We start from the raw sequence: 57,671 nt of genomic DNA on the forward strand, positions 1-57,671 counted from the left end.
CTTTTTCATTCGCTTTAATTGTGATTTCCCGCCACTCCACTGTCGGTCCGTATGCGGTCGGTCCCCAGGAGCGGTTGTTGCTCATTGCCGGTCCTTGCGTGATCGAAAGCCGCGAACTTTGCTTGGACATTGCCCGGCGGTTGCGGGACATCTGCGCATCCTTGCCGATCAATCTGGTCTTTAAGGCCTCCTTTGACAAAGCCAACCGTTCCAGCGGCGGGTCGTATCGGGGGGTCGGTCTGGCCGCAGGGCTAGATGTCCTGGCCGCGGTGCGAGACGCCACCGGCCTGCCGGTAACGACCGACATTCACGAATCCGACCAGGCCGCTCCGGCGGCCGCGGTCTGCGATCTGCTGCAAATTCCCGCGTTTCTCTGCCGCCAAACAGACTTGCTGGTCGCCGCCGCCGCAACCGGCAAGGCCGTCAACGTCAAAAAAGGGCAGTTCGTTGCCCCCTGGGACATGAAAAATGTCGTTGCCAAACTGCACAACGCGGGCTGTCAAAACGTAATGCTATGTGAACGGGGAACGTTTTTTGGTTATGGGCGGCTGGTGAATGACTTTCGCTCCTTGCCCGAGATGCAATCCTTTGGCGTGCCGGTGGTGTTTGACGCCACCCACAGCGTCCAGGAACCCGGGGGCCTGGGGAATGCCACCGGCGGCAACCGGGAAATGGTCGAGCCGCTCGCCCGCGCTGCCCTGGCCATTGGCGTCGAGGGGCTATTCCTGGAGACGCATCCCGATCCCGACCGTTCCCCCAGCGATGGGCCCAACATGGTGCCGCTGGATCAATTGCCGGCAGTTTTAAACCGCTTATTACGCTTTCGCGAGGCGGAATGGGAATGCCGCGGCACGCAAGCTAAATCTTCATGAAAACCTGAATATATATGTCCCCCATCCGCGCTCTGAACACTATCTTGCGATTCCCCCTTAACTGGCGGGAGATGGCCTTCGCCGGCGGTTCCTGTTCGACCTTATTCCATCCCTGGATTTGGGGGGGTGTTTTGTTTCTGGGCTGTTTTCTCCTCTCGGGTTGCACCTCTCGCCCATCAAACACCCCGTCAAAAACGATTTCTCAGCGTTCGGTCGCCCAGGACCGCCAGCAGGTGATATTAAGCCTGGTCGAAACGGTGGGAAATTGGCATTTGGCGCTGGACACTGAAAATCAGCGCAAGCTTGTGCTTGACCGGTTGAATGAATGGGCGAGCGCGTCCACCAACCAACCCAAAAGCATCAACTGGGAACCTTCGGCATTGGCGGCAAGGCTGCCTATCAACCTGCGGCAGCTACCCAGCATGGCCGATTTGGGGACCGCGCGTTTTACCAAGCCCGACGTGGATGCCATGCGCGAGGCGACTTGGCTAAATTCCATTTCCCGGCGAATTGCCGAAGCACCATTGTCAAGGCAGCCGGCCGCGACGGCGGACGAATCATCCGCTCCGCGCGAACGCCAGGTAAAATTGGCAACGGCGCTTTTTGACTGGACGATTCGCCAAATCGCCCTGATAGAACCAGAATGGCAAGCGCAAAACGCGTCCCCACTGGCCCGGTGGCGGGCGCAAAACGAAATTCCCCTGGACCGGCCGCAGATATTGTATACTCCCTACGAAACCGTCCTGGATGGACGGGGAACCGCCCTCATGCGCGCGGCGGTCTTTTTGGGTTTGGCCCGGCAAGCCGAATTAGACGCCGTGTTAATCGGCCTGCCCGACGAGCAAATCCTGGGACGGGTGCGCCCTTGGCTGATTGGCGTGCTAGTCTCAGGAGATTCCTCCCCACAGGCAGACAACGCACAAACAGCCGCCTCTACCGCTGACGCCACTGGCGCGGCCGCCGGTCAAACCACACCCGGCCAGGCATCCGCGCCGCTGGATGTCATTTTATTTGATCCGCTGTTGGGATTGCCGTTAACCGCCGCCAATGAAAAATATATTACTCTGGCGGAATTGCAAAAAGATCCCGCCCTGTTGCAATCCTGGAATATCGGCGACTTCACCTATCCCGCGCCGACGGCGGAACAACTGGCCCAGGTGGTGGCGCTGATCGACGCCCCCCCCGCGACGCTTACTCGGCGAATGCGCCAGTTGCAGGCGGATTTTCCCGAGCGGTTGCGGCGAATTTTAGCCGTGGACACGGCGCGGCTAGCCGATGCAACTCGCCAGGCGGGAATCGAGCGGGTGGAATTGTGGTGGCAGCCCTTGTTAGTGGCGGCGGCCCGCCAGCAACGAGATCCCCGGTTGCTCAACGCCATGGGCGTCGCGCTCGAGGGATTTGAGGCCAGCATCCCCGAACCAGACGAAGACGAAAAAAACCGTCGGCGGGCCGAGGATTTTTCGGATTGGGAAAGAATGGAAATCCTCAACAATCTCGACCCCGTCACTGGCGAGTACAAAGGAAGCGCCCGTCCGCAAAAGACTAAAAAATCGGTCAAGCTGCTGCAGCGGGGGCGACTGCTGCAATTACGCGGCGAATATTTAGGCAGCGGGAGCTTGACGGCCCAGGTCGCCGACACCCCCCATTCGGCCGAGAGCGACTATTTAACCGACCGCGGAGCGATCTTTTGGCTGCAACTCGCGCTATTGCCGCAAGAACTGGAACAGCAATTATTATTGGACCAGCAGCAATTGGGCTATTATGAATTGCGTCGCGACATGAATCTGCGCGCGACGCTGTGGCTGGGGTTAATCCAGGCCGACCGGCGGGAATACGCCGCGGCGGTCCGTTATCTGGCCGAAAACCAACAGCGCAGTTGGCTCAACTGGCGCGGCTCGGCGACTTACAATTTTGCCCGCGCGCACGCCGCGTGGGCGGAAAGCCTGCTGACAACGGAGGCTAGCGACCGTGACCACCAAGCGGCGATTGAACACTACCGGGCGGCAATAACGGCATTGCAAGGAGACAAGTCGGCCCAGCGGGAGGGAAATATGCTATTAGCACGGAAGTATGGCGAGCGGGTGAAAGCACTCGAATCGGGCGAAGGGTTGGGCAGCGAGTAGGGGAGAACCCTCACCCCGGCCCTCTCCCGATGGAGAATTATTTCAAAAGGGAAGCCCGCGCTCGGGAGAGGGAGGAACACAAACCCTTCTCCCCCTGGGAGAAGGTGGCGAAGAATGAGCCGGATGAGGGGACGGGGGAAGTGTGAAGTACGAATGCAGAATGGAATATAAAGAATTTGCCGCGAAGCGGTAATGGATCATAGCCGTGGGTGTCAACCCACGGTTCGGAAATCCCCAGCAACACAGAGCCGCGTAGTGGCGAAGTTGTATTTGGTGGCGTTCAAATGCCGCCACGAGAATAGACTGACGCCGCCGCTGCGCGGCTAGGCATCAAATCCATTGCGCGACCGGGGGTTTGCACCCCCGGCTAGAATCCTGCCGCCACTACGCGGCTGGGTTTACTTCATGAAGGATGTTCTCTCACTAACCACTCCCCACCATCCACTCCCCACTATCTCCAGACCAGCGGCGCGAGCAACATCAACAGCCCTTCAATCTGCTCGTCCGTCCCCACGGTGATCCGCAGCCCATCACCCCAGTTGGGGTAGTTCATATAACGCACCAGAACTTGTTGGGCTTTTAGTTTTTCATACAACTCGCGGGGTGGATGCCCGGGATGGTTGCACCAGACAAAGTTGGCCTGCGAATCCAGCACCTCAAAGCCCAATTTCCGCAAACTCTCCGATAGTCGCTGGCGCGTGGCCAAAATCTTGGCGCGATTTTCGGCCAGCCAGGCTTGGTCATCGATGGCGGCCGTCGCCCCGGCAATGGAAAGCGCGTCGCAGTTGTAGCTGTCTTTGACTTTATTTAGTTCCGCGATCACCTGGGGCTGAGCCACCAAAAAGCCAAATCGTATTCCCGCCAGCGCATAAGACTTGCTGAGCGTGCGCGAGACCATGATCCGCTCATTCCGCTTGACCAATTCCAGGCAGTTCGCGTCCGCAAAGTCCCCGTACGCCTCATCGACCAAGAGCGGACAAGATAGCTTTTCCGCCAGGGCTAACACCCCCGCGGGGGGAATCAACGTGCCGCTGGGACTGTTGGGATTGGCTATACAAGCGAGCTTCAACCGGGGGTCCGCCGCGCAAAAATCCTCCCCCAACGACCAATCCGCCTGATAGGGAACCGCGTGCGCGGTCGCTCCCTGCAATTCCGCCAGGGTCGCGTACAAAATATAGCTGGGATACGGAAACCGCAAAATGTCTCCCTCCCCTACAAACGCCCGCGTGACAATCGTCAAAATGTCGTCGCTACCATTGCCGCACAGAATCCAATCCGCGGGCACGCCCAGGATCTGGGCGGCGCGGGACCGAAAGGCTGTCGCCTGGGGGTCGGGATACTTCTGCAGCCCTTGTTGAATGGCAAAGCCTATGGCCCGCTGCACCTTGGGGGAAGAATTGTACGGATTTTCGTTGGTGTTAAGCTTGATCCATTTGCCCCCTTGCGGTTGCTCGCCGGGAACATAACCACGCATCAGGGCGATCTGGGGTCGTACCAAAGTCATGGGCAAATTCTGAAAGTTTGTAGGAGGCAACTCCATTGCCGAAAATAGTTTTTAGCCGCATTCGCAAAATTGTAGCCGCATTCGCAAGAATGCGGGGGTTATAAGGTTAGCAAGTTATCACCTCGGAACTCTGGCGAGTTCCGCTACATTTCACCCACGCGCACATCCACGCTATACCGGTGCGCGGTTAGCCCCTCTTTATCCGCCAGGGCGCGGATATCGTCCGCCACGGCCGCCAGCCCTTCGGCGGTGTATTGGATCACGCTTTTAGTTCGTAAAAACTGTAGCGCGGATAACCCGCTGGCCCAGCGGGCGGTGCCGCTGGTGGGGAGCACATGCGACGGCCCCGCGGCATAATCGCCTAAGGCCACCGGCGAATGCGGCCCCACAAAGACCGCTCCGGCATGGGGAATATGCGGCACCAGTTGTTCGGCATGGGCACAGGCAATATGCAAATGCTCGGGGGCGATGTCATTAGCCACGGCGCAGGCTTCCGCCGCGTCCCGCACCAGGATGAGCGCTCCGTAATCCGCCAGCGCTTGCCGAGTCAGTTCTCCGCGCGACAAACGCCTGCACTGCCGATCCAACTCCGCCGTAATGGCATCCAGCAGCGGCGCATGCCACGTTATTAAGATGCTGGCGCCGGGGGAATGTTCGGCCTGAGCCAGCATATCGGCGACGGTCTGGTCAACGGGCGTGGTTTTATCTGCGATGACCACCACTTCGCTAGGCCCCGCGATCGAATCAATATCCACCTCGCCATAGACCCGCCGCTTGGCCAAGGCCACAAACAAGTTTCCCGGACCGACGATTTTATCCACCTTGGTTAACTGGCCGCTGCCGTCGGCTGTTCCCGCCAAGCCATACGCCAACGCGGCCACGCCCTGGGCTCCACCTAGGCGGTACACTTCGGTCACGCCCAACTCATGGCAAGTGGCCAATAGGTCGGTATTGTACGAACCAAAGGGGGTGGGAGGGGCGATCACGGCGATTTCCTCCACGCCCGCGGCCAAGGCGGGCACAACCGTCATGAGCACAGTCGAGGGATACGCCGCCGCGCCCCCGGGAACGCATACGCCAACCCGCCGCAAGGGTAAAAAGCAGTGCCGCAGTTCTCCCCCGTGCGGAGCTGGCACGCGCACATCGCGCGGCAAGAGCGCCGATTGAAATTGCCAAATCCTCTGCCGAATGTTGCGAATTGCGGTCAAAAACGCCGGACTGGCGGCCGCGTGGGCTTGTTGTAATTCCGCTTCTTTGACGCGCAGGGACTGGGCGGAAAGCTGCGCTTGATCGAGTAGCTGTGAATACCGCAGCGCGGCGGACAACCCCTGGTCGCGAACATCGTCGCAAATACGGGCGACAACCGCCGCGGGAGAAAGCGCTTCGCCAAAGACAGCGAATGTGCGTTGCCGCCCCGAGTCGCTGACGACTTCGCCACGCGGGCTGAGTTTTTCACGGAGCGCGGCAATGAGCGACGCGGCGTCGTCCTGGCGGGTGTCGATGCGGGGAATGGTCAGGGTCATGGCGTGGATCGATTGTTTCGAAAATATACAGACATTGTACCGTAATTTCTAAAAAGATAAGGCCGCTTCAGGAAGATTTTATTCTTATGAGTAAGTCCGTAGGACTGTTAGCTTTATAGTTAAATCACCTCCCCGCCGCTTTTTCTAGTTGTACCACCATTCGCTCGACCCGCTGCGACCATTTTTCGGTCGAAAGCTTCGTGGTCTGAATACGCGCCGCCCACAGCGGAAAGGCCAACGGTGTCAAACGCGGACAAAACTGAATTACCAGGTTGGCTTGGGTCATTCGCGCAAGCGCGGCCCGCATCCGTTCAATTTCCAACTGCTGCAACAGGACCTCGCGCCGCGCTTGTTGCAAGAGCATGTTTTGCGGATCATACTCGCGAAAGACGTCATAAATGAGGCTGGTGCTGGCCTGCAGTTGCTTGGCGGTTTTGCTGGCGCCGGGATAGCCGGTAACGACCAGTCCCGCCACTCGCGCGATGTCGCGAAACTGCCGCTTGGCCAGTTCACTGACATTTAAGCAAGCCAGCAGGTCTTCTTCCAACTCCGCCGTGGAGAACAATTTTTGCCACTGCTCCGCCAGGTAGTCCAGCGGAATATTTGACAGCAGTTCCACGCCATAATCATTCGGCGTGATGGTGATGGAACAGGGTGTTTCCCGCGAAATGCGGTACGCCACCAGCGAGGCGATCCCCTCGTTCACCGCCCGCCCCTCGAATGGGTAAAAAAAGAGCTGGTGCCCCTCGCGCACTTTGGCCCGTTCAATGAGTAGCTCACGCGGTCCGGGCAGAATCGACCAGCTACGTTGCAGCTCTAAGATGGGCCGCACGCACGCCAGTTCGGGACTGGAAAAATCCCCCGCGCGGGCCAGATCAAATTGCCTGCGCACCGCGCGGGCCATTTGCGTGGAAAGGGGAAAGCGGCCCCCGTCCCAACGGGGGACCACGCCTTCCTGGCGTTTACTTTTCTTGCAATAAACGGCCATATCCCGCAAGATCACAAACTCCAACGGCCGTCCGGCGAACACAAAATGATCGCCGGGTCGCAGCCGCGCGATAAAGCCCTCTTCGATCGTCCCCAGCGTCGCGCCGCTCATCAATTTGACCACTAGCGAAGCTTCACTGGAGATAGTGCCAATGGTCATCCGCTGCAACCGCGCAACCTGCGGATTTGCTGCCACGTAGCGGCCGTTGACTTGAACAAGTTTGGCAAATTGCGGATATGCCTGCAATGATTGTCCGCCGCGCACGGCAAAGTCGAGCGCCCATTGCCATTCCTCGTCGGTGAGTTGCCGGTACGCATACGTCGTGCGCACCTCCGCCAGTAGCTCCTCCGGCGCAAAGCCGGTGGAAATGGCAATGGTAATGAGATGCTGCACCAAGACATCCAGTGGACGGTCCAGCGGTTCTCGCCCCTCGAGATCGCGAATCTCCGCCGACTGCCGCGCGGCGGCGTACTCCACCAATTCAAACGCGTGCGTCGGCACACAAATCACGCGACTGGTCGCGCCGGGCTGGTGCCCGCTTCTACCGGCGCGCTGCAACAGCCGCGCGATCCCCTTGGGACTTCCTACCTGCAGCACCTGGTCCACCGGAGAAAAATCCACCCCCAGGTCCAGGCTGGACGTGCAGACCACGCACTTAAAATCGCCTCCCCGCAGCCGCGCTTCCACATATTCGCGCAATTCGCGGTCGAGCGACCCATGATGCAGGGCCATGCTTCCCGCCCAATCGGGCCGGGCATGCAAAATCGCTGAAAACCAAATTTCGCACTGGGAACGAGTATTGGTAAATACCAATGATGATCGGGCCTCTTCAATCTGTGCCACCACCCGCGGCAATAGCTTTAGCCCCAGATGCCCCGCCCAAGGAAAACGTTCGATATCCTCTGGCAAGATCGTCTCGATCGCTAGCGATTTGTCCGTCTCGCCGGAGATAATCGCCGCGGCCCGCGTCTGAAGTGGGTCCGAGTCGGATGGGACGCCCAACAGCACGTACCGCGCCAGTTCCAGGTTAGCCAGCGTGGCGGACAGGCCCCAGGTACGCAGGCCGGGCAGCCAGCGGCGCAACCGCGCCAGGCATAGTTCCGTCTGGACGCCGCGTTTGGTCCCGAGTAGCTCGTGCCATTCGTCCACCACCACCGCGCGTAGTGTTTTAAACAACTGCGGAGCTTCGGGATATGACAACAGCAGGGACAAACTTTCCGGCGTGGTAACGAGCGCCGACGGCAGCCGCGCGCGTTGTTTTTTACGCATGGTCTGCGTGGTGTCGCCAGTGCGCAGCTCCACCGACCAGGGGAGCTGCCAGTAGGCGACCGGTTCCTGCAGCGTGCCGACCAGGTCATTGGCCAAGGCCCGCATCGGCGTGATCCAGAGCGCGCGCAGCGGTTCCGTCGTTTCGCGGGATTGCTTTTCTTCAGTGGGGCAATCCTGGTCGATGTGCGGTGTTGTCGCCGTATGTTTACTAGTGGAAAACAGCGGCTGATCCGGGATCTCTCCGCCTGTGATCCGCGCGGCGGCTTGTTCCTCCTGCAAATACTCCTCGATGATGCCTAACCACGCGGCGTAGGACTTGCCCATTCCGGTGGCGGCATGAATGAGGCCGCTTTCACCATCTAAAAACGCCTGCCAAGCGGCCAATTGAAAAGCAAACGGCCGCCAACCCCGCGCGGCGAACCACTCCGCCACCAAAAATGGGGTTGGTGGCCGCGCGGGTGGTTGCCGTTGCGGTGCGGGAGAGCGTTTTGGTTTTGCGGCGGGCTTCACATACATATTGTATCGAGTTACCCCCCTTAGGCCACTGGGAATAATGTAGCAGGCACCGTCCTCGGTGCCGTCCCAGTGCCGTACACATCGTAGCAGGCACCGTCCCGGTGCCGAAACATCGTAGCAGGCACCGTCCCGGTGCCGAAACATCGTAGCAGGCACCGTCCCGGTGCCGAAACATCGTAGCAGGCACCGTCCCGGTGCCGTACGCATCGTAGCAGGCACCGTCCCGGTGCCGACGCATCGTAGCAGGCACCGTCCCGGTGCCGACGCATCGTAGCAGGCATCGTCCCCGGTGCCGCACGCTCCGTCCTCTGCGCCTTACCCTTGCCCCCGGTAGATGGGTGCCGGGATCCGTGGGTAGCACGACCCACGCAAGGTAAAGTTAGAAGTAGGAATGCAGAAGGCGAAATAACTGCAATCGAATTCTGCATTCCATACTTCCCTGGCTCACGCTGCGGGCTGAATTTCTCCTTGCTCACGCTGCGGGCTAAGGATTCCCTTGCTCACGCTGCGGCCTATTCTTCCGCGGGGGGAGCTACCGGAGCACTGGGGGCAGTGGCAGGCGCGGCGGGATTGGCGATCCCTTCGGTTTCTTCCGGCAAATCGTCCGGCGGCAGGTCCAACGGCGTTTTATCTTCGGACTCGGGGATGGGGGGCGGGGTGGTTGGCTTGGGGAACGCCTTTTCGGGAATATCCTTAAGCGACCCCTGGCGGTCCGCCTCGGCCAACATGCTGTACAGCGGCTCTCCTTTGCTTTCCGTTGGGCAACGGCCCCAGTACTTGCGGGTGTACGGATTGTAATAGTAGTAGTACTTTGGCCGTGTCGGATAGTACACCACGTAATGGTGCTTGTAGCCGCTGTAGTTCGCGCGGGGCTTGTAATAGTAATGGCGATAGTGATAGTTGGCTTTGGCCGGTTTACGCCAGCCAGAGTAATACTGCCGCGTGGCGTAATATTGCTGGGCGAGGACCGCCCCTCCGCCGCCAACCAACATAACCGCGATTAAAATCGCCCGCTGCCAAAAACGTGGTGTAAACATCCGCTAACTCCTTATGGATTTGTGCCCCAGGGTAAAGGTCGGGTGAAAAAACTTCCACCAGCTTAAATTTGAACAACCTACCCATGCAAACGAAGTTGGCGAAAAATCTTCCTCACTTCCCAAAAATATTTTTCGTAATCGGTCAAATCCCGCGGAATTCCCCTAAAACAGCCTCATCTGGCCCGATGCGGGCAATGGGGGCTGGAACAGGCTGGTGTCGTATTCTGGCAGGCCCCCCATTAAGCCGTATTTGCAGCAAAAAACCGCCAGAGTGTTGGCAATTTGCCCCGCGTACTCCCCCGTGCCGCGCATCCGCTCGCCAAAGTTGGGGCTGGAAAGTTCTCCGCCGCGCGTTTTGCGAATGTACGCCTCCACCCGCTCCCGCAGGTTGGGCCGATAGCGCTCGAGCCATTCCATAAAAATATCTTTCACCGCAAAAGGGAGCCGCAGCAGCACATAGCTGGCCGCACGGGCACCCGCCTGGGCAGCCGCCTGTAAAATCGCGGGGATTTCCACATCGTTAAGCCCCGGAATGATGGGCGCGACCATGACTCGCACCGGTATCCCCGCCGCGGTAAGCTGCCGGATCGCGTCCAGCCGTTTGGCCGGAGGCGAAGTCCGCGGCTCCAGCACGCGGCAGAGGTCCGCATCCAGTGTCGTGATGCTAATATTTGCCTGATATAACCGATGCGCCGCCAGCGGAGCCAGCAAATCCAGGTCCCGCGTGATGAGCGCGTTTTTTGTAATGGTGCCAAACGCCTGCCGTGCCTCGGCCAGCACCATTATCATCCCCCGTGTGATTTGCAGTTCCCGCTCGATCGGCTGATAACAATCTGTCACGCCAGAGATCGCCACGATGTCCCGCCCCGTCCAACGGGCGCGATTAAGCTCCTCCCGCAGCAGCCGGGGCGCGGCGGTCTTGACCAGGATTTTGGTCTCAAAATCGACTCCCGCGTTCAAGCCCAGGTACTCATGATAGGGACGGGCGTAGCAGTACGCGCAGCCATGCTCGCAGCCGCGATAGGGGTTGATGCTGTAGCGAAAAGGGATATCGGGGCTATCATTTTCAACAATGAGCGACTGGGACTGATCCTCATAAAAGGCAGTGGTGACTTTTTTTGCGGATTGCAGTTCGGCCAGTTCCTCCGCCGATTCGCCTAGGTGTTCATAGTCGGCATCGCAGCGGACCCGCTCAAAGCGGTTCTGGGGGGCGACATTGGCACCGCGTCCGATCAATCGTCCGAGGGGGGAATTTGTCATGGTATCATCATGCAGCGCGTGGCGGACGCGCTGGCCTTTTCAGGGCTAATATCCGCACATGCCGTTACTGTACAATATTACACACTATTTGTCAAGCGGGGTTATTGTGCCAAGGGGGAAATTTTTTGCACAATAGTGGGGGCGAGTAGTGGACTGGCGGTGGAGTTCCGCGCGGTGGTATCATGAACGCCGCAGTGTAAGCGTGCCGATCCGCTGGGTGGAATGTGACTAGGTCTGGAAGAGATGAATCGGATGGTGTGTTTTTCTGGGAAATGTTTCTTGCGGCTGCGCCGCCCAGGAACAAGTTCCTGGGGTACCCGGTTTTTGTCGGGGCTTACGCTTTACCGGCCGCCGCCGGAAGCAGTGCGGCGGGTGGTACTGCGGTGGGCGGTGGCACAGTGACTGTGGCCGGCGGGTCCGCGGCTGCTTCGTCCGGGTCCGCCGCAAGCCAGTATGCGATCGCCGCCGGTCTTGCGGGTGTGAGCGTGACTAACCACTGACCCAAGCTTGCGGTTCGCGGGTAAGACAAGATTGATGTTTAGACTGGGAGCATTGTTCCTTGACTCTTTGTCATGACGGGTGTCTAACATGCCGACCACACTTTGGCAGTTTTTAGTGGACGCGAACTTGACAGTGCTATTGGAGCGGGACTTTCGGCAAGTGGCGGGGACTATCGGGCTAGTTGGCCCGCTGTTGCATGTTGAACGCGAAGTGATGTTCCAATGTCATGTTGATCAACAGGCCGACCAGCCATATCTCAAACTGTCCGATCACTTTGTCTTTGTCGCTGGAGAGTCGGCCAACCGTTGCGTGACCAAGGTCGGTGGCCCCCCCTATCGCGACAAGACGCGTCCTTGGCCGCTGTCACGCGATGACAAACCGCTTGTTTTTGTGGGACAATTCTGCTTTTCGCAGTCTTTGGACATTGTGCCGCGGCTGCCGGCCGAAGTGCTCTTGGTCTTTGGGACGCCTCTTGATCATTCGGTGCTTGACCTCCAGTTTGAATGGCAGTCGCTGATCTCGGATGACAGGCTAGTTCCCGAGACGGACATACCGGCGCACGACTTCCCGTTACCGCGCTGCTACGGAGTTCCTTTCCGAACTTATGAGCTTCCGTGGTATGTCATGGCGGATCGTTCAAGGGACAGTCTGTTTATTGCCAGCCCACTATGCACCAAAATTGGAGGCTATCCTTACGGGTACCAACAAAACGAACGTTATCCCGACTACCTTTGCTCTCTTGGGCCGATACTGTTTTCCCGCCTGGAGGAATATCCGTGGCTTAATTGCGCGGAACCGTTGGACGAGCGGCCGGAAGTAGAGGGACGGGAATTGATGTGGGGCGATTGCTTCGGCGCGCATCTGTCACTTTTGCCAGATGGAAGAGTGACTTGGTTTGACCGGTAACAACGCGGCCATGCCCAACAATTTGCGGGCGGAATTCGCCTAGAATCCACTTGGCCGCGGTAATCCTGGGAACACGCACAAAAGCTTGACCGGTACGACAGCCTGACGGATAATAAGCAACTAAGGCCCGCCCTGTGCCAAAATTAGTGCGCACCAAAAATGACGCTATCGAACCTGACGAATCGTAAAACTAACGGGGTGGGAACGCCGTTACTCGCAGCCGACCCATGAAGAATTCACAAACATTCCACCGCACACGCACACCAAAGCACAGATTTTCCCGTTCGGCGCGTACGGGGTACGCAGTTATTCTTCGCCAAAAAGATCGTCGCGCCGGTTGCAACCAGCGTCCGTCACGCCGCCCGGCGGCTGTAGCTCTTGAGCAAACCGCCCTGCGGGTACCCCCTATTTAACCCATCATCAAATCGGCTACCTCGGGAACTTATTCTTGACCGCGTAGCGGCGGGTGGCCCAGGAAATATTTTCCTAGTTCGTGAAATCCGGCGGTGTGGCACCGTTGAAGTTTCCATTTACAACCTGTGCTGACCTTGTCTTGCCGGTTCCATTTCCTTGCACCAGACGTGTCAATTATACAAAAACTTTGGGTGGCACTGGCGTCCCGCCAGTGTCTTTGCTGGATGGCCTGGGACTGGCGGATAAAGCCACGAAATCGTGGATGGCGGAACACGTTCCGCCCTACGATCCTTTGCCCTACGATAATTACGCCGCCCCGTTGGGGCTTTGGTGTTGATGGGAATGCTGTCCGTGGACTTGCGTCCACGGCTACGATCCCGCACCGCTGCGCGGTGGGGGAATTGAGAATTAAAAATAAAAAAATGAAGAATTTAGAATTAGGCGGATTGATCGTGGGCTAGAAAGATGGAGATCCTGGGGAGCTTCGCACGTTAACAAACACCAGATACCCAGTCCCGCTCGGCGAGCGGGACCTACAGTACCGTGGACCGCCGATGCCATCGGCGGCTTTGTGAAGGAGCAATTAACCAAAAACCAAATACCGCGCTCCGCTACGTGTCGCGGCTAAGCAAAGAGCAATAACTTGCAACCAAAAACTAAATCGGCGACGGAGCCGCCTTCTACAGAATGTCTTCTCCGTGCACCTCGGTGTCTCCTCCGTGATAAATGCATTATTTGGTTGGCACGCGCTCCGCTGCGCGTCGCGGCTAAGCATAAACCATAACGGCGAGTAAAACTCGCCGCTACGGGGAAGACGCTCCGTTATCCGTCGCTCTTTACAAAAACTCCACTCCTCTATTCCTCCAAACTCCATTGCTCCACTTCTCCAAACTCCATTGCTCCACTTCTCCAAACTCCATTGCTCCACTCCTCCAACTACTCAAACGTGTAATTCTTCTTTTCCGCTTGGCTGCGGGCGGCCTTGAGAATTGCTGTGTCCAGGGAGTCGGTTTTCTTGTCAGCGGAAGCTAGCTTTTGCCGCTCGGCGGTGATAAACGCGTCCCGCTCGGTCGCCAGCTTTTTGATTTCCTCTTGCAGGGCGGCCCGTTCTTTCCCTTTGTTTTCCACCCAGGCTTTGCGTTCTTCCGGCTTCAGCTTGCGAACTTCCTCGGGCAGTTGCTCGTCCTTTAGCTCTTCCAGCTTCACCGAGCCATCCTTTAGCCCATCGACCAGATCCCGCTGGGCGTTGGCATAAAAGCGCCCCGCCTTGGACAGTGCCCGGGTCGCCGCCACGCCAGCCCCCGCCTGCGCCGCGTTGGCATCTTGGGCGACCTGATTTTCTTTAAATTCCTCTTGCTCCTGCGCGCTGCCATAGACCACATACGTGGCGTTCAGACGGGTAGACAGCTCGGCTAGCTTTTCGTCATGCGGCGTGGGAATGTCGGCCACTTGCTCATCGCTGTTGATGCTCATGTAGTTGCCATCCGCTAGCTTGGCCCCATCCGCCCAACCAGTTTGCAGACCGGTCTGATAGTCGCCGCAATGAATGGTGCTGACGGTGATCCCCAGCCCAGCGGCGTCCTTACAGGCGGCGGAATAATCGACCGGACCTTGGTTGAATGGCTCATTTCCCGCGATAAAGATGCAATGGACGTCGGCGTCGGCCTTGCTCCAGGCCAGCGTTTTTACCGCCTGAGAGATCGTCTGCCCGCAAAATTCGCTCCCGCCGTTGGTCTGCAGGGCAAAGAGTTCCTTCGATAGCTTGTCCAGGTCCGACGTAAACGGCACCACCAGCCGAATGTACCCCTCGCTGGCGGGGAGGCCGTCATTGCCGTACTCAAACAGCGCGACTTCCAATTGCGGTAGCTTATCACCGAGCTTGGACTTGGAAAATTCATTCACTACTTTCCACAACTGCGTGCGGGCCTGATTGATCAGTCCATCCATGCTGTTACTGGTATCCAGCAAGAGCGCGACCTGAATTTTGGGCGTGGCGGCTTTGGCGTCAGTATTCGCTTTGGCATCGGAATTTTTATTATCAGCGGCGGCGGCGGGCTTCGATTCCGTCGTGGCCGCAGTAGCGGTTTGCTCAGGTGCGGCATTCAAACTGACAAGTGTCACTTGCCCAACCGTTCCGTTTGGTTGCGCCACAGGTTCTTCCACGCCAATTTCTGAACAAGAAATAGGGATATAATCCGTAGCCGGAGTTAACTCACCCGTGGACTGGGTTGTTTGGGGAGGCTGGGTAGCCCCGGCGGGTGTGGAAATCCTTTGCGGCAGTTCGTGATACGGCCCACATGCCTGCAGGGAGGGGAAAGCGGCCAGACCGCCACCAGCCACCAGTAACAATCCTGTGCACCAGCGTGAAAGGGACTTTCGCATGGGAGAACTCCTGATTTTTCATAGGGAACGGGGGAACGACACTTTAGATCATACGCGTTCGGGGACCGCTTGCGGGTAACACTTTTGTAACCTGTAAACAGTGAGGAAAGATGCTCCTGCGCGGATCAATACGCCACATTGGACGCTCGGTCCCTGCACCGTGGTTCCCAAAATATGAGATTTTTGTAAGTTCGCCGTGGGTGGATTGCAAACAGGCGTGAAATGTCTATTTTCAGTTAAATTCGCGATTTGTTAAGTTCGCAACTCGTTGAGTTCGCTCTGGGGGACGGCTTTTTTTATAGGAGTGATCTGATGGCACGGCTGAATCGACGGAAATGGCTAGCAACTACCTCCCACTGGGTGGCGGCTCCGGCGGCTTTTTGGTGGTCGGAAGCGGCCTTTGGCCAGGTACCCGCAGGAATACCCGCCGCCGATTCCCCAAAAGCAACCCCTAATCCGCCCAAAGCCCCTAAAAAGCCCGCCGCCGACCCCTATGCCGATGCGAAATTTGTGCCGGGGGAACCGCCGCTGCCGACCAAAGGGGCGTTCACGATCGCCGTTCTGCCTGACACCCAGAATTACAGCGAAAAGCACCCCAAAACCTTTCACGCGCAGACGGAATGGATATTGGCACAGCGGGAACCGCGCAACATCGCCGCGGTGCTGCACCTGGGGGATATCACCAACCGCAACAGCCGTCCCGAATGGGAAGTCGCCCAAGCGGCCATGAATAAACTACGGGGGAACGTGCCCGTGGGCATGGTGCCGGGGAATCACGATTATAGCAAAGGGGGAGGGTGCCAAGACCGCACGACACTGCTTAATGAATATTTCATGGTGAAGGAATGGAGCGGGCTGCCGCACTGGGGAGGAACCTATGACCAAGAGTCGGACAAGTGGGAGAATAACTATCAGTTATTTGAGGCGGCGGGGAGAAAGTTTTTGATCCTGGGCCTGGAGTTTGGCCCGCGGGCCGACGTGGTGCGCTGGGCCAATGAAGTCGCGGCCAAGCACCACGACCGGGAAGTGATTTTGATCACGCATGCGTACATGTACTTTGACGAGACGCGCTACGACTGGAAAAAATACGCCAAAAAGCAAGCCTGGAATCCGCACGCGTATGGCGTGGCCCAGGCGACCAACGACGATGTGCGCGACGGAGAGGAACTGTGGAACGATCTGGTGGCCCGGCACAAAAACTTTATCATGACGGTCAATGGCCATGTGCTGGGGGACGGCCTGGGCCAGCTGACCAGCCAAACGCCCGGTGGCCGCGATGTGCCGCAGATGCTGGTGAACTTTCAGATGAAACCCAAGGGGGGAGACGGCTGGCTGCGGCTGATCGAGATGCGCGACGATGGAACGCTGGCCACGTATGATTACTCACCGACGCGGAACGAGTGCAATGCGAGCGGTCAAAACCAGTTTGAGCTGAAGCTAAGCGCGATTGGAGGGTAAAGATAAGGCCTTCCCGCCTAATCAATCGCCTTGACGACTTCGCCCCCTTGCGGGGTAAAGTACGACACAAACGTCCGCAGGTCCAGTTCTTCGCTGACAAAGTGCGTCGAGCAGTCGGCAAAGACCGTCACGACGCCACCGGTGTGAAAGGAAAACACCTCGTCGTAATTGTTATTATTAATCGGGGGATCGGCCTTGGAGGTAAAGTAATTGTCCGGGTCGGCCCAACAGGCGACCTTAGTGTTTTTGGGATCGCCGGACTTGGGATTGTTCGTGTGATACGTAGGCCGGCCCGCGTCTTCAAAGAATAAAAACGTCTTCGACGTGCCATCCGTGATTTTCTTCATGGTCATCGCCTTGGGGAAGACGGGTTCTTGACGAGTAACGGTTTGTAGCACACCGTTGATACTGCCGTACACACGGCTGATCGGGGGCTTCATCCCCAAGGCGGTAACCTTGGGGACAATATCGCGGTGCAGGGCCACATTGGGAGCGTAATCGCAGATGCCTTGCACACCGTCGCTTAGCCCAATAAGCGCCGCGGCGTCATCCATCCGCTTGTTAGCATCCTCCGGGACCGAGGGGCACAGAAAAACTGGAATTAAGGATGCTCGCGCCTGTTTATTCCTGGCATTGTCCCAATTATCTTTGTAAAAATATTGCTTTGATACGTTTTGCTCTTCGATGTATTGCAGGATCAGCGTATGAATCGAAACCCGGGGAGGAGGAGGCTTGATATCGTCATGCACGCTGGCCACACCCAGCGGATACTTCTTGTTGACGTCGTGATAATTTTGAAAAGCCAGTCCCAACTGCCGCATGTTGTTAATGCAGGCATTGCGCAGGGCGGCTTGCCGGGCGGACTGGATCGCGGGAAGCAAGAGCGCCACCAAAATGCCTATGATCGCGATGACGACCAATAATTCCACTAGGGTAAATCCCCCCTGGCGCGCGTGGATGCTCCGCATAGCCTAATCCTGTTTGTTTCCGGAAATGAAATTTATTGATGAATGACCGCCCCGCGACCAGACTTCATTCTAAGGTTCAATACGTAATTTGACAGCAGTGGGTTGGGAATTGCGCATTTTTTCCGGCACATATTCCTAGGCACTGATCCTCGGCGGGGAGGGGGAGCAAGACTGCCATCCAGATATAAATAACAGCTACCCCGACTGGGCCTGCGCGGATAACTGCCACCAAAAGCCATTGGGCAATTGTTAATATTTCATGAGCAACGTGCAATCCTGACGCGGCGGAACACTAAAGTTGTGCCGGGATATGCAATTCTTGATGGAGGGATTGCCCAGACGGGAATCAATCCCCACGTAGTTTAAGTCCCTTGAGCGTGAGCTTTTCCCGCACTTCGTTCAGGCTGGTGACGCCAAAGTTTTTGCATTCCAGCAAATCGTCACCGGTCTTGCGCAGTAATTCGCCAATGGTGTTCATTCCCAAGCGAATCATGCACTTGCGGGCCCGCACCGACAGATTGAGATCAGAAATCGGCCGGTCCAACAGGGCTTGCTCATCCGGGCTAAAGGCTTCTGGCTCAAACACCGGTTCCGGTTCGACTTTTTCGTTGGCAAACATGCCTAGGGCCAGCCCCTTGGTCGCCATCATTTCGCGAATTTCGACCAAACTGGTTTCGCCAAAGTTCTTGCTGGCCAGCAAATCCGCCTCGGACGTGCGGGCCAGATCACCCAGCGTGTTGACCCCCATTTTTACCAGGCAATTACGGCTGCGAACGGAGAGTTCAAAATCCGTCACGGGAATATTCAACACCTGGCTCAGGCGATCTTTGCGGCGTTGGGCATCCTCGTCAAAGAACATATCCTTAGCGGCGGAAACATCCTTTTGAAACAATCGCGCCCGGGGATGCATGGGAAAAATATCCAAGACCCGCTGGTAGCAGTTGTTCGCCTTTTCAAACTGCGAGCGGTCCTCATACAACACGCCCAGGTTTAATAGCGCTCCCACGTGGGCCGGATAACGGGCGATCGAGCGTTCATAATATTGCTGGGCGGTTTCGTCATTCCCCCGGCGTTCATTTTCCATGGCCAGGCCAAATAGCGCTCCGGCGTGGCGTCCGTCCACCTCCACGGCACGCTCGTAGAGAGCGATCACCTCGTACGGGTTACCACCGATGGCCGCGACGGTGGCTCCTCGTTGATAGAGATATTCAGATGTTTGCTCGACAGCGCCGGAAAGTTTATCCAGCAGGGCCAGGGCTTCTTGAGGTTGGCCGGACAAGCGCAGGCATTCGGCCCGAGCCAGGGTACACATATCCGAATCATAGCCAGCTTTGGCGGCATTTAAAAAGCTGGTGTTGGCCAGTTCAAAGTTTTCCTGCGAGGCATGGCTTTTTCCCATGTAAAAATGGGCCAAGGCTCCGCCATCCGCCGCCTTAAGCGTGTCGATGGCCATATTGTAACGGCCCAGGATATAAAAGCAGACGCCTAAGCGCACGGCGGCCGCGGGAGAGCGGTCTTCGCTGGCTTCTAATTCGTTGGTCGCTTCGCGCAACACCCGGTGATTGAGCGGGTCGTCGCTGATCGCATCCACAATTTGCTGGATTTCTTGTGGTCCAAAGGTGCCATTGGTTAAAACAATTTGTTTGACGTTCGCGGCCGCGGTGGTCACCGACATGCAAAAAGACTCCTCGTACAAAGTAAATTTTGGTGGATGGCGGGAAAGCACCAAAAATCAGCCCCGCGCCACTGTGGAATGCAAATTAGTTAAAAAAGTTAATTCTTGACTGAAGGACAAACGCTAAAAAGTTGTGTGGGTAGGACCAGCCGAAAGGACCTGAAAAAATGGTAATTTCTTTGGAAAACTATATCCGACAATACGTTAGGCCAACGGCGGGAGTTGAACCCGCAACCCCCGCATTACGAATGCGGTGCTCTGCCAATTGAGCTACGTTGGCAAAGAAACGAGCACAGACAGAATTCTCTAAATTAAATCCTGGCTGACAATTGGTCAAGAGGGGGTCCAAGCCCCAAAAGTCTTGCTAGATAACGAGTTAGCCAATTCCAGGAGGAATGACGGAGAAAAAGAAAACGGGGTCTCTGACGCGCTAACGGCTTCGTTAGCAAGATAGGATAGTCAGGGGCAAGGCAACCATCCTACCAACGTACGTCGGAGACCCCGCGGGCCATCGAATAATACCGATACTACTTAGGTGCAATGCTTATGCCAAATGGCGATAAATACTCTAAAAAAACTTCGCTTTTACTTAAGTGCTTAACTTGCAATGTTTTAAAAATAATTCTCGACTACCACGTTTAGTCCTATCATTTAAGTAGAATAGCGCAACAGAGCAGAAAGGAACAAAATCCACTGTTGCAAGATGCACATTCTCAGTTTGAGAACTTGCGATAAGCCGCAAAACTCTCGGTTTTGTCTCAATTTAAGACCTGCCGCTGTGGTATGAGCTTTGGTCGCCGTGAACGAGATCATGTTGATTCTGGCAAATGTTACAATCCCAGGCTATCGCACTTGCTGGGGCAAAACTTACCACATTGGGGCGGTTCCACATGTTACAGCGCATCACACGCCTATCAGATAAGACCCACGTGTTGATTGCGTGCAACCCCAAGTCCGGTCAAGGCCCCAATCTCGCCCTGATTCAAAAGCTGCAATCCCTACTGATTGACGTTGGCTACACCGTCTTAGTTACAACCGACCTGGAAGTGTTGCTGCGGCAAGCCGCCGACTGGCAAGCCCAGGATTTATTACGCGCGGTCATTGCCGCCGGAGGGGATGGAACGCTAAATCTGCTGGTTAATCGCCTTACCGAGGGGGTGCCGTTGTTGGTTTTGCCCCTGGGGACCGAAAACCTACTGGCCAAGTATTTGGGGATCACCGTGGATCCCGCGACCATCGTGCGTATCCTAAGGCAGGGCTGGACATACGCCTTTGACGCTGGCAGGGCAGGCGACCGGCTGTTCTTGCTGATGTTTAGTTGTGGGCTGGATGCCGATGTCGTCCATCGACTGCATGCGGTTCGCAAGGGTCCGATTTCGCACTTGAGCTATATTCCTCCCCTGTGGGAGGCCCTGCAAAAGTACAATTACCCCGAATTTGGGATTCGCTGGGATTTTTCTGGCTCCAGGGAGGCGGAAAAATCTCAAACCACCAGCGCCCTGCAGGCCCGCTGGGCGTTTATTAGCAACTTGCCGTGCTATGCGGGACAGTTAAGGGTGGCCCCGCTGGCAGTGGGGGATGACGGCTTATTGGATCTGTGCGCGTTTCAGGGAGGGACATTTTTGCATAGTTTAAAATACCTGTCGGGCGTGTTTTTTGGTTTGCATCATCGAATGCCGGATTGCCGTGTGGCGCAATTTAGACGGGTTCTGCTGGAGTCTGACATACCGGTGCCGTTTCAGGTGGATGGCGATCCGGGGGGAACGCTGCCGGTGCGGATCGAGGTGGTCCCGGGAAGATTTTTAGCGCTGGTCCCCGGGGAGTGGCTGGAGAAAGAGCGCAAGTGGTAGCGGAGAGTTACGGAATATTCACCCACAATTCTTCACGGAACGTGAAGAATTTTTTTTGCCTCATTCATATATGGGCCAAAGGCATTTGATTCTATATGGGCCAAAGGCCCAACCTATCCATGCCTAAGGCAAGTGCGGTGTCGCCCTAGGTCAATGTGAAGAAATTAATGGCAGGGCCAACGGCCAGATTCATCCACCTCGATAATCGACGTGTGTTATACGCTTTCCAATTAAACGTAGCGCGGCTGGCAATTTGTGAAGGCACCCCACCTTCATGGGTTATATCCGGCTGACGCAACCGCGTTGCGGTAGAATTTTTTGGCTTGCGGTATTCCCTGGATAGCCGCTGCGCGGCAATCCAGGGCTGAGTTTCTTAACCGCTTCGCGGTACCCATTTACCGCAACGCGCCCTATTGAATGGTAATACTGGGGAACAAAGCCCACGGGTTGGTGCGCAGCGAACAACCCTGGGAAAAAGGACAAAACCAATGAACTCCTACTCCAACGGAGTTGGGGAACCCTTTGGTAAACTGGTGAAAACCGCGCTAGGATTACTTGGGATTTGTGTTAACAGTAGTTTGGATTTTGGGTTAAACCCCGAACTACCTCAATCATAGACCGGGACAGGGTGTATTAAGCAACCTCTGGCCAGCATGTGACCGGTTGTACTTATGGCTGCGAAGCTTTTCGCTCACGTTCTTGTGCGGCTTTGCGAATCTTTTGGTTGGCCTGTTGCAGGCGATCGGGCCATGCAAACGTGGGGGCTTGCGCGGGATCATAGCCCTGCAGGTGCCCCGTGAGCCGCGTTGCTGGCTTGGCGTAGCGCAATTCTGTATCGCCAAAGACCTCGCGGCATAACTCCGCCAGGCGGGGATCATATGCCTGCAATTCTTCCCGCGTGTTCACGTGATTATGGTCATGATCATTCTCGCGGTTATTATCAAACCAGGACTGCACCCCCTCCGCGAAATACTCGTGATAATTCACACTGGCGTACTTACCCTTCCACAAGCCCTGGCCCATCGCGGCATCATAGGCCGCTTGCAGCCGCGTATCAAATGTCGCGTCCACATTGACCATTCCCCGTAAATGAATGTTATGGGCCAGTTCGTGGATTAAAATACACTCCGCGGCATAGGGATCGCCGGCGTAACCCAACAGGTTTTCCTCGCCACAGGAACAAAACGGATCGCGATCGCTCCCCCCGAGGCCCCGCGCCCGGGAATCCCAATAATCCCGGGCGGAAATATCCTTAAACTCTGGCTGGGGCTCCTCCCGCAACCGGGTAAATTCTGGTTGATCGGTCGTATACTCGTCAAAAGCCAGGATGCACATCCGCGCGCCGCTGTTGGTCATCGCTCGCAGGACATCCGGTCGTTTGGCCAGCATCAAATTGACCAGATAGGCGGCCTCTTTGAGGGCATATGGATTGACACGGGGCGAGGCGACAATGGGAAACCCGTTTGCCGATGTGCGTTGGGTATAAAACGCGGGAATGCCATCGGGATCAGCCGGATCAAACCGATACGCCTGGACCGGAACCAGACTGGTGACCACCCGCTTTGATTGGGAGTCCCCGGCGTCAATTTCAAACCGATGGCCCAGCGTCGTGGTGATGATGGTCTCTTTTCCCGGTTCGACATTCCCCTGCAGAATACTTTCGCTGTCGGTTTTTAACCAGTGGACGCGAATAGCCTTGTCGCCGCCGTTGATAATTTGCAGAATGGCCGCACGGGATTTTTCAGGCTGTGGGGGCGAATTCGTGGAATTTTCCCGCGCGGGGGATGAGGCGGGTTCTTCGGCCAGCGTGGTCGCAAGAGAAGTGACCACCAGTAGCCATACCAATGGTTTAAAAAATCGCATAAAAGCTCGCCTGTTCATGGTTAAGGTTGACCGTCTAGCATGAATTGTCGTTTAATCACCCCTTCCGCGCTACCACCACCCGGGCCAACTGTGCCAGGTCCTTGACCGTGGGCTGCGTTTCCAGGCTCGGCTCTTGACGCAGCAGTTCCAGCACAGCCTCTTCGATCATGGGGCTAATCTCGCACAAAAACCACCCCCCCGGCTTAAGTTGCGCCGCGGCTTGCGGGATAAGCCGGGAGATGATTTCCGTCCCGGTCGGCCCACCCACCAGTGCCCCGCGCGGTTCGTAGTCACGCACGGTTTTATCCAGCGCGGCGTATTCCGGCTCGCTAATGTAGGGGGGATTGCTGAGCACCAGATCCCACCGGGGCCGGTCGTCAAAACCCGCCAGCAAATCCCCCTCGACAAAGGTGACTCGTTCCGCCACGCCCAGACTGGCGGCGTTTTGCCGGGCGATCTCGAGCGCGGCGGGGCTATTATCGATCGCGGTCACGTCAGCGCCTGGCGCGCGTATTCCATTTAACATCAGTGGCGGGGCGTGCTTGGCGATGGTGATCGCGATGATCCCGCTACCGGTCCCCACATCGGCCACGGCCGCTGGTTCACCGGGTTGGCCGCTCTCGGCCAGTGCCGCGGAGCGTTCCTTAAGAATGTCGAGCGCCTTCACGACTAGAAATTCGGTCTCGGGGCGGGGAATGAGCACATCCGGCGTCACAAGAAAGGGAAGCGAATAGAATTCCCGTTTTCCCACCAAATACGCCACGGGCCGGCCCGCCGCCCGCTGCTTGACTAGTTCTCGATACTGGTTGCGCAGTTCATCGCTGGCCACTTCGTCAAAGGCCGTATACAGCATGATCCGCTGGCAATTGCGGCAGTGCGCCAAGAGCACTTCGGCATCCAACCGGGGCGTGTCCGAACCCTGCTTTTTCAAAAAGTCCGCCGTCCATTGCAGCAATCGGCCGATGGTCCAGGTTTCTGACATGCCGCCTCCCTGATAATCGCCAGAATATTATGGCTAAAGCATCCCCTGTCGGCCATTACTCACTACCTACCACTGTCTACTCCGCCACGCCCATGTTCGCGCGTTGTTCGTTGCGGGCATAGTCCAGCAGGGCGTCGGTGACGGGCTGCAAATTTCCGGCGATGATGGAATCAAGTTTATAAAGTGAAAGGTTGATGCGGTGGTCGGTGACGCGGTTGTCGGGAAAGTTGTACGTGCGGATCCGTTCGCTGCGATCACCGCTGCCGATCAGTGTTTTGCGTTCGGCGGCCCGCTTGTCCATTTCGGCTTGTTGCTTATGTTCGTACAGTTTAGTCTTTAATACGCGGAGGGCCTTGGCCAGATTTTTGTGCTGGCTTTTTTCATCCTGGCATTGGACCACGATATTTGTTTCATAATGGGTCAGCCGCACCGCCGATTCGGTCTTATTGACATGCTGCCCGCCGGGACCGCTGGCGCAAAATTTGTCCAATCGATAATCACTGGGCTTGAGGTCGATTTCCACGTCTTCCGGCTCGGGTAGCACGGCGACCGTGGCAGCGGAGGTATGGATCCGCCCCTTGGCCTCTGTCTCGGGAACGCGCTGCACGCGATGTCCCCCCGATTCGTATTGCAATTCGCGAAACACCCCTTCTCCCTCGATTCCCAGGGTGATTTCCTTAAAACCCCCCAGGTCGCTGGCGCTCAGGTCCATAACTTCGACCTTCCAGCCGCGCCCCTCGCAATAATACTTGTACATATCGTACAGGTCCCGGGCAAACAGGGCGGCCTCGTCGCCGCCGGTCCCCGCGCGAATTTCCATGATCACCCGCGCCCGGTTGGCGTCCTCCCCTCCAATGGTCAGGTCTAGCAGCTCATTCCACACCGCCTCTCGATCCGCGCGCAGGGTGGAAATTTCGGACTCAGCTAGTTCCCGCAGGTCGGCGTCCGCCGTGGCAATCATTTCATTGGTTTCTACAATTTGCTGATTCAGTTCCTTAAAGCGGCGATACTTAAGCGCTAATTTTGCCAAGGAGCCATGCTCGCGCGAATAAGCCGCCATCCTGGAACCATCCGCCTGGACAGCGGGGTCCACGAGCGCCTGTTCCAATTCGGTAAACCGGGCCAATTTTTTTTCTAATTCGTCGCGCATAGCGCACCAGCAAACACGCCAATAATAAGGAAATGTTGGGGGTTAAGCGGGTATCTTTGCCAAGATACACCGTTTATGAAAATTTAGCACCGGCAAGTCCGGGCTAGCTGCGGGAAACCACGAATCACCCCTTTATATAAAGGGGCCCGTTAAATTAAAGAGACTGCCGGTCCGCACAGGGTGAGCCGAATCTCTTTATGTCGTTTCCAAGCCGCACGGGATGGCGATGCAATAGAAGACACGCTGGGGGGCGTGAGAGACCGTTCAACGCCGACACGCCCCGCGCGGATCATCGCCATAGAGCGTCCCGGGCTAAGATTCCGCCGCGGCGGGAGCTTCGCTGGCTTTCTTGCCCCGCTTGAGGCTGGCCAGTCCCGTGCTAGAAAACTTATTCTTGAACTTTTCGATGCGGCCCGCGGTGTCGACAAATTTCAGCTTGCCGGTAAAAAACGGGTGGCAAGAGTTGCAAATATCAACCTTCAACTCGGGCACCGTGCTGCGCGTTTGAAACGTGTTGCCACAACCACAGCTTACCGTGGTCAGGACATAACGGGGATGAATATCTTTTTTCATGGTCTCATTCCACGGTTAAAGCTGTTACGTTCCACAGGGAAAGCCGAACCCGCAAATATCTAGTTCTTTTCGTAACTTGCGGGAGCAACTCTGTTGTTGAAATGGGAATTTAGCATTATATTCGGCCAAAAATCCGGGGACAAGGGGGCCAAATCGGCATTTACCCGTTTCCACTTCGCCACTCATTTTTTGTCCTTATAATAATGTATACTTAAATGTCAAAATTCATCGAATTTCCCACTTTCCCCCCGTTCTCCTATTTTGCCGCCCCCCCTCCGCCTCATGTCCCGCACCGCCACGATCGCGCGCAAAACAGCCGAAACCGACATCCAACTCACCCTCAATCTGAATGGGGGCGGAAATAGCCAAATCCAGACCGGTATCGGCTTTTTTGACCACATGCTGACCCTCTTTGCCAAGCATGGGGCCTTTGACCTGGAAATCCTCGCGACCGGGGACCTGCATGTCGATCAGCACCACACCGTCGAGGATACCGGCATCGCCCTGGGCCAGGCCCTCAAACAAGCCCTGGGGGACAAGGCCGGCATCCAGCGGTATGGCCACTTTACCCTGCCGATGGAAGAAACCCTGGTCACCACCGCCATCGACCTGAGTGGCCGATACGCCCTGGTCCTGCTGGCTCCCTTCACCACGGCCAAGATTGGCGACTTTGACAGCGAACTGGTCGAGGACTTTTGGCAGGCCTTTGCCGCCAATGGACTGCTGAACCTGCACATCCTGCTGCATCATGGGCGTAACAACCACCACATTGCCGAGGCCATCTTTAAGGCCACTGCCCGCGCCCTGCGCATGGCGGTCTCCGCCGATCCCCGGATGCCGGGCATCCCTAGTACCAAGGGAAGTTTGTAAGAGGAGCGTTAGAGTCATTGAGCAGTGGAGTAATGGAAGAGGTGATAGAATTTGTACAAATTCAGGGATCGAGGAAGTAGATCTGAAATCTGAAATTTCAAATCTAAGATCATTGATTTGCCTTTACCCTCCTTCTCCCCTTTTCCACCTTCCACCCTTTCCGCATTCTTAATTCGGCATTCTTCATTCTTCATTGCACCCCCCATGCCTGATTTTGTCACTGTCGCCCAGGTTGGTTCGATTCCCGAGCACCAGGGAATCACGGTTACCGTGGGGGAGCGTCTCATCGCGATTTTTTATGAAAATGGCCAATATTTGGCGATTGACGACTTGTGCCCGCATATGGGGGCCTCTTTGGGGGCGGGGGAGTGTCACGGCGGCGTGGTCGCCTGTCCCTGGCATGCGTGGCGGTTCCGCGTGAGCGATGGTTGCTGGCTGGACAATCCGCGGATTAAAATTGATAGCTTTCCGGTGCGCATCCAGGGGTCGGATATCCAAGTTGCCCTGCCTGATCCTGCAACATCCTAATGATTTAACGTTTTTCTTTTTACATTGGTCCGCCGCTATGCCCCCGTTGGATGACCGCATTGCCGAGGTACTGGCCCGCTTGCGCCTCTTACCACGGGTCACGGTTCGCAAAATGTTTGGCGGGGCGGGATTGTACTGCCAAGGGGTGATCTTTGGCTTGATCGCGGATGGGCGGTTGTATTTTCGCGTGGATGAGGAGTCGCGCGGCCCCTACGAGGCGGCGGGGATGAGTTTTTTTGTGCCTTGGCCCGAAAAAGTCATCAACGATAAGCCGCAACATGCCATGCGTAGCTACTACGAAGTCCCGCCCCGCATTGAACGCAGCCCGGAGGAACTATGCCAATGGGCCAGTACGGCCCTGGCAATTGCCCAAAAAAACAGCAAGGTAAGGAAAAAATCCACCCCAAAGCGCAAAAACGCAAACAATTCCAGCCGCACCACAAAGCGCAAAAGTTCAACCAAACAAAAAAGCCTCTCCAAGCGAAAAAGTCAGCTCCCAATGCAAATAAAATCCCAACCACGAAAAAGGCCCGGATTGGAATAAAATTGTTCCGGCCAAGCTGAAAAAAGAGGCATTTTAGCTCTTGCCGCCAGCGCTAGCTGATTCAAGGTCAGCGAAATTTGCCGCTGAATTGCGCCAGGATTGCGCAGGAATGTGTCATGAGAAGCAATTTCCATCCCACATACGAAAAAAACCACCTTGCCGCATCCCTTTCTGCCCCGAAACAAAAGGGATTAGGCTGGCAAGGTGGTTCATAAATGTGGGCTTCACACCCAATTCAAAAATATAACTAAGCATAACTCAACTAATCGTTTTGCAAATTTAACACATTTTGTAGGTCCAAACCGGCAAAAAACCGGCAAGTTGCGATTTTTGCGCATCCGGTTTAGGATATTTACACGACTGAATGCTTCGTTTGTGTCGATCTCCTGCGGCCCTGGTGAGAATTAAGAGGCAACCATGCCGACAGTAACGCCCCTGGGAGACAAACTCCGCCACCTGCGTGTCGCCCACGGCCTAAAGCAATTGGAGTTGGCCTTGCGCGCGGGAGTTTCCGAGCGAACGGTGCGTTCCGCGGAAAAAGGTGTGCCAATACGCTACGACCTGCTGGAGTTTCTGGCGATCGCCCTGGGGGTGCCGCTGCACGAAGTTTCGGTCCCCTCTAGCGAATTAAATGAGCTGCTGCGGTGGCGAAAGAATTGTCAAATTCTTATGGATTCCGCGAAAGAAGCATTGCTCGAACGCAAGCCTACCATCCTTTTGGATGTCGCCCATCCCAACTTGGCGATTTATTATTTTGGAGCGTTGCGGCGGGTAGAATCCATCAACGAAATGTTGGGGGAGTATCATGGGCGGGACGGCATCCACCAATTCATAGAAAACGCCGACCGTTTTTGGGAAAAATCCCAGACGGGTTTGATCACGATGGAGTCACCCGCCGGGTCGGGGGATACGGTGCAACTGGGGGGATATCACGAGTTTTTACAAGACGATGGCCAGAGCATTTGGGGACGATACTCGCTGATCGCAGATTTTGACGGAGGGGCGCTACGCTCGCTGCAAGGAATTATGGTGCCAGGCACCCCGCAACAATAAGAGTTGTAACTATGTAGCGGCATTCGCCAGAATGCCGAAAAACCCTCGTATTGCAAACATTTACACGCCACCCCGCCGCATGCGCAGAAATGATTACCATTTTGTAATTTCAATATTTTGCTTGAATAGCGCTTTGCCACCATTATACTACTGATGCGTATGTTTACTGATCAGTTTACGCCCACGCACCGGTTTTTGTATAATTCCGCAGTTTTCAACAGGGAATCCGCTCATGAATCGCAGCTTTGCAATTGTACTTTGGTGCTGGACGACTTTCATGGTGGCGCCGCTCTGGCTAGCTAGCTCTCGTCCCGCGAACGCCAGCCTGGTTTATTCAAACGACTTTGAAAGCAATACGACGGGCTTTACGAACGCGGGCGTGCTGCCGGCACTGACACGGACGAACCTTCCCACTGATGGAGGCGGATTAGCCTCGCCGAATCAATCGCAGTGGCTGGGCCGCCTGGGTCATAATATTGCCAAGAGCACCGCGAATAAAGAAATTGTGAACCTGTCTGTTGCGGGACTGACACCGGGGCAGTCGTATATCGTCGCCTTTGATTTGCTCATCGGCGCGTCCTGGGACGGGGCGGCTAACGGTTACGGCACCGATGCCTGGTACTTTTCTGTTAATGGCACGCGGCTGGTGGACACCATGTTCTCTAACGGAGACCAAGGCCGGGACTACGGCGCGTATTCTCCCCAGCGTTACAGCGATACGCATTTTGCCGACCCCAACTTGCCGGATGTTGCCGCTTTTACGGGGGCGGAGTTTTCCCGGCGAGAAGGCCCCGGCTACAGCGGTTATTATGGCATTTACTATTTCAGCCGCGGCGCAAACAACCCGACTTTAACTTTTACGGCAACCGCCTCGACCGCCACGCTCGAGTGGGCTCGATTTAGCGGAGGTGTGAATTTTGGCGATAGCGGCGACGAGTACTGGGCACTGGATAACGTGGCCGTAACCCTCGTGCCAGAACCGTCCAGCGTTGCGCTGCTCGCCTCGACCTTGGTGGTATTCGGCGGAATATGCCTGCGTCGACGGCGACGCGTGGTGGTATCGTAGGGCGAAACTGGTTCGGCCAATAATAGGCTAAATATACGGCCAACGGTGCCAATACGAACGCGGCGGATCACGATCCGGCCCACAAGGCTTTCACGGCACCGGGACGGTGCCTGCTACAATTGCAGCGCGTCGCTGCAAAACTGTTTGGCGATAGAGTCGCCGCTTACAGATTGGCTCCTCCGTGAACCTCGGTCTTTCCTCCGTGACTCCGTGTTAGATGTATTTTCTAGTCTGGCTGGACAGCGCTGGTTCTGGCTTTCACGGCACCGGGACGGTGCCTGCTACACAAACCGGTGATTCTCATCATCCCGACCGTAGCCCGGTTCGATGCCCAGCCGCATTTTTAGCTCCTCGAACGCGCTGGCAAATGTATCGCTCGACGAATGGACGTGTTCCGCCTCGGTGATGAATTTCATCTGGTCGTCGCAGGGGAGACAGCGGTCCCGCAAAACCCCCTCAAACTCGCGCAACTCATGCCCATAGGCGATGATCAGCTTGTGCTCGTCGAATTGCACTTCCAGGGGGATTTGCGGATTGAGCACCGCGATCCCCGTGCAACCGTCATGCGTCAGCAATTCCTCATAATCGTACAGAATGCTTTTTAGCACCGGCAGGTCGATGTGCTCGCGATAGAGGTCGACATGTCCCCGCTGGTCGCGATTGTGGCTGGTCTCCAGGACCACATCGACCACATTTCCCAACGGATCAAGCATATCTAGAAATGTGTCAAACAGCTCGGGCAAAGTGACCGCCGCCATGAGGACCGGCACTTTGCTTTTTGACTGGTCGTCCTGGTAGCAATCATGCCGAAAACCCGCGCGCGGCACCACTTCCAGGCTATACGCCGGGCGGATCGCCTCGCTCAAAATGAATTCGCCATATTTGGCGACGTTCAAATGCGTTTCCAGCTCGGCTTCGCTCAACTGCTCAAAGCTGCTGGGCGGACGATTTCCAGTACCGTCCCGAAAGACGTTGCGGAAGAACTTCTTCAAAAACCCCATCGGCGACCTCGGCTCGCTGTCATCACATGGTGCGGATACAACCGCGGCCCTGGGTAGAGGCGCGATTGAATCGTAAAATCACGTTCTTGGCGTTTGCCGCCGCCGGTACTTCAGGGGGACCCGGCTGTTGCAAGTCACAATATTTCCTGGCAAGGCAATATTGATAGCCATCGTGTCCGCTTCGTGCGGGAACACGATGAACCTACGCTCCACTGCTACGAATCCGGCTACTCAGCCGTTCGTCATTGAAGTTTAGCACTTGGTTCGCGGACTGCCGGACCCTTTCTGGACTTTTTAACAGACTTCCACGACCGATTGCGCCACGCGTAACAATCAGGAGCACTCTGCCACAGCGGATACGCGGGGAACTTTACCCGCAAGATTGGACTGGCACGTTTTTACCCCCCAAAGGTAACGTATAACCGGCCTAGCTTGACTTCCGGCCCGTTCCCGGTTGAGTTTTCAGAAAAATTTTTCCGACGTACAGTTGGTTAATATTCCCGACCGGTCCTGTTTGCATTTTTTTGGGCCAATTTATAGCCTATAGCCTTATTTCCCATGGCTGCTTCGCCCACCACTGCTACGTTCCAGCGCCGCCATGGCCGGTTATTACGGCTATGTCAATTATGCTTGGGCGTGGTCTGGCTGGCGGGTTGTGGTCCCGGCGACACCGGGTCCAGCGCCCTGCATGACACCGAGCAAGAAACTTTGCCCCCCCGGCAAACTCAACCGCTGGCCCCGGGGCAGGCGAATCAACCACCCCGGGGGACGCCGGATGGGGCGGATATTCCAGTAGAGTTGACCGTTCCGGCAAACTCCCGGGCATCCTGGGCACAAGTCTATTTAGCGGGTCAACCGGTAGGCTACCAACAAACGGTGTGGACGGGCGGGGCATCACTGTCTGATCCTCCGCGCGAGCTACAAGAACTGCTAGTATTGGATCAACCCTTGGCCACGCGGGAATGGACCCGCGAAGTTCAAAACGAGGACGGGAAAGTAGTATCCCTGGAACTGTGGCGGCAAACACCCACCGAAAGAACCAGCATCCTCGCCAACATTCAGGCCGACCAGTGTGTCTTGCGCCATGTGATCAATGGGCAGACAGAGAACGCTACTTTTGCCTGGACCAACCTGCGTGCCGGAATCTTTGCCCTCGAACAAGAGTTAAAGCGTCAACCCCTGAAACCCGCGACAGAGCGCGTGATCCACGTCTGTGTCTTGGACAATCGGCGGCAAGTCCCGCTGGTGCTCTCGGCCCGGCCTAACTGGCATAAAGATCAAACTCAATTCCCGGGCAAACAGCTCTTGCCGGTCAATTTTTGCTGGCAGTTTGACCACCACACGGAACTTTCGGGCACGCTTTGGCAGGACGAGACCGGCGAAATTTGGCTGACTGAGTATCCGGCGGCGCAGCTTTGTTATGTCCGGGCTGATCGCCAGGCGGCGCTAGCGCCCCGCTCCCCCCTGAATTCACGGCAACTTTTACCGGAAAAGATAGTCCTGGGTAACTCTGCCGACCAGGGGCTTGATCTCGGCGACTTGCATTCCGCGAAACGGATCACGTTTTTGCTGCAACACCCCCGTCAAAATCCCGCCGACTGGGTGGCGTCCCGCCCCTGGCAAACGGTTGTTCCCGTGGACGCGCAGTCATGCCGCGTGACCGTCACTCGCTCGCGGTTGACAGATGCCGCCCCGATATCGTCCGCTTATACCGCAAGCCAGGATTCAGCCCCATACTTGGCGGCCAATCGCTGGCTAGAACTGGACGATCCGGCAATTCGCCAGCTTGCCGCTGAAATTCGTGATTCCGCCGACCAATCACCAAATATGGCACAGCGCATTGCTGCCACAGCGCAACAGCGCATCCAGCCGCTAGGAACCAATCACAACTTTTTATCCGCCGCCCAGGCCCTGCGGCAGGGGAGGGGGGACTGCTCTGAATATTCCACATTATTTGTGGCTCTGGCCCGCGCATCCGGCCTTCCCGCACGGGGATGCGTGGGCCTGGTTTGGATGCCCGGGGAACGAGCTTTTAGCTATCACATGTGGAGTGAATGTTACCAGCAAGGGGTCTGGCAGCCGCTGGATGCCTCTTTCAACCGTTCAGAACTGACGCCCGGCTATCTGCAGTTCGACCTGGATCCGCTGGCTGATAGCACCACGGAACTAACATTCTTAAAACTATTTTCTATGAAGGGACTGAAAATCACTGTGGAAAACCTGGAAAAAGTCGTGTCAAAAGACAAATAAATCTGACGTAAACTATTACGCAAAAAAGACTTGCGATTAACGCGCTATTTTTGACAAAGGAATGACAATTCCGCGACTAACATCTGACAATCAAAACTCGTCCCCTCGCTAGAATTTCGACGAGTTAACTGTTGTGCGTCCACATAAGGCGATATTTAGGCCTTTCCCCGGGCGCAACCCGACCTTTCCAGTTTGAGCTTGCAAAGGATTACCATGGCAACTAATGCCAAATTGACCCTGGCCGACGGATTGCTTGCCGCCAGTTCCGCACCCACCCAGCGTATTCCGCTGAAAAAACATAAAACTAAGCAACCAGTCACTTCCAAGACACCCCAGGCCCCGCAGGGCAAAAACCGGGGGAATCCGCAGAAACCTGGAAAACAGCAACCGAGCGAGAAATCCCCCCGGGATAAAAGTTCCCGTGACAAAGATTCCGCCCAACAAAAGCTGGATTTAATACGTCGTGCCGCCTTGGAAAAAGCGGCCCCCCTACCAAACGGCGAGCAGGTTGGCCAAACCGCCGTTGTCAAAGAGAAAAAGCCGATCCCCCCCCAGCCCACGGGTATTTATGACCCGCAAAATCCCTGGAAAAGTGGGGTGGATTGGTTCATTGTGGGCTGGATCGCGCTGGCGCATGTGGGGGCATTGGCGGCTCCATTTGTGTTTACCTGGCATGCCTTGATTTATACCGCGATCACCATTTGGTTTACCGCGTCCATTGGTATTTGCCTGGGATATCACCGGCTGCTGACGCACAACAGTTTTAAGACCTATCGGCCCATTCGTTGGTTTCTGGCGCTCTTAGGCAGTTTGACGGGTGAAGGCTCCGCCATGAATTGGGTGGCGAATCACCGGATGCACCACCAACATAGTGACAAGGATGGCGACCCGCATTCGCCGCGGCATGGGGGATTGTGGTCGCACATGCTGTGGTTTATGCCGCATCAGGGGGCCGTCTGGCAAAAGGCGATGTACGAGCACTACATCCCGGATATGTACCGCGATCCGGTCATGCGTTTTTTAGACAAGACATTTTTGTTGTGGCACTTTGTCGTGGGCTTTGGAACGCTGTTCGGCGCGTACGCCATTTATCAAGATTGGTACACGGCGTGGTCCTTTGTGGTGTGGGGCGTGTTTGTGCGGATGGTGTATACCATGCACATCACCTGGTTTGTCAACTCTGCCACGCACACCTGGGGATACCGCAACTACGAAACCACCGACGACAGCACCAATCTGTGGTGGGTGGGATTGGCCGCCTTTGGCGAGGGGTGGCATAACAACCACCATGCCTACCAAACGATGGCCAAACATGGCCACAAATGGTGGGAAGTCGACGTGACGTACTGGGCGATTTTGGCCATGGAAAAGTGTGGTCTGGCCTGGAACGTGGTAAAGGATAGGCCGAATCACAAGCCGGCGTAGAGGGGGTGGGTAGTTCGGCTGTTCGATTGCGGGCCAAGGGCGTTTGCTCCTTGCGAACCTATGTCCCGACCTATCTCAGCCGTGCTTTTTTTGAATTGGGGCAAAAGCAGGGTCGGCCGTAATAGGACGCTGATAAACGCGGATGAAGACGGATTTACACGAATGAAGATTTGGGGATGCGATTGAATTTATTTGAACACACATAATACCGATTGAGCTAATTTTCACAGATCGGATTTAAAGTTAAACGTAAAATTTTTTGGTAGTGTGTGAAGTGTAATCGTCGTGACTTTGTATCCTACAAACATCGTTATTCTAATTTAAAAACGGCACGCGTACTATTACAAGGTTGATTCATAAAAAAATCAATCTTTGGTCGCTGATGTCTTAGTACCACTGTTTATTCCTTTTCCATGCCTCTCTTGCATTGGCTAGCCTGGAGCGGATACGTGGTATTGTTTGCCTGTATGGCGGGCGGATTAACTCTCGCATCGTTTTATTTGCGTCCCGCGAACCACCGCGCGCTGTTGACCGCCTGGGTGAGCCTCTTGACGGGGGCGGTCTTTTTGGCCCTGCGAATCAGCCAGTGGCTCGTAGCGGAATTATTGCCCACGATGATTGCCCTGGGAATCGTGGCGCTAGTATTGTTGAGCGCTGGTGTGAATGCCGCGTATGAGCAGGGGCGCCGGTCGGCTAGTGACGACGCGCCAAAGGTATAACCATACTGGTTTTTCGAGGAGCGCTCCCAGGCGAATCTGCTAATCGGGATTGTGCATCGCCGCATGAATTTGTGGATTATGGCTCTAGCACGCCATAGTCCTCGTCCTGCAATTCTCGATTAATCGCAGCCGCGGCTGTCGCCCCCTCGGCAGCGGCCACGATGGCGAATTGCACGTCCCCATCAGCGTCGCCCGCGATGTAAAGTCCTGGAATGTTGGTGGTTTGCTTTTTATGAGAGCGTATTAGTCCATCCGGATCGCAATCACACCCTAGCAATTCGGGAAGTCGCGACCGTTGACGCTGCTCACTGGCAAAGAATAAGGCATCACAGGCAAGCGACGGCCCATTTTCAAAGACGACCAGGTTCAGAAAGCCATTTGGTCCGGACTGTACTTGGGCCACTTTATCTGGCCGATAGCCTAGTTTACGTTCTTGTAAAAAAGCTTGCTGCGCGGGGGAAAGCTCTTGCCCCTGTGTGCAGACGGTGATCAGCTCGGACCAATTTCGCAATGCCAGAGCTAATCCCACAGGGGCGGGTCCATCCCCAAGTGCCACTAAGTGTCCATGACGGTGTTCCCAACCGTCGCAATAAGGACAGTGATAAACCCCTTTGCCGTAAAGATCACGAAGATTCTCTATTTCAGGCAACACATCCAAAGTGCCGGTGGCTAACAATAATTTTCGCGCGTGTCGCGGAGGACCATCAGCGGTTATGATGGTAAAACGCCCATGATCCGTAGGATTAGTGTGGGCGGATAGTACTTCGGCGGAAACAATTTCCGCACCGTAGCTCAGGGCTTGCTGTCTCCCTCGAGCGCGTAATTCCCGTGGAGAACAGTTTTCCAACCCTAGATATCCATTCAATTGGCGGGCGGCGTAATTGCGCGGCTTATCATGGTCAAACAGAATAACTTGGCGGCAACACCTGCCAAGAATTAAAGCGGCGCTCAAGCCGGCGGGTCCGCCCCCAATAATTGCGACATCAGTTATTTTCACTATTTTCATCAAGCTGACCATAATTAGACCAGCATTGCTCCTTAGGTGCTATCTCAACTTCTATGCCGCGCTCTTTGGCCAAAGCGCGTTCTAATTGGTTCAACTCTTTGGGATCCCGTTGATGGCCGGTAATCTCTTTTTGCGCTTGGCCCATGGTTTCCATCACTTGCATAACCGGATCCTCGACATATTCCCACTCTTCGCCGGCGGGCCAAGGACCTTGACCTTCGTTCCAGGGTCCGCGAGTATCCTCGACACCGTTGGACATATTAAATGCCGTATGGGTAAAGCGGGCATCGCCTTGAAATATTCCCGGGGGAAAATTAGGCATAATAGTCGCAAGCGCGGCGTTGAATTGCTGAAAGTGGGCAATTTCCCGCGTCATTAAAAATCGCAACGTATCTTGGACATACGGATCATCGGTGAATTGCAACAGGCGTTCATATAAAATTTTAGCGCGGGTTTCCGCTCCTATATTCGAACGCAAGTCCACGCTAAGATCCCCATTGGCGTTCACAAACGAACCCGTCCAGGGAACTCCCACGCTATCCGTGACCACGGGACCACCCGCCGATTCCAGTAAAAACTTGGGGTTATCCATCGCCATTTGAATGATGTTGCTTTTTTTAGCCGAACCATTTCCCATTTGAGTAACCAGATTCCCCTCGGCTGCGTCTTTCAACGCGCCGTTGACCCCTGTTAGTAGCATGGTTATGGTCGCACCCACAATTTCCAAATGGCTAAATTCCTCGGTCGCGATATCCATCAGCAAATCATATTTATCCGGATATTCCCGGCGACAGCCAAAAGCTTGCACAAAGTACTGCATGGCCGCCTTTAATTCGCCATTTCCTCCCCCAAACTGTTCCAATAGCAGTTTGGCAAAACGGGGATCCGGTTGTGATACACGGGCATCAAACTGTAAATCTTTAATGTGCTGAAACATCTTCTTTCCCTTCCAATAGATAAATAGGCCGCAATATGGCATCTTTTGAGCAAATTAAATACCAATTTGGCAATCCCTCCCCACTTACTTCTAAATAGCACTGGCATGGTTCCCATTCTTGCAACATGAAAGTGCCGCGATCAGTTCGCAATGTTTTTTGGGCCACTACATTGCCTGTAAGAGCAGTCGGTAAATAAATCTAGTGGAGCAAGCAAAGAAAATATTCAAATAATTATTGTCAACATGCTTGATTAAGGTATAAAAATCGCGAGTTTTTCAAGGAAGATCGTAATTCCCCCGAGGGCTTTGCCGTTTAAACGACCATTGCAAAATAATCTCAATTTGCTAAATTCTATTGGATTAACAGAGTTGCAAAACTTCATTTCTGGACCATGGACTGGGCGGTTGGCGCGTGGCCGCCGGCTCGGCCATTGGCAAAAGGTAAAAAAACCATGGCAGTAACCAAGGAAACCCGGCAAAAACTGATAGCGGATTTTAAGCGGGGAGAGACGGATTCGGGATCACCGGAAGTGCAAATTGCTTTATTGACGGCCCGGATTAATGATCTGACGGACCATTTTCGCACCCATGACAAGGACTATGCCAGCCGCCGCGGCTTGATGAAGATGGTCAGCAACCGCCGCCGTCTGTTGGATTACCTCAAAAGCATAGATCCCCAGCGTTATCTGGATGTGATCAAGCGCCTTGACATCCGTAAGTAACCGCTCTCCCCATTCCTTCTCGAATGGGGATTTTTGTTTTTTGTCGGTCCGCTACCCAGGGAAGCTTTTTTTGGGGAGCAACCGCCTGGGCGTCAAAGGGGAGAAATTTCTGCCGCGATTCGTGGGTGATCGCTCCCAACAGCATCACCCCCTATCCGCTGCCGCATTTTTATAGCGGCATTTCGGCACGCCCCCGTTTTTTTATCTAACATTGGCTTCGTACACAAAGATAGGAATTACCCTTGAAAGTTCGCGTTGAAAAACAGATTGGCTCACAAATCTTGGCATTGGAAACCGGTTTTTACGCCAAGCAAGCGGCCGGGAGCATTTGGCTAAGGTATGGCGAAAATGTGGTCCTGGTCGCGGCAACGACCGGCGCGCCCCGCGCGGGAACGGACTTTTTTCCCTTGACCTGCGATTACCGCGAGCGGACCGCCGCCGCGGGTAAATTTCCCGGCGGGTTTATCAAGCGCGAGGGACGCCCCAGTACCAAGGAAACTCTTACCTCGCGCCTGATGGATCGGCCCATTCGGCCCCTCTTTCCCGCGGGGTTTTATGACGAGGTTCAGATCCAGGCAATGGTCCTGGCCACGGATAAATGCCACGACCCCGATGTCCTGGCGATGATTGGCGCGTCGGCGGCGTTGACAGTCTCTTCCCTGCCGTTTGAGGGGCCGATTGGTTCAGTGCGTCTGGGCCTGGTGGAAGGCCAATTTGTGGTCTTTCCTAGTTATGAACAATTGGAATCCAGCGATCTGGATTTGATTGTTTCGGGCAGTAAGGACGCGGTGCTGATGATCGAGGGATTTGCCCGTGAATTGCCGGAGGACCGCATGGCCGAGGCGATCATGGAGGCCCACCGCGTCATTCGCGAAATTTGCGACATGCAGATCGAGTTGCAAGCCAAGGTGGGCGTGCAAAAGACGGTGTTCACCTCTCCGCCGGATGATGGCTTGTATGACCGGCTGCGCAGCAGCTATGCCGATCAGTATAAAACCGCCAAAACCACCGAAGGCAAACAAAATCGCGCCGCGGCGGTAAAAGCGCTAAAGGAGCAAGTAAAAGCCGCCTGCATTCCCGATGCCGCCGCAGCGGGGGCTTATACGGACGCGGCCTTTAGCAATGCCTGGAGTCGCTTTGAAGAGCGCATGGTCCGCGATCTGATCCTGGCCGGGCGTCGTGCCGATGGCCGCGCCAACCAGGCCCTGCGCGACATCTATTGCGAGGTCGACGTCCTACCCCGCGTGCATGGCTCCGCCGTCTTTCAACGCGGCGAAACCCAGGCACTTATCACCGTTGTGCTGGGGACGGCCCGGGACGAACAAAAGGTCGAGGGCCTGGTGGATGAATACTCTAAAAAATTCATGCTGGAGTATAACTTCCCGCCGTTTTCCGTGGGCGAGACCAAACCCATCCGCGGTCCCGGCCGCCGCGAAATTGGCCACGGCATGCTGGCCGAACGTAGCGTCAAGCCCGTTCTGCCCGATCCCGAGCAATTTCCCTACACCATCAAGGTGATCTCCGACATTTTGGAATCCAACGGCTCTAGCAGCATGGCCAGCACCTGCGGCGCGGTCCTGGGCCTGATGTCGGCGGGTGTTCCCATCAGCAATCCTGTCGCCGGTATTTCCATAGGCCTGGTCAAAGAGACCGACGATCAATGGGTCCTGTTAACCGACATCATTGGCGACGAGGACCATTATGGCGACATGGACTTTAAGATCGCCGGTACACAACGGGGAATCACCGGCATTCAACTCGACCTAAAGATCGCCGGCATCAACGAAGCGATCATTCGCGGCACGCTGGCCCAGGCGCGAGAAGCCCGAATCGAGATTTTGCGCAAAATGCTCAGCGCGATCAACCGTCCCCGGGCGGAGATTTCGCCATTTGCCCCGCGGTTGCTGCGGACCAAGATCGACCCGGAAAAGATCGGCCTGCTGATCGGCCCTGGCGGCAAAATGATTCGCAGCATTCAGGATACGACCGGCGCGGTGATCGAGGTGGACGACGACGGAACGGTGGTCGTGGCCAGCGACAATATGCAATCCGCCCAGGCCGCCATGGCCAAGGTGGAGGCCCTGACCGCCAGCGTGCAGATTGGCCGCATCTACGAGGGACGCGTCACCAGTGTCAAGGACTTTGGCGCGTTTATCGAGATTCTGCCCGGCCGCGACGGCCTGTGCCACATCAGCGAGCTTTCCGACGATTACGTCAAAAGCGTCCACGACGTTTGCAAGGTGGGAGACTACCTGCATGTCAAGGTCATCGCCATTGACGAGCAAGACCGCATTAAACTGAGCCGCAAAGTCGCCATGCGGGAAATGAACGGAAATGGCGGCACCGCTAACGGCGATGGGGGGGATCAGTAATCAATCAACTGGAAAATTGCTGGGGATTTAGCCGCCGGGGTCACTCGGCGGCTTTTTTATTGCATAGAATACAGACGGACCCCATTACTTCAAAACTTAAAACCAGACTCCCCGCCATGCCCCAACTTGCCGCTTTTCCCAAAGCCTGGATGGACCCGCTCTGCGTGACCGGTACGATGACCCTACGGGAATGGATCGATCTGGCCCGACAATTGCCGATCCAGGGATTGGAATTTTATAGCGGCTTTTTAGAGCTGCAACAGCCGGGGATGATCGCCGCCGCGCGGCGCATGGCGGAAGATGCCGGACTGACGATTCCCATGTATTGTTGCTCGCCCGATTTTACGCATCCGGACGCCGCCTATCGCCAGCAACAAATTGACAGTCAACGCCGCTGGATTGACGAGTGTGCCGAGCTGGGGGGCACATTTTGCCGCGTCTTATCCGGGCAGCGGCGGCCCGAACTATCGCGGGAGGAGGGACTTACCCTGGCGGCCCAGTCCATTCAGGCCTGTTTACCACACGCCCACGCCCGGGGCGTGACGCTGATTCTGGAAAACCACTACAAGGACAATTACTGGCAATTTCCCGAATTTGCCCAGGCGATGGATTTATTTTGCGATTTGGTAGCCCGGATAGAGGATCCCCGTTTTGGCGTGAATTATGATCCCAGCAACACCATCCTGGCCGGGGAGGACCCATTGGAGTTGCTGCGCCGGGTGCGGCACCGCGTGGTGAGCATGCATGCCAGCGATCGGTATCTGGCGGAGGGGACGATTGACGATCTGCGTCGGGAGGAAGGCTCTGTCGGTTACGCCCGGCGGCTGCGGCATGGTGAAATTGGCAAGGGGCTAAACGACTATGACGAAATTTTTCGGCTATTGCGGGAGGCCGGGTTTGACGGCTGGATCAGCATCGAGGATGGGGTGGATGGCTTTGAGCAACTGCTGCGCAGCGCGCAGTTTTTGCAGCGTAAAATCCAACAATATTGGCCCGGTTAATGGGATAATTTTTGCAATAGACGCTTGAGTGAGTCAGGACGCGGGGACACTATCGTCGCAAACGTGTCCGTTCCGTCCCCCAGGAGAACGGTCCAATCATCCATACCCCGTTGTCTCTCCCGACTATAATTCATAATGTTGGCATACTCCCCTTTGCTGGAGTGTGTCTTTGACGTTTCTGGTTGATGCCGTTCATCAATGTAAAATACGCCTGCAAACAGCCAAATCGTGCCGCATATGCCAGTCCCCGCGACCAGCCTCGATGCCGTGTTGAGTCAATTTCCCAGCCAATTGGGACACACATTGGCGGAGCTTTCCGCCGCGCGGGACGTGCTTGTGGTGTTTTTGCGACATTCCGGGTGCACGTTTTGCCGCGAGGCCCTGGCTGATTTGCACGCCCAACGCGAGCGCATCGAGGCCGCGGGAATTCGCCTGGCCCTGGTGCATATGGGCCGGGAAGATCAACATACCGCGCGGTTTTTTGCCGCTTATCAATTAGATGACGTGGATCGCTACAGCGACCCCGAGCGTCAGTTGTACCGCGCGTTTGAGCTTTCGCGGGGGAATTTTTGGCAACTTCTAGGTCCGGCGGTCTGGTGGCGCGGGGCGCAGGCTTTTTTTCGGGGGCATGGCATCGGTTGGCTGAATGGCGATGGCATGCAACTGCCCGGCGTTTTCTTGCTCCGCGCTGGCCGGGTAATTCGGGAATTTCGTCACCGCACCGCCGCCGACCGTCCGGAATATGCCACCCTGGCTTGTCCGCGTTAGCGGCTAGGGGAGTTTATCGCCGCACTGCCTGGGATCCTTTCGAGGCTGCCTGGTACCCCCCGCGCACTTCTTTTTAGTGCATGACTAACGTAAACTATTGCCTCGGGCGCAGGCAATTTCCGTTATTTTCTGTTCACCATGATACCCGCCGGTATTCCCAGCGAAGCCGAACAACAATCCCGCGTCGACCAGGCGGTCGAAATGGCGGCGCTGGCGGGCGGACTAGCCCACGAAATCAAAAATCCGCTTTCCACCATTCGCATGAACATGGAGTTGTTGGCCGAGGATTTTGCCGACGCCGTCTCTCCCCGCGATCGCCGGGCCCTCAATAAAATCCGTCTGGTCGAACGCGAAGCCCTGCGCCTGCAAAATATTCTGGATGATTTTCTGAATTTTACCAAAGCGCGGCGGATGGATCTGCTGCCCGCCGACCTTAACGCCGAAATCGAGCAACTGCTAGAGGTCTACGCGCCGCAGGCCGCCGAAGCAAAGGTCGATCTGTTGACTTATTTAGACCCCGAGCTTCCCGGCGTTCGGCTGGACACCCAGGCTTTTCAGGCCGTGCTGTGGAACCTGATCCTCAACGCCCAGCAAGCCATGCCCGACGGCGGGCAATTGGTGGTGCGCACCAGTTCCGTGGGACCAGCGGTCCTTTTGGAATTTATCGACACCGGTTGCGGCATGGAGGAAGCCACCATTACCAAAATTTTTGAACCATTCTATAGCACCAAGCCCGGAGGATCGGGCCTGGGCCTTCCCATGACTAAAAAAATCGTGGAAGCGCATGGCGGCGCAATTGATATTCAAAGCGAGCCGGGCCGGGGATCAAAATTTACCATCATCTTACCCGTCTTGCCCCGTTTGGGAGGAGACGAACCCGCCGCGCAGGCTCCGGCCGCTGCATAATGTGTTCTGGCGATTCTGGAATAGCTAGCACCAGGGTGCGCCCGCATAAAATTACGGTTTTTGTCAGTAAATCGGTCTTGTGGCAAAAACTCTGGTGGCGGTACGCTTGTCCGGCCCAATTGGGTTAATCAAAGACGGCGTGATCCGCCGCTGACAATTCGGCGGAACAATCCGTGGGATTTGAGTATGCCTTGCCATAACGTGGGACGTTGCCAAATCATGCGTGTCTGGCTGCCAATTTTTTGCGGGTTGGGCTGTCTGCTGGCGACCGGATGCCAAAGCGTAAATCCGTTTTATACAAAGCCATCGGCCACCGCGGAGGATTTGGCCAAATACGGCCCCACGTCCGCCCAACGCATCAAAACCTTGCAAGAGGAATATGCCAAGGGGCCCGGGACCGACGCCGCCGAACAAGCGGCCAAAGCGAATGAACTTGCGCGGCAAATTCAAAATGAGCGCGATCCGCTGGTCCGTTCGCAAATCCTGCGTAACATCGCCTTGTATCCCACGCGTGTGTCGGCCGCCGTGCTGCATGCCGCCACCAACGATCCCGACCAAAACGTCCGCGAAGTCTGCTGCGAACTATGGAGCCAGCGCGGCGATGAGGAAGCGGTGCAAAATTTGCGCGATCGGGCCGTCAACGACGAAAGCATTGATGTCCGGCTGGCCGCTGTTAAGGGATTGGGAGCCACCAAGCAGTCAACCGCCATCGAGGCCCTGGCGCCCATCCTGGAAGAACCCGACCCCGCGCTACAATATCGGGCGGTGCAATCGCTCAAACAACTCAGCGGCCTGGGCTACGGCGACGATGTCAACAAATGGCGCGAATACGTGCAAACTCCCGCCCCCCAACGTCCCCAACCCACGTTGGCGGATAGCCTGGGCCTGCGCGGCTGGTACTAGAAATAGCGGGAAACCCCGGCTTGCTGGAATATCCGGCTAAAAAACAGCAAAATCCAGCTCCGCCCATACCGCCATTTCCCTTGCCGCCAAAATGATAATTCTGTAAACTCCGCGCCCTTCAGAATAAGTGTCTAGGCGGACACGGCGATTAGAGCTGCCACCAATCCGGATTGGGAGTATTTGTTGGGCAACATTTGCTTCCGGCGCACGATGTTAGACGCGTCATTCCGGCCCGTTATGTCCCCCATTTTACAATCGAATTGTGAAATTCCATGCGTTTGAATCGACAGCCCACGAATAAAAGTAAGGCCGCAACCCCGCATCGACCCGCGGTGGGTAAGACCTGTTTTGCCTTGGCAGTGTGTAACGTATTGGCACTGAGTCTGATTTGCCAGGCCGAGCCTGCCTTTCCCCCCGGCGGAGTGGCTCCCTCCGCTCCCCCTCCGGTTCCTTTGGTTGCCGGCGCAATGGCTTCGGGCACGCTCAGCGCTCCGCCACAGTCCGCAACCGCGACAACTTCCACTCCTCCTAGCCGCCCCTTACCCCCGATCCAACCGGGCGTATCTCGTCCGGGACGTTTGCGCCCTGGTACGCCAACGACTATAGCCGAACAGCGCGCCATTGAACAGCGCGCAGCTGAACAGCGGCTGTTTCAAGCTCCAAATTTGCAACCGCCCATATTGGCCACGCGTCCGGCGACCCCGAAGTTGTCCGCCGCAACCCCGGCGGTGGCAGCCCCTGGCAAGTCCGCGTTGACAACCCCCGACACACCGGGTGATACGGCGCAAAAACAGCCACCATCCACCGACAGCAATGATAAGCCGGCTTCTGCCGCGCCCGAGGTACTCTCACCAGGCCCCGCGAGCACGACAGAGCTTTCGCCGGAATTGCTGCGGCTGCGCGAGAAAATCCATCGCGTGCTTAGCATTTATGAACATCGCCAGCAAAATACCCGCGATAACAATTGCTGGGAGGTCATGCACGCCTTTGTGGCGTTTAATTCGCGAACGCAAATTCGCCGGAACCATCCCCAGGGTGAACCGGTCAACGCCATCGGTTGGCTGCTGTGGGGGCAACGTTGCCAAGGGCAGCCGATTTTGACGCTGCAAAACGGCCAACCCCATGCCGAGATTGGCGTCGGAGTGCAGGGGCACCCGGGGCAGCTTTTGGCCATCTTGGCCCAATCGCGCGTCAGCCTCGAGACCCCGCTCAAGATTCAGGGGCGCGATTTTACGCTGCGCGATCTGTTGGAGGCGGAAAAGCGGGACTGCCGTCCAAATACGGAATTAACCTTTCGATTGATTGCATTTAGCCATTACCTGGATTTGAACGAAACCTGGCGCAGTAGCGATGGGCAAGAATGGTCCATCCCGCGCCTGATCCAGGAAGAGCTAAAAGCGCCGATCCGCGGCGCGGCCTGCGGGGGCTGCCACCGGCTTTTTGGCCTGACGTATGCCTATCAACAGCGCATCAAACGTGGCGAACCGCTGGATGGCGAATACGCCAAGGCTAAAAAATATATCGAGGAATACCAGCGTTACGCCTGGTCGATCATGAACCCCGACGGCAGCTTTAGCACGAATTGGTTTTGGCGGGGAGAAAATCGCCCTGATGTCGACCGCAAAATTCAAACCACCGGCCACGTGTACGAATGGCTGATCATCGCCCAATCGCCGGACGAACTCCAATCCGAGCGCATGCAGCGCGGGATTGATTTTTTGGCCGAGAAATTATTGGCCGATCCCCGCCACAATTGGAAACTTGGCCCGCTGGGGCATGCCTTGCACGCGCTCATCATGTATGACGAACGGGTCTTTGGCCAAACCCGCTGGCAGCAGGAACGCCTGGCCATGCGCCCCGCGCCTGCCGTGGCAGGCGTACTAGAAAGGACAAAATCAGCTCCTGGATCCGCTATTTTGTCCCCACCTACGCCGCGGGCAAATGCGGGAGAGCCTATTCCGCAAGAGGTCAATGTTCCCCAACCGGGCGTGCCATCGCTCCAACCGGCAATCAAAAAACCAAGCCTTGCCACAGGGGATCCTCCTATGGCAAACTCCTCACCGGAGCAACAAATACCCAAAACATCGCCAGAAGTTGCCGACCCTGCAACCACCACCAAGAATCAGGATGTTCCCCAACCGATGCCCCCCCGGACCGACACCCCGCCAACCCTAGCTCCACCAGAAAACTTGATTCCCCGCGAGGAGGAGTCCGGGCCGGAACTTTCCCCGCGGGATGAAGGCCAAGCCGATGAACAACCGGCCAAGTAACCGCGATAACCGCCACCGGGCCGCTAAGACGGTTATTTCGTTGGCAAAAACGGGGGTGTCTCTCTGGCTCGGCGTCCCCCGCGTCCGGCGATGCCAATAAATGCGGTGGGACCGCGCGATTCCGCCGATTCTGGGGATTTTTCCGGCTTTTGCTCCTTGCGGAGTGGGTGATTGCGACGTAACATTCTGCGGAACTCTCTTCTTTCCGCGTAAATTGTGGCGGTTTTTGCATGATTTGACGGATTCCTTGAAACAACTTATTGGCCGTGGTCAAAGCCCAACGCATCACTGATCAATTTCGCGATATTGTCCAATTGGCGGCCAAATTAGCCCCCGAGGTGGACGCCGATGCGCTGATGGTGCTGGTGGATGGCCCGACCGACTGGGCTCAACTGAAACAACTGGCCGGGGACGCCCCCTTATTTGTCGCGGCCGATGACAAAACAGCCCTCGAAGGGAGCGAGGAAAGTGGCCTGCGGGGCGTCGTGCTGAACCTTCCGGACGCTCCCGTATATGAAAAGCTGACCCAAGCCCTGGTGGAAAGCGTGGCCGAGGAGATTTTGGCCCCGGGCTCGCGGGTCGTGGCTATCTACAGCGGGTTTGACGTGGGGACCATCGATAGCATGTCAGTCATTAACCTGAGCGAACACCTGGAGCGGCTGACTTCCCGCGATTTACGGCAAATCGAGACCAATGTCCCCCTGGAAACACTGAAATCGGTGGTGGACTTGGCGTTGGATATCGGCCGCGAGGGGCGCGAAGGCAAACCTGTTGGCACGCTCTTTGTCGTAGGGGATACCCGCCGTGTGCTGTCCAGCAGCCACCCCACGGGCTTTGACCCGGTCAAGGGTTACCAACGCAAGGAACGCCTGCTGTCCGACGCGCGGGTGCGCGAAGGGATCAAGGAGATCGCTCAGATGGATGGGGCTTTTATCATTTCCCCGGACGGAGTGGTGGAGGCCGCGGCGCGCTATATTGACGCGCCCGCCACGGGCTTATCGCTAAGCAAGGGGCTAGGCTCACGGCACTGGGCGGCCGCCGCCATTACCAAGGCGACCAAGGCTGTCGCCGTGGTCGTCAGCGAATCCAGCGGCACGGTGCGGATCTTTCAAGGAGGAGAACAAATCCTGCGGATCGAACCGTTCCGCCGCCCGATGAAATGGAAAGATTTTGAATATGAACCGCCGGGGGCAGAGTAAGGCATAGCATAATTTATCTTGCATGCCGCAAATTACCGCTCACTCACGCTGTTTTTTGGCTTAGGACGGTAAGACCTGTCCGAAAACTCTTCCCCCGTGCCGCGGGATGGGGAAAGGCGCGGGGCGGACAGCGGCCGCATCGCAACCAAAGCCGTTAAGAACATCCCTAATAAGAGTGCAACTCCTAGCACCAGCCAAAAAAGTTCGCCGTTCCCCTGTTGTTCCAGTCCATGCCGTAAATTCATCCCAAAAACCGTCGCCACGGTCATCAAGGGAAAAAAGAGCGCCGCCAGCAGATTCAGCCGATGCGCCGCCACCGACATCTCGTACCCGCGCAGGGCCAGTTGCTCACCCTGGGCAGCCACTAAAAAATCAAGTCCGTTTTTGGCGTCGTGATAAAGCAATTCCGCCTGCCGCTCGATTTCACCCGCCCGATCACGCACGGTAATCAGATCCCGCTGATCGGGCAACAGTTCCCGCGCGCTTTGCAAGGTGGCGTGCAGATTGCGTGAGGTGCGCTGCAACGGGACAATCGCCTGCAAGATTTCAAAATATTCACCGGCGACGGCGGCCTGCTGCAACTGCGTTTCCAGGCTATCCAGCTTATCGCCAAACTGCGTTACATGGTTCCGCAGCGCCCCTTGTCCCCCGCCTAGCGTGCTATGCCACTGACCCGCGGCATCCAGCCAAAAAAACCGCGCCTCGCGGGTTTTTTCATCTGGTCCTGGCGGGGCGTGCAGAATCAATAATAACTGCCCCTCCTCGGCCATCGCCCGCTGGCGACCGGCGCTCTCCCCCACGCGGGCTTGAATTTTCGCCGGTAACGCCCAGTGCGGCGGCAGGGCGGATTTACCCGGGGCACCGGTTTTGCCCAGTTGATTGGGAATTCCCGGTTGACTGGAATTTACTGTCTGCGCCATGATTCACCCCACAAGACAAGGTTTATCGGGCATGCTATGCGTATTCCGCCGTGGTGGGGCAATTCTTGGCAAAAATTGGCCGTCGTTTCCCGCGATTTGTATAAAAAATCAGGTAAAGAGCATGCTGACGCTCTCGTTGCGATGAATCCGCTTAATCGCCTGGCCTAGCAAAACCGAGACGGATAGAACTTTGATCTTGGGAATGGATTTGGCGGGATCCAGGGGAATGGTGTCGGTAATGACGACCGAGGCGATCGGCGATTCGGCAATTCGGCTGATCGCTGGACCGCACAGGACGCCATGCGTGGCGGCGACGTGGATTTCCCGCGCGCCGTGCTGATGGATGACCCGGGCGGCGCCGCAAATGCTGGAACCCGTGCTGATCATGTCGTCAAACATGAGCGCGATCTTGCCATCGACCGAAGCGCCGATGATATTTTCTTGTTTGGTGACGTCCGCGCTTAAGCGGCGTTTATCCACAATCGCCAAGGCCGCCCCCAACCGCGTGGCATGCCCCAGCGCCCGTTTGATGCTCCCCTCGTCGGCGCTCACCACCACCACTTCCTTCATGTCCAGCGCCAGTGTCTTAAAGTGGTCATTCAAGACCGGGGACCCGTACAGGTGGTCCACCGGCACGTCAAAAAACCCTTGAATCTGGGCGGCGTGCAGGTCCATCGCCAACACCCGGTCCGCCCCCGCCCGGGTGATGATATTTGCCACCAGCTTGGCCGTGATGGGGACGCGACCGGCGTCCTTGCGGTCCTGCCGGGCATAGCCAAAATATGGCAACACGGTCGTCACGCGATAAGCGCTCGCCCGTTTAAAGCTGTCGATCATGATCAACAACTCCAGCAGGTTTTCGTTGACCGGCGGGCAAGTTGGTTGAATCAGATAAATATCCCGTCCGCGCACGTCCTCGTCAATTTTGCAAGAGATTTCGCCGTCGGGAAAATTTCCCAGCGTGATTTTTCCCAGGGGCAAGCCCAAATAGGCGCAGATCCGCTTGGCCAAGTCGGGATTGGCCCGGCCGCTAAAAATTTTCAAATCACTCATGTTCACGCAGCGCGGCTTCAACCGCCAGCAGTTCCTCGGGAGTGTTAATGCTCAGGGCTTCGCTGGGCTTGAGCACCGCCAGGGCTTGCACGGATTTTCCCTGGCCTAGTAGGATGCCCGGCACATCGGTCAAATAATATTCCCGCTGGGCGTTGTTGTTGCCCAGTAGGTCCAATGCCCCCAGCAGATCCGCGCAGTGAAACAAGTAGCAGCTCATGTTCACTTCGGTGATTTGCCGCTGTTCGGGGGTGGCGTCTTTTTCCTCGACAATGCCGGTAAAATTTCCCGCCTGGTCCCGCACGATGCGCCCCAAGCCGTGCGGGTTTTCCCGCCGCGCCGTTCCCAACAGGCATGCCGGACGCAGACGCAGATACTCGGCAAAAAGTTCCTGGATCGAATCCGCCCGCGCCATAGGGGAATCCCCCGCCACCACCAACACCGCCGCGTCGGGATGAGAGGCCAGGGCCTGGCGGGCCATCATAACCGCATGTCCGGTCCCCAGTTGCTCTGTTTGTTCGACAAATGTCAGTTTCGGCTGGTTCCCCAGGGTCTGCCGGACATCCGCGGCCCGGTAGCCGATCACCGCAATCGTCTGGGCCACCCCCGCCCGCCGCAGTGTGTCCAGCACGTATTCGATCATGGGCCGGCCCAGCACGGGAACCAGCACCTTTGGCAGGTCGGATTTCATGCGCGTCCCCTTTCCCGCGGCCAGGACAACGGCAATCAAATTGGGTGCAGGCATGTATTTTATATTGGCGATTCGCCTATTATTGCCAAGAAAGGTTCCATTCGCATGACCATCGGACGTAAATTGCTCAGCGGCCCCAATTTAACAAAAATAAAGCATGTGGAACAGCGGGGAAGTGCCAGACGAGAGTTACCCTCCTAGCATACAGCAAAAAATACGCTTAAGTGAAATTCCAGGCATTTTCAGATGTCAAAGAAATTGCGGTTGTAAGTGGGGGCACCGCGCCAATTTTTTTCCGATAGAGTCTTTAATGGTTCACGGTATTTTGACAATGTGGGTTTCAGCAGTTTCATCATTTTTGTATATCCCAGAATTAATCATTATTCCCGCAGGTGCGGGTTAAAGGCCAAAATGCGGAATTTTGGTATCCACTGGAAAATTCATAAGAACACTAGGGTTATGCGGGATTAGACTGAGCCAGGGATCGTAAAAAACGGATTCATATAATGTGCTGACCACGGCTGGCGCAATTTCCGCTCTGAGACGGATGAATCGCGCGCGGTTGACTTTGTTTTATGAAAGAGTAAGCTAAAGTTTCAGATTTTGCGGGCGTAGCTCAGTTGGTAGAGCACTAGCTTCCCAAGCTGGACGTCGCGAGTTCGAGTCTCGTCGCCCGCTGTTTGATTGTTCTGCTAAGTTTCCCTCCCGTGCGGCCGTTTTGGCGTAGTTAAGATTTGCCGCCATTAAAACAGCATCTCGCCATTCTGCTGGCTGAATCAAGAATTGTTATTAAAACAAACAAGCCCAGGCTGCATGTGGCAACCTGGGCTTGATGTATTTTTCCAGACTAAAAGTTAGGTGTGGTAAAATCCTGTCGCCAAACTAGACAGCCTGTTGCTTGCGGCGCAGGCCGTATCCAGCAAGGCCGACCACGCCCAGGCCCAACAATGCCCAGGTGCCCGGTTCTGGCACAGGAGTGGGGTACTGGCGAATGGTAAAGTTGCTAAAGTTGGGGAACGTAGGGATGTTCGGCACGTCAATCCGAACGACATAGCTTTGGGCACCCAGGCCATGGATGCCACCGGTAAAGACCAAGGTGTCCTCGTCGGGCGCGAGAATCGTCGTCAAACCGCCATTGGTCGAAGGAGGAGTATCATAGGTAGGATTGTCAAAGTCCAACCCGTCGCCCGGGACAGACTGGACAAACCCGGCGCCGGTGCCGTAGCCCAAGACCATGGTGTAAGTGTTCCAGGGTACGAACGTGTTGTTATCGACGGATTCAAACAACGTGTATTCGGTTACGCCATTAGTCGGCGCGACTCTAAATTCAATGTCGATATAATCATTAAAATCGAAACGCTTGAGCGGGACGGCAATGTTGTTGTCCCCCACGCCGGGAGCGGGGACATTGTCATTGTCGATGTTGATGGTATTGATGGCGGGAATGGCCACAACACCTAAACCGGGTCCGGTGGCTGGCTGGGGACCAAAAATGGTTACCCCGCTAATGACACCAGCGGATGCGGTCGAAGCGCACCAAGAGAGTGCGGCGACCAGAAAGCCCCAACTGCCCGCGCGCCGCAGCGCGTCATAAGAAACGTTCATGAGCGGTGTCCTTCAAAAGTAAAAAAACAGTACAGTAGCGTTATCCTAAGATGAAATCCTGTGTAAACCGGATATATTCCGCAAATCCTCCCCCATGAGAATCTTCCCTATAGTAACAAGACACCCCCCCAGGATGTCCAGTGTTTGGTCAAAAAATAATAAAAAAACCTCCAAATACCCAAGCAATTTTATGGACAATCAGGTCCTTTTTGAGCAATTGGCTTTAACTCATCTAAATTTTAATCATAAACAGGTCTCTCATAGCCGTTATTGTTAATATAAAAATCCCAAAAATTGCTAGCGGTACGATAATAAACACTCCGGTCGCAATTACCACGTTAAAAAAACCGTACCAAATGATCTCCCTCCACGTTAGGTCGTCAGACGCCTTATTTTTCGCCTGTTTTCCAATGTGTTCGTCTACGATACGCGGGGATTCATACGGATTCATGGTCGGCTGGGCGGAGCTAAAGGCAGGAAACTAACACCAACTATGCCAATATTCCCTTGACAACTTCGCCATGCACATCCGTTAAACGAAAATCCCGTCCCTGGGAGCGATATGTTAATTTGGTGTGGTCCATCCCCAGCAAATGCAACAAAGTTGCGTTTAAGTCGTGGACATGCACGCCGTCACGGGCGACATTAAACCCAAATTCGTCCGTTTCTCCCCAAGTGATCCCCGGTTTAATCCCGCCCCCCGCCAGCCAAATGGAGTAAGAGCGATTGTGGTGGTCGCGGCCGTCATTCCCCCCCTGGACCATGGGCGTGCGGCCAAATTCGCCTCCCCACACAACCAGGGTGTCCTCTAGGAGTCCCCGTTGTTTCAGATCTCGGACCAGGGCGGCGCTGGCTTTATCGGTAGCTTCGCAGTTCCGTTTGACGCCGTTCTTTAGGTCACCATGCTGGTCCCAAGCTTCGTGTAGCAATTGCACAAACCGGACACCACGTTCGATCAGCCTCCGGGCCAAAAGGCAATTCCGCGCATACGATGGCTGTTTGGGGTCAGCGCCATACATGTCCAAGGTGTCTTTAGTCTCTTGCCGCAGGTCCATTAGTTCAGGCGCGCTGGTCTGCATGCGATACGCCATTTCATACGCTTCGATCCGGGCAGCAATTTCCGGGTCTCCCGTTACCGCCGACTGCATTTCATTTAACTTGCGCAGCGAATCCAGCGATTCCCGCTGTAGCGTACTGTCAAAGCCCCGTGGGCTGGAAAGATACAACACCGGGTCCCCCGTCCCGCGAAAAGGCACACCCGTGTAGACCGTCGGCAAGAATCCGCAGCCCCAATTTCCCGCCCCGCCGCTGGTCCCATTTGCCGAACTAAGCACCACATAGCCGGGAAGTTCGGTCGCTTCGCTCCCCAGGCCATAGATGGTCCAGGCTCCAAAGCTGGGACGCCCAAATTGCTGCGAACCGGTGTTCATCAGAATTTGAGCCGGAGCGTGGTTGACGGCGTCGGTATGCAGCGAACGGATAATGCAAATGTCATCGGCAATAGCCGCCGTATGGGGCAAAATCTCGCTCAGCCAATTCCCCGACTGGCCATGTTGGGCAAATTTGTACCGGGGTCCGAGTAATGCCGAATTGGGGTGGATAAAGGCCGCGCGGTATCCTTTGAGCAGTTCTGGCGGGGGCAATTTGCCGTCCCATTCGGCTAATTTTGGCTTGTAATCAAACAGTTCGAGATGACTAGGCCCGCCCGCCTGAAACATATAAATCACGCGCTTGGCACGGGGAGCAAAATGCGGCGCGCGGGGGGCCAGGGGAGACGCCTTGCCCGAGGCTGATGTCTGGGGATTGGCCTCGGCTGCTTCCACGGTATAACCTGATTGGGCCAAGAGCGAACCCAGGGCCATTGATCCCAGACCGACGCCGCATTCCCGCAGAAACCACCGCCGGGCAAGTTGCGCGGCCGCGCTTGTGCCCGTGGTGGGGGAGGGGAGCGGGAAGGGGGAATTAGGTAAATTGTGATCTGGCTTTGCTGGCATGATGCGTCAATTTTTGGAAAGAGTCTCGTCAAGGTTTAACACAATGCGGGCCGCGACCGTCCAGGCCGCGACATCGGCGGGGGTCACATTTTCCGGTAGCGGCGGAATATCACCATTTGCCCCAAAGGCAATTTCACGGGGGATCACCCAACCGTCAGCGATGCGCGCGCGGGCCTGGGCCATTAAGCGGGCGATTTCGGCAATTTCTGGTTCTTGGGGCGTCCGGGCGGTACAGAGGCGAAACAGATGCACCGTGCGGGCGGCGTCATCCGCCGGAGCCTCGCGCAGCACCCGCAACGCCAGTGCCTGGGCCGCCTCGACAAAGACTGTTTCGTTAAGACTGGTCAAGGCCGCCAGGGGCGTATTTGACCGGGGCCGCCGCACACAGGCGGTCTCGCCCGTGGGAGCGTCAAAGCTAGCCATGACCGGATCGGGCATGGAACGACGACGAAACATATACAAGCTGCGACGGTAACGCTCGGGAGCCGTGGCGGTCTTCCAAAAGTCGATCGCCAGATAACTTTGGGAAAATAAACTGTCTGGGACCGGTGGAAAAAAGCTTGGTCCGCCGATTTGGTCATGCCGCAAACCAGCCGCGGAAATCGCTACATCGCGAATCACCTCGGACTCTAGCCGAAATCGCGGCCCCCGCGCCAAAAGTCGGTTGGTCGGATCACGGTCGAGCAATTCCCTACTTGCAGCGGAAGATTGGCGGTAAGTTCGGGAAAGTACAATGAGTCGTAACAGGCGTTTGAGCGACCAAGCTCCCTCACGCCGGCCCTCTGTCGGAAGGAGAGGGAGAGCTGAGGAACCCTCACCCCGGCCCTCTCCCAGGGGGAGAGGGAGTGCTAAGGAAGGTTCCATGAACTCCACGGCTAGCCAGTCCAGTAGTTCCGGCTGATGGGGGAGGCTAGCCCGCACGCCAAAATCCTCCGGCGTGTCAACCAAACCCTGGCCAAAAAGCGTCTGCCAGACACGATTTACCGCCACCCGCGCAGTCGTGGGAGAGCGCCGATCCACGAGCCATGTTGCCAGTTCCAATCGGTCCGCCGGGGTTGTTGACGCTAGCGGATGCAAAAATGCGGGCGTTCCCGCCGCGACTGTTCGACCGGGTTTTTGCCAGTCGCCACGTTGATAGACGGGAGTTTGACGTTGCCAGACCCCCTCGCGAACAGCCAAATTTAAAACCGATGTTCCCTCGGGATAATCCCGCCAGAACGCGGCGATTTTGTCGGTGGTTCCGAGAACAGCCTGCGCAAAAGGGGATTGATCCTCACTGGCCAGGGAATCACGGGCGCTAGCCAACCAAGCCGCAAAAATCGTCGCCTGTTCCGCCGGTGCGCGCTCGCTGGGATTTTTTGACAGCATCGCCGCGAATGACTGACTTAGCGTGTCATTAGCCGCAGCGGGTTGATCCGTCACGCTCAGCCGAAATCGCCCCAAAAATTGATTATGCCGACCATGGGCGTCGTTGCCGCCGTGTCGATATTTTAAGGTGACCCGCAGTTCGACCGGTTTGTCAAAGGTCACGCCGTTTCCCTCGCCCAGTGTCAAGACCGCGGTGGACTCGGTATGCCGCCGTCCCGGTCCCCGATCGCACCCCCAGGCGGTATCTTCCTTGCCATCGGCTAAAAAGCTAGCTGGTCCGACCACGCGTTTGTCATCGTTTCCTTTGCGAAAGAATTCTTCCAAGGGACGTTCCGCCTCGGCAAAATCCGCCGTCACGGATTTGATCGGTATCCGCGTCCAAGCATCTTGCGTCCCCGCGGGACGCTGTTCGATCTCTAGTTCACTAATGGCAAACGTCCCTTTGATGCTGCGACCCGGACCGTTAAAAGGCAAATCTCCCTGCAATAGCGCCTCCAGGCGCAGCGCGGTCACTTTGCCCGCCGGGTGGGGCGCTGTCACCCGTAATTCCCCCGTCGTCGGGCGAAAGCCCAACGTCAAAATCGAGGCATCGGTCAAGATCTCGGGATGGGCCAGGCCCCCTTCCCAGATGGCGTCCGTCCCCTTCAGCGGTTGCCATGCGACGCGCTGGTCGCGCTGGGTTTGCTCCCAATTGGCCAATCTTTCCGCCCAATCCGCAACCGCCGCGCGAAAGGAATCCGCCGTAGCGGCGATATCACGCTGCAACTCAGCGATTTTGGCTTGTTCATCCGCTGAATAAACGTGGTTGAAGGCCTCGTAATCGTTATTGAGATACGCCAGTAGTTTGTAATATTCTTCGTGGCGGATCGGGTCAAATTTGTGCGTATGGCATTGAGCGCATTGGAGCGTCACGCCCAGCACCGCTTTGCCCAAGCAATCCATCCGGTCAAACAGACCCTCGAGGCGGTATTGCTCATAGATGATCGCCCCTTCTTCGCTGACCATGCTGTTTCGCAAAAAACCGGTCGCCACGCGCAAGTCCTGAATCTCCGCCGGGGTCAGTTTTTCCGCTTGGCGCCGGGCGATAATGTCTCCCGCCAGTTGCTGAATAATAAATTGATCGTAGGGCAAATCCCGGTTGAGCGCGCGGATCACCCAATCCCGCCAGGGCCACTGAATACGGGGCAAGTCTTTTTCGTAACCGTCGGTGTCGGAATAGCGGGCGGCGTCCAACCACCAACGGGCCCAACGCTCGCCAAAATGGGGCGAGGCCAATAGCCGCTCGACCTGCTTTTCGTACGCTTCCGGAGCGCTATCCGCTAAAAAGGCGTCTAACTCGGCAATCGTCGGCGGCAAACCCGTCAAATCCAATGACAATCGCCGGAGCAACGTCGCCCGATCCGCCTGGGGAGCGGGCTGCAAACCGTTTTGCCGCAAGCGGATCGCCACCAGGGCATCGATAGGATTCTCTAGGCTGCCAAACGCGGTTTTTTCGGCGGCGGTGAAAGCGTTGACGTCCGGTAAAGCCGGTCTAACGGGAGCTTGGAACGCCCAATGGTCGACTTTGGTTGATTTGCTAAGTTCGTCCGGCCAGTTGGCCCCTTGCTCGATCCAATCGCGGATAAGCGAGATTTGCTCGGCGGACAGGGGATCTCCCTCTCCGTCGGGTGGCATGGCGGAGTCTTTATCGGTCCGCATGATCCTGGCCAACAGGGGGCTGGCGGCGCTTTTGCCGGGAACAATCGCCGGTTCGCCCGATTCCCCTCCGGCGAACGTGTTGGATTTGACATCGAGCCTGAGGCCCCCTTGTTTTTGACGGTCGTCGTGGCACTTCATACAGCGATCTTGCAGGATCGGCAGAATTTGCGTGGCAAAGTCGATGGGTTTTAAGGGGGTAGAACTTGGCTGGGGAGTTTCACCCAGACAAGTTGTTCCCGCGCATAGCAACACAATAACCGCCATCCCGGCGAATAGTTTGTCACGAAAAAATCGTACTACCCCGGAACTAGCCAACTCGGCAGTATTCATCAATAAAAGACTACTCATTTGCATGGGCGGGTCGCGGATCGGGAAAACGGGTTATGAACCAAGCCGTAACAAAAGCGCGGGGTCTATGGCAGGCAGGGCATTTTACCACAGTAAGAGTCCCCATATTATAACAGCAAGTGCGCATAACACCTAAATAATATCCGCACAGTACGGCAAACCTCACGACCCGCTGGGGGGAAGATCCTAGGGTCCAGGCAGTGATTTTGATTGCAGTTTTTCGATCGCCCAGGCGGAGACCGCGCGGACGAGTTCATCCGGGTCGGCGGTACCCTGTGTTAGCGCGGGGATGGCCCGTGTTTCCCCCTGATTGGCCAGGACGATGGCCGCGTTGCGCAGCAGTCCCCGGCGTTTGGCCCGCCAAAGGGGGGTATGGCGAAAGCGTGTGGCAAATTGCTCGTCCGTCCAATAAAACAGCTCCCCTAGTTCCACGGCTGGTCCGCCAGCCGGTGGTTGCCAGGCGGGGTCGGTGGTGGAAGGGACTTTGTTATTCCAGGGGCAGACCATTTGGCAAATATCGCAGCCCCAAAGCCAGTCGCCAATGCGCTGGCGGTCGGTTTCGGACAGCGCGGTGCGGGTTTCGATAGTCAGGTAACTGATACAGCGGGTGGCGTCCAGCACATACGGTTGGACAAAGGCATTG

General features: G+C 56.2%; 43 protein-coding genes and 2 tRNA genes (1 of these 45 only partly in view). 22 read left to right on the forward strand and 23 right to left on the reverse strand.

Annotated elements, in window-relative coordinates; genetic code table 11:
* Window positions 1-20 precede the first annotated feature (20 nt).
* Window positions 21-872 (forward strand): 3-deoxy-8-phosphooctulonate synthase, encoded by an 852-nt coding sequence (kdsA, locus tag SFX18_05400; GenBank protein ID MDX1962568.1) that lies wholly within the window; start codon window positions 21-23, stop codon window positions 870-872.
* 44 nt (window positions 873-916) lie between these two features.
* Window positions 917-2,995 carry a hypothetical protein gene (locus tag SFX18_05405; protein MDX1962569.1) on the forward strand — a complete coding sequence of 693 codons (2,079 nt, stop codon included), beginning with the start codon at window positions 917-919 and terminating at the stop codon, window positions 2,993-2,995.
* A 451-nt stretch (window positions 2,996-3,446) separates the two neighbouring features.
* On the opposite strand, the gene hisC is transcribed toward SFX18_05405, so the two are convergent.
* From hisC to SFX18_05430, 5 genes are all read right to left on the reverse strand, one after another.
* Window positions 3,447-4,499, reverse strand: a complete 1,053-nt coding sequence (gene hisC, locus SFX18_05410; protein MDX1962570.1) for a histidinol-phosphate transaminase — start codon at window positions 4,497-4,499, stop codon at window positions 3,447-3,449.
* Between the two features lie 143 nt (window positions 4,500-4,642).
* The gene (gene hisD / locus SFX18_05415; GenBank protein MDX1962571.1) at window positions 4,643-6,022 is read right to left on the reverse strand and encodes a histidinol dehydrogenase; all 1,380 of its coding nucleotides are present in this window, start codon (window positions 6,020-6,022) and stop codon (window positions 4,643-4,645) included.
* Between the two features lie 124 nt (window positions 6,023-6,146).
* Window positions 6,147-8,789, reverse strand: a complete 2,643-nt coding sequence (locus SFX18_05420) for a ligase-associated DNA damage response DEXH box helicase (GenBank protein MDX1962572.1) — start codon at window positions 8,787-8,789, stop codon at window positions 6,147-6,149.
* A 518-nt stretch (window positions 8,790-9,307) separates the two neighbouring features.
* Window positions 9,308-9,832, reverse strand: a complete 525-nt coding sequence (locus tag SFX18_05425) for a hypothetical protein (protein ID MDX1962573.1) — start codon at window positions 9,830-9,832, stop codon at window positions 9,308-9,310.
* A gap of 162 nt (window positions 9,833-9,994) precedes the next feature.
* Window positions 9,995-11,092 carry a PA0069 family radical SAM protein gene (locus tag SFX18_05430; GenBank protein ID MDX1962574.1) on the reverse strand — a complete coding sequence of 366 codons (1,098 nt, stop codon included), beginning with the start codon at window positions 11,090-11,092 and terminating at the stop codon, window positions 9,995-9,997.
* A gap of 588 nt (window positions 11,093-11,680) precedes the next feature.
* Between SFX18_05430 and SFX18_05435 the strand changes: the two genes are divergently transcribed.
* On the forward strand, window positions 11,681-12,499 hold the full coding sequence (locus SFX18_05435; GenBank protein ID MDX1962575.1) for a DUF1963 domain-containing protein: 819 nt from the start codon (window positions 11,681-11,683) through the stop codon (window positions 12,497-12,499).
* 1,350 nt (window positions 12,500-13,849) lie between these two features.
* Here SFX18_05435 and SFX18_05440 read toward each other — a convergent pair.
* Window positions 13,850-15,295 (reverse strand): vWA domain-containing protein, encoded by a 1,446-nt coding sequence (locus SFX18_05440; protein ID MDX1962576.1) that lies wholly within the window; start codon window positions 15,293-15,295, stop codon window positions 13,850-13,852.
* Window positions 15,296-15,607: 312 nt separating this feature from the next.
* Here SFX18_05440 and SFX18_05445 point away from each other — a divergent pair, with 312 nt between their 5' ends.
* On the forward strand, window positions 15,608-16,753 hold the full coding sequence (locus SFX18_05445) for a metallophosphoesterase (GenBank protein ID MDX1962577.1): 1,146 nt from the start codon (window positions 15,608-15,610) through the stop codon (window positions 16,751-16,753).
* 17 nt (window positions 16,754-16,770) lie between these two features.
* Here the strand turns inward: SFX18_05445 and SFX18_05450 are convergent, their stop codons facing one another.
* The 3 genes from SFX18_05450 to SFX18_05460 form a co-directional block, all read right to left on the reverse strand.
* Window positions 16,771-17,721: a DUF1559 domain-containing protein gene (locus SFX18_05450; GenBank protein ID MDX1962578.1), complete on the reverse strand. Its 951-nt coding sequence runs from the start codon at window positions 17,719-17,721 to the stop codon at window positions 16,771-16,773.
* Window positions 17,722-18,067: 346 nt separating this feature from the next.
* Window positions 18,068-19,396 (reverse strand): DNA-directed RNA polymerase subunit alpha C-terminal domain-containing protein, encoded by a 1,329-nt coding sequence (locus SFX18_05455; protein ID MDX1962579.1) that lies wholly within the window; start codon window positions 19,394-19,396, stop codon window positions 18,068-18,070.
* A gap of 207 nt (window positions 19,397-19,603) precedes the next feature.
* A tRNA-Thr gene (locus tag SFX18_05460) sits at window positions 19,604-19,676 on the reverse strand.
* A gap of 610 nt (window positions 19,677-20,286) precedes the next feature.
* Between SFX18_05460 and SFX18_05465 the strand changes: the two genes are divergently transcribed.
* Window positions 20,287-21,246 (forward strand): diacylglycerol kinase family protein, encoded by a 960-nt coding sequence (locus SFX18_05465; GenBank protein MDX1962580.1) that lies wholly within the window; start codon window positions 20,287-20,289, stop codon window positions 21,244-21,246.
* Window positions 21,247-21,915: 669 nt separating this feature from the next.
* Here SFX18_05465 and SFX18_05470 read toward each other — a convergent pair.
* The 4 genes from SFX18_05470 to rpmE all read right to left on the reverse strand — a co-directional run bounded on the left by SFX18_05470 (window position 21,916) and on the right by rpmE (window position 25,814).
* Complete coding sequence (locus tag SFX18_05470; GenBank protein MDX1962581.1) at window positions 21,916-23,109, reverse strand: hypothetical protein; 1,194 nt, start codon at window positions 23,107-23,109, stop codon at window positions 21,916-21,918.
* A gap of 55 nt (window positions 23,110-23,164) precedes the next feature.
* Entirely contained in the window at window positions 23,165-24,091 is a 927-nt protein-coding gene (prmC, locus tag SFX18_05475; GenBank protein ID MDX1962582.1) for a peptide chain release factor N(5)-glutamine methyltransferase, read from the reverse strand.
* Window positions 24,092-24,167: 76 nt separating this feature from the next.
* Entirely contained in the window at window positions 24,168-25,241 is a 1,074-nt protein-coding gene (prfA, locus tag SFX18_05480) for a peptide chain release factor 1 (protein MDX1962583.1), read from the reverse strand.
* Window positions 25,242-25,553: 312 nt separating this feature from the next.
* The gene (gene rpmE, locus SFX18_05485) at window positions 25,554-25,814 is read right to left on the reverse strand and encodes a 50S ribosomal protein L31 (GenBank protein MDX1962584.1); all 261 of its coding nucleotides are present in this window, start codon (window positions 25,812-25,814) and stop codon (window positions 25,554-25,556) included.
* Window positions 25,815-26,096: 282 nt separating this feature from the next.
* Here rpmE and hisB point away from each other — a divergent pair, with 282 nt between their 5' ends.
* From hisB to SFX18_05510, 5 genes are all read left to right on the forward strand, one after another.
* Complete coding sequence (gene hisB / locus SFX18_05490) at window positions 26,097-26,684, forward strand: imidazoleglycerol-phosphate dehydratase HisB (GenBank protein MDX1962585.1); 588 nt, start codon at window positions 26,097-26,099, stop codon at window positions 26,682-26,684.
* A 204-nt stretch (window positions 26,685-26,888) separates the two neighbouring features.
* Complete coding sequence (locus tag SFX18_05495; protein ID MDX1962586.1) at window positions 26,889-27,212, forward strand: Rieske (2Fe-2S) protein; 324 nt, start codon at window positions 26,889-26,891, stop codon at window positions 27,210-27,212.
* Window positions 27,213-27,249: 37 nt separating this feature from the next.
* Window positions 27,250-27,756, forward strand: coding sequence for a TfoX/Sxy family protein (locus SFX18_05500; protein ID MDX1962587.1), 507 nt, complete (start codon window positions 27,250-27,252; stop codon window positions 27,754-27,756).
* Between the two features lie 417 nt (window positions 27,757-28,173).
* Window positions 28,174-28,809 (forward strand): helix-turn-helix transcriptional regulator, encoded by a 636-nt coding sequence (locus SFX18_05505; GenBank protein MDX1962588.1) that lies wholly within the window; start codon window positions 28,174-28,176, stop codon window positions 28,807-28,809.
* A gap of 232 nt (window positions 28,810-29,041) precedes the next feature.
* The gene (locus SFX18_05510) at window positions 29,042-29,875 is read left to right on the forward strand and encodes a PEP-CTERM sorting domain-containing protein (GenBank protein ID MDX1962589.1); all 834 of its coding nucleotides are present in this window, start codon (window positions 29,042-29,044) and stop codon (window positions 29,873-29,875) included.
* 281 nt (window positions 29,876-30,156) lie between these two features.
* Here SFX18_05510 and SFX18_05515 read toward each other — a convergent pair whose 3' ends face one another.
* A complete protein-coding gene (locus tag SFX18_05515) occupies window positions 30,157-30,876 on the reverse strand; it encodes a hypothetical protein (protein MDX1962590.1) in 720 nt (239 codons plus the stop codon).
* Between the two features lie 558 nt (window positions 30,877-31,434).
* Here SFX18_05515 and SFX18_05520 point away from each other — a divergent pair.
* The 3 genes from SFX18_05520 to SFX18_05530 all read left to right on the forward strand — a co-directional run bounded on the left by SFX18_05520 (window position 31,435) and on the right by SFX18_05530 (window position 35,270).
* The gene (locus tag SFX18_05520; protein ID MDX1962591.1) at window positions 31,435-33,126 is read left to right on the forward strand and encodes a transglutaminase-like domain-containing protein; all 1,692 of its coding nucleotides are present in this window, start codon (window positions 31,435-31,437) and stop codon (window positions 33,124-33,126) included.
* A 213-nt stretch (window positions 33,127-33,339) separates the two neighbouring features.
* Window positions 33,340-34,551 (forward strand): fatty acid desaturase, encoded by a 1,212-nt coding sequence (locus SFX18_05525; protein ID MDX1962592.1) that lies wholly within the window; start codon window positions 33,340-33,342, stop codon window positions 34,549-34,551.
* Window positions 34,552-34,964: 413 nt separating this feature from the next.
* A complete protein-coding gene (locus SFX18_05530) occupies window positions 34,965-35,270 on the forward strand; it encodes a hypothetical protein (GenBank protein ID MDX1962593.1) in 306 nt (101 codons plus the stop codon).
* 76 nt (window positions 35,271-35,346) lie between these two features.
* Here the strand turns inward: SFX18_05530 and SFX18_05535 are convergent, their stop codons facing one another.
* Together SFX18_05535 and SFX18_05540 are read right to left on the reverse strand one after the other, a co-directional pair.
* The gene (locus SFX18_05535; protein ID MDX1962594.1) at window positions 35,347-36,288 is read right to left on the reverse strand and encodes an NAD(P)/FAD-dependent oxidoreductase; all 942 of its coding nucleotides are present in this window, start codon (window positions 36,286-36,288) and stop codon (window positions 35,347-35,349) included.
* A complete protein-coding gene (locus SFX18_05540; GenBank protein ID MDX1962595.1) occupies window positions 36,254-37,213 on the reverse strand; it encodes a manganese catalase family protein in 960 nt (319 codons plus the stop codon). Before SFX18_05540 ends, SFX18_05535 begins: the two co-directional genes overlap by 35 nt.
* Before the next feature lie 452 nt (window positions 37,214-37,665).
* Here SFX18_05540 and rpsO point away from each other — a divergent pair, with 452 nt between their 5' ends.
* From rpsO to SFX18_05580, 8 genes are all read left to right on the forward strand, one after another.
* Window positions 37,666-37,935: a 30S ribosomal protein S15 gene (gene rpsO, locus SFX18_05545; protein ID MDX1962596.1), complete on the forward strand. Its 270-nt coding sequence runs from the start codon at window positions 37,666-37,668 to the stop codon at window positions 37,933-37,935.
* Window positions 37,936-38,177: 242 nt separating this feature from the next.
* Window positions 38,178-40,307, forward strand: coding sequence for a polyribonucleotide nucleotidyltransferase (gene pnp, locus SFX18_05550; GenBank protein MDX1962597.1), 2,130 nt, complete (start codon window positions 38,178-38,180; stop codon window positions 40,305-40,307).
* 116 nt (window positions 40,308-40,423) lie between these two features.
* Window positions 40,424-41,308, forward strand: coding sequence for a sugar phosphate isomerase/epimerase family protein (locus tag SFX18_05555; GenBank protein MDX1962598.1), 885 nt, complete (start codon window positions 40,424-40,426; stop codon window positions 41,306-41,308).
* Between the two features lie 237 nt (window positions 41,309-41,545).
* Complete coding sequence (locus tag SFX18_05560; protein ID MDX1962599.1) at window positions 41,546-42,076, forward strand: peroxiredoxin-like family protein; 531 nt, start codon at window positions 41,546-41,548, stop codon at window positions 42,074-42,076.
* 138 nt (window positions 42,077-42,214) lie between these two features.
* Window positions 42,215-42,982: an ATP-binding protein gene (locus SFX18_05565; protein ID MDX1962600.1), complete on the forward strand. Its 768-nt coding sequence runs from the start codon at window positions 42,215-42,217 to the stop codon at window positions 42,980-42,982.
* Window positions 42,983-43,168: 186 nt separating this feature from the next.
* Window positions 43,169-43,885 (forward strand): HEAT repeat domain-containing protein, encoded by a 717-nt coding sequence (locus SFX18_05570; GenBank protein MDX1962601.1) that lies wholly within the window; start codon window positions 43,169-43,171, stop codon window positions 43,883-43,885.
* Window positions 43,886-44,157: 272 nt separating this feature from the next.
* Window positions 44,158-46,155, forward strand: a complete 1,998-nt coding sequence (locus SFX18_05575) for a hypothetical protein (GenBank protein ID MDX1962602.1) — start codon at window positions 44,158-44,160, stop codon at window positions 46,153-46,155.
* Between the two features lie 266 nt (window positions 46,156-46,421).
* On the forward strand, window positions 46,422-47,354 hold the full coding sequence (locus SFX18_05580) for a diadenylate cyclase (protein ID MDX1962603.1): 933 nt from the start codon (window positions 46,422-46,424) through the stop codon (window positions 47,352-47,354).
* A 32-nt stretch (window positions 47,355-47,386) separates the two neighbouring features.
* On the opposite strand, the gene SFX18_05585 is transcribed toward SFX18_05580, so the two are convergent.
* The 3 genes from SFX18_05585 to SFX18_05595 all read right to left on the reverse strand — a co-directional run bounded on the left by SFX18_05585 (window position 47,387) and on the right by SFX18_05595 (window position 50,069).
* Window positions 47,387-48,274, reverse strand: a complete 888-nt coding sequence (locus SFX18_05585; protein MDX1962604.1) for a CorA family divalent cation transporter — start codon at window positions 48,272-48,274, stop codon at window positions 47,387-47,389.
* 108 nt (window positions 48,275-48,382) lie between these two features.
* Window positions 48,383-49,327 carry a ribose-phosphate pyrophosphokinase gene (locus SFX18_05590; protein ID MDX1962605.1) on the reverse strand — a complete coding sequence of 315 codons (945 nt, stop codon included), beginning with the start codon at window positions 49,325-49,327 and terminating at the stop codon, window positions 48,383-48,385.
* Window positions 49,320-50,069, reverse strand: coding sequence for an NTP transferase domain-containing protein (locus SFX18_05595; GenBank protein ID MDX1962606.1), 750 nt, complete (start codon window positions 50,067-50,069; stop codon window positions 49,320-49,322). Before SFX18_05595 ends, SFX18_05590 begins: the two co-directional genes overlap by 8 nt.
* 551 nt (window positions 50,070-50,620) lie before the next feature.
* Here SFX18_05595 and SFX18_05600 point away from each other — a divergent pair.
* Window positions 50,621-50,693: transfer RNA gene (locus SFX18_05600), tRNA-Gly, on the forward strand.
* 204 nt (window positions 50,694-50,897) lie between these two features.
* Here the strand turns inward: SFX18_05600 and SFX18_05605 are convergent.
* The 4 genes from SFX18_05605 to queG form a co-directional block, all read right to left on the reverse strand.
* Entirely contained in the window at window positions 50,898-51,620 is a 723-nt protein-coding gene (locus SFX18_05605; GenBank protein MDX1962607.1) for a PEP-CTERM sorting domain-containing protein, read from the reverse strand.
* A 491-nt stretch (window positions 51,621-52,111) separates the two neighbouring features.
* On the reverse strand, window positions 52,112-53,614 hold the full coding sequence (locus tag SFX18_05610) for a DUF1501 domain-containing protein (GenBank protein ID MDX1962608.1): 1,503 nt from the start codon (window positions 53,612-53,614) through the stop codon (window positions 52,112-52,114).
* 6 nt (window positions 53,615-53,620) lie between these two features.
* A complete protein-coding gene (locus tag SFX18_05615) occupies window positions 53,621-57,034 on the reverse strand; it encodes a PSD1 and planctomycete cytochrome C domain-containing protein (GenBank protein MDX1962609.1) in 3,414 nt (1,137 codons plus the stop codon).
* Between the two features lie 180 nt (window positions 57,035-57,214).
* Window positions 57,215-57,671, reverse strand: the 3' portion of a protein-coding gene (gene queG / locus SFX18_05620; GenBank protein ID MDX1962610.1) for a tRNA epoxyqueuosine(34) reductase QueG. The gene runs 605 nt beyond the window's last position; the window shows 457 of its 1,062 coding nt (coding positions 606-1,062); its start codon lies beyond the right edge, outside the window — the gene reads right to left on this strand; it ends in the stop codon at window positions 57,215-57,217.

It is taken from the genome of Pirellulales bacterium, assembly GCA_033762255.1.
Taxonomy (GTDB): domain Bacteria; phylum Planctomycetota; class Planctomycetia; order Pirellulales; family JALHPA01; genus JANRLT01.

What these genes read in the sequence shown, in the direction of transcription:
- hisC (MDX1962570.1), bottom strand. Translation starts at nt 4,499, where the DNA reads ATGACTTTGGTACGACCCCAGATCGCCCTGATGCGTGGTTATGTTCCC.
- hisD (MDX1962571.1), bottom strand. Translation starts at nt 6,022, where the DNA reads ATGACCCTGACCATTCCCCGCATCGACACCCGCCAGGACGACGCCGCG.
- SFX18_05425 (MDX1962573.1), bottom strand. Translation starts at nt 9,832, where the DNA reads ATGTTTACACCACGTTTTTGGCAGCGGGCGATTTTAATCGCGGTTATG.
- SFX18_05430 (MDX1962574.1), bottom strand. Translation starts at nt 11,092, where the DNA reads ATGACAAATTCCCCCCTCGGACGATTGATCGGACGCGGTGCCAATGTC.
- SFX18_05435 (MDX1962575.1), top strand. Translation starts at nt 11,681, where the DNA reads ATGCCGACCACACTTTGGCAGTTTTTAGTGGACGCGAACTTGACAGTG.
- SFX18_05440 (MDX1962576.1), bottom strand. Translation starts at nt 15,295, where the DNA reads ATGCGAAAGTCCCTTTCACGCTGGTGCACAGGATTGTTACTGGTGGCT.
- SFX18_05445 (MDX1962577.1), top strand. Translation starts at nt 15,608, where the DNA reads ATGGCACGGCTGAATCGACGGAAATGGCTAGCAACTACCTCCCACTGG.
- SFX18_05450 (MDX1962578.1), bottom strand. Translation starts at nt 17,721, where the DNA reads ATGCGGAGCATCCACGCGCGCCAGGGGGGATTTACCCTAGTGGAATTA.
- SFX18_05455 (MDX1962579.1), bottom strand. Translation starts at nt 19,396, where the DNA reads ATGTCGGTGACCACCGCGGCCGCGAACGTCAAACAAATTGTTTTAACC.
- SFX18_05465 (MDX1962580.1), top strand. Translation starts at nt 20,287, where the DNA reads ATGTTACAGCGCATCACACGCCTATCAGATAAGACCCACGTGTTGATT.
- SFX18_05470 (MDX1962581.1), bottom strand. Translation starts at nt 23,109, where the DNA reads ATGCGATTTTTTAAACCATTGGTATGGCTACTGGTGGTCACTTCTCTT.
- prmC (MDX1962582.1), bottom strand. Translation starts at nt 24,091, where the DNA reads ATGTCAGAAACCTGGACCATCGGCCGATTGCTGCAATGGACGGCGGAC.
- prfA (MDX1962583.1), bottom strand. Translation starts at nt 25,241, where the DNA reads ATGCGCGACGAATTAGAAAAAAAATTGGCCCGGTTTACCGAATTGGAA.
- rpmE (MDX1962584.1), bottom strand. Translation starts at nt 25,814, where the DNA reads ATGAAAAAAGATATTCATCCCCGTTATGTCCTGACCACGGTAAGCTGT.
- hisB (MDX1962585.1), top strand. Translation starts at nt 26,097, where the DNA reads ATGTCCCGCACCGCCACGATCGCGCGCAAAACAGCCGAAACCGACATC.
- SFX18_05495 (MDX1962586.1), top strand. Translation starts at nt 26,889, where the DNA reads ATGCCTGATTTTGTCACTGTCGCCCAGGTTGGTTCGATTCCCGAGCAC.
- SFX18_05500 (MDX1962587.1), top strand. Translation starts at nt 27,250, where the DNA reads ATGCCCCCGTTGGATGACCGCATTGCCGAGGTACTGGCCCGCTTGCGC.
- SFX18_05505 (MDX1962588.1), top strand. Translation starts at nt 28,174, where the DNA reads ATGCCGACAGTAACGCCCCTGGGAGACAAACTCCGCCACCTGCGTGTC.
- SFX18_05510 (MDX1962589.1), top strand. Translation starts at nt 29,042, where the DNA reads ATGAATCGCAGCTTTGCAATTGTACTTTGGTGCTGGACGACTTTCATG.
- SFX18_05515 (MDX1962590.1), bottom strand. Translation starts at nt 30,876, where the DNA reads ATGGGGTTTTTGAAGAAGTTCTTCCGCAACGTCTTTCGGGACGGTACT.
- SFX18_05520 (MDX1962591.1), top strand. Translation starts at nt 31,435, where the DNA reads ATGGCTGCTTCGCCCACCACTGCTACGTTCCAGCGCCGCCATGGCCGG.
- SFX18_05525 (MDX1962592.1), top strand. Translation starts at nt 33,340, where the DNA reads ATGGCAACTAATGCCAAATTGACCCTGGCCGACGGATTGCTTGCCGCC.
- SFX18_05530 (MDX1962593.1), top strand. Translation starts at nt 34,965, where the DNA reads ATGCCTCTCTTGCATTGGCTAGCCTGGAGCGGATACGTGGTATTGTTT.
- SFX18_05535 (MDX1962594.1), bottom strand. Translation starts at nt 36,288, where the DNA reads ATGGTCAGCTTGATGAAAATAGTGAAAATAACTGATGTCGCAATTATT.
- SFX18_05540 (MDX1962595.1), bottom strand. Translation starts at nt 37,213, where the DNA reads ATGTTTCAGCACATTAAAGATTTACAGTTTGATGCCCGTGTATCACAA.
- rpsO (MDX1962596.1), top strand. Translation starts at nt 37,666, where the DNA reads ATGGCAGTAACCAAGGAAACCCGGCAAAAACTGATAGCGGATTTTAAG.
- SFX18_05555 (MDX1962598.1), top strand. Translation starts at nt 40,424, where the DNA reads ATGCCCCAACTTGCCGCTTTTCCCAAAGCCTGGATGGACCCGCTCTGC.
- SFX18_05560 (MDX1962599.1), top strand. Translation starts at nt 41,546, where the DNA reads ATGCCAGTCCCCGCGACCAGCCTCGATGCCGTGTTGAGTCAATTTCCC.
- SFX18_05565 (MDX1962600.1), top strand. Translation starts at nt 42,215, where the DNA reads ATGATACCCGCCGGTATTCCCAGCGAAGCCGAACAACAATCCCGCGTC.
- SFX18_05570 (MDX1962601.1), top strand. Translation starts at nt 43,169, where the DNA reads ATGCCTTGCCATAACGTGGGACGTTGCCAAATCATGCGTGTCTGGCTG.
- SFX18_05575 (MDX1962602.1), top strand. Translation starts at nt 44,158, where the DNA reads ATGCGTTTGAATCGACAGCCCACGAATAAAAGTAAGGCCGCAACCCCG.
- SFX18_05585 (MDX1962604.1), bottom strand. Translation starts at nt 48,274, where the DNA reads ATGGCGCAGACAGTAAATTCCAGTCAACCGGGAATTCCCAATCAACTG.
- SFX18_05590 (MDX1962605.1), bottom strand. Translation starts at nt 49,327, where the DNA reads ATGAGTGATTTGAAAATTTTTAGCGGCCGGGCCAATCCCGACTTGGCC.
- SFX18_05595 (MDX1962606.1), bottom strand. Translation starts at nt 50,069, where the DNA reads ATGCCTGCACCCAATTTGATTGCCGTTGTCCTGGCCGCGGGAAAGGGG.
- SFX18_05605 (MDX1962607.1), bottom strand. Translation starts at nt 51,620, where the DNA reads ATGAACGTTTCTTATGACGCGCTGCGGCGCGCGGGCAGTTGGGGCTTT.
- SFX18_05610 (MDX1962608.1), bottom strand. Translation starts at nt 53,614, where the DNA reads ATGCCAGCAAAGCCAGATCACAATTTACCTAATTCCCCCTTCCCGCTC.
- SFX18_05615 (MDX1962609.1), bottom strand. Translation starts at nt 57,034, where the DNA reads ATGCAAATGAGTAGTCTTTTATTGATGAATACTGCCGAGTTGGCTAGT.